At 61.5% G+C, this 55,782-nt stretch carries 55 protein-coding genes and 1 pseudogene (1 of these 56 only partly in view); 19 read left to right on the top strand and 37 right to left on the bottom strand.

Annotated features, from left to right (window positions below):
- On the top strand, positions 1-1,099 hold the 3' portion of the coding sequence (gene dddP, locus AC2FM5_RS06525) for a dimethylsulfonioproprionate lyase DddP (RefSeq protein WP_496734553.1). Its footprint begins 245 nt before the window's first position; 1,099 of the gene's 1,344 nt are visible here — the last part of the coding sequence; the start codon falls outside the window, past its left edge; its stop codon occupies positions 1,097-1,099.
- A gap of 3 nt (positions 1,100-1,102) precedes the next feature.
- Here dddP and AC2FM5_RS06520 read toward each other — a convergent pair whose 3' ends face one another.
- Positions 1,103-1,297, bottom strand: coding sequence for a hypothetical protein (locus tag AC2FM5_RS06520; RefSeq protein ID WP_170449565.1), 195 nt, complete (start codon positions 1,295-1,297; stop codon positions 1,103-1,105).
- Between the two features lie 237 nt (positions 1,298-1,534).
- On the opposite strand from AC2FM5_RS06520, the gene AC2FM5_RS06515 reads away from it, so the two are divergent.
- Entirely contained in the window at positions 1,535-2,773 is a 1,239-nt protein-coding gene (locus AC2FM5_RS06515; RefSeq protein ID WP_496734551.1) for a bifunctional alpha/beta hydrolase/OsmC family protein, read from the top strand.
- A gap of 22 nt (positions 2,774-2,795) precedes the next feature.
- Here the strand turns inward: AC2FM5_RS06515 and AC2FM5_RS06510 are convergent, their stop codons facing one another.
- The 3 genes from AC2FM5_RS06510 to AC2FM5_RS06500 form a co-directional block, all read right to left on the bottom strand.
- Positions 2,796-3,155, bottom strand: a complete 360-nt coding sequence (locus AC2FM5_RS06510; RefSeq protein WP_496734549.1) for a hypothetical protein — start codon at positions 3,153-3,155, stop codon at positions 2,796-2,798.
- 10 nt (positions 3,156-3,165) lie between these two features.
- On the bottom strand, positions 3,166-3,720 hold the full coding sequence (locus tag AC2FM5_RS06505) for a hypothetical protein (RefSeq protein WP_496734547.1): 555 nt from the start codon (positions 3,718-3,720) through the stop codon (positions 3,166-3,168).
- Positions 3,721-3,832: 112 nt separating this feature from the next.
- Positions 3,833-4,165 carry a hypothetical protein gene (locus AC2FM5_RS06500; protein ID WP_170358721.1) on the bottom strand — a complete coding sequence of 111 codons (333 nt, stop codon included), beginning with the start codon at positions 4,163-4,165 and terminating at the stop codon, positions 3,833-3,835.
- Positions 4,166-4,252: 87 nt separating this feature from the next.
- On the opposite strand from AC2FM5_RS06500, the gene purB reads away from it, so the two are divergent.
- The 5 genes from purB to AC2FM5_RS06475 all read left to right on the top strand — a co-directional run bounded on the left by purB (position 4,253) and on the right by AC2FM5_RS06475 (position 8,687).
- Entirely contained in the window at positions 4,253-5,557 is a 1,305-nt protein-coding gene (gene purB / locus AC2FM5_RS06495; protein WP_496734544.1) for an adenylosuccinate lyase, read from the top strand.
- A 127-nt stretch (positions 5,558-5,684) separates the two neighbouring features.
- Entirely contained in the window at positions 5,685-5,837 is a 153-nt protein-coding gene (locus AC2FM5_RS06490) for an adenylosuccinate lyase (RefSeq protein ID WP_141138470.1), read from the top strand.
- A gap of 101 nt (positions 5,838-5,938) precedes the next feature.
- Complete coding sequence (locus tag AC2FM5_RS06485) at positions 5,939-6,478, top strand: tetratricopeptide repeat protein (protein ID WP_480635575.1); 540 nt, start codon at positions 5,939-5,941, stop codon at positions 6,476-6,478.
- Positions 6,479-6,544: 66 nt separating this feature from the next.
- Complete coding sequence (locus tag AC2FM5_RS06480; protein ID WP_496734541.1) at positions 6,545-7,645, top strand: flagellar motor switch protein FliG; 1,101 nt, start codon at positions 6,545-6,547, stop codon at positions 7,643-7,645.
- Between the two features lie 118 nt (positions 7,646-7,763).
- Complete coding sequence (locus AC2FM5_RS06475) at positions 7,764-8,687, top strand: lysophospholipid acyltransferase family protein (protein ID WP_170338026.1); 924 nt, start codon at positions 7,764-7,766, stop codon at positions 8,685-8,687.
- An 8-nt stretch (positions 8,688-8,695) separates the two neighbouring features.
- Here the strand turns inward: AC2FM5_RS06475 and AC2FM5_RS06470 are convergent, their stop codons facing one another.
- Positions 8,696-9,397 carry a DUF1223 domain-containing protein gene (locus AC2FM5_RS06470; RefSeq protein WP_496734539.1) on the bottom strand — a complete coding sequence of 234 codons (702 nt, stop codon included), beginning with the start codon at positions 9,395-9,397 and terminating at the stop codon, positions 8,696-8,698.
- 226 nt (positions 9,398-9,623) lie between these two features.
- On the opposite strand from AC2FM5_RS06470, the gene acnA reads away from it, so the two are divergent.
- Both acnA and AC2FM5_RS06460 read left to right on the top strand, forming a co-directional pair.
- Positions 9,624-12,314 (top strand): aconitate hydratase AcnA, encoded by a 2,691-nt coding sequence (gene acnA / locus AC2FM5_RS06465; RefSeq protein ID WP_496734537.1) that lies wholly within the window; start codon positions 9,624-9,626, stop codon positions 12,312-12,314.
- 109 nt (positions 12,315-12,423) lie between these two features.
- Positions 12,424-13,125: an SDR family NAD(P)-dependent oxidoreductase gene (locus AC2FM5_RS06460; RefSeq protein ID WP_170458683.1), complete on the top strand. Its 702-nt coding sequence runs from the start codon at positions 12,424-12,426 to the stop codon at positions 13,123-13,125.
- 8 nt (positions 13,126-13,133) lie between these two features.
- On the opposite strand, the gene AC2FM5_RS06455 is transcribed toward AC2FM5_RS06460, so the two are convergent.
- The 10 genes from AC2FM5_RS06455 to yajC form a co-directional block, all read right to left on the bottom strand.
- A complete protein-coding gene (locus AC2FM5_RS06455; RefSeq protein WP_496734534.1) occupies positions 13,134-13,673 on the bottom strand; it encodes a DsbE family thiol:disulfide interchange protein in 540 nt (179 codons plus the stop codon).
- On the bottom strand, positions 13,666-13,824 hold the full coding sequence (gene ccmD, locus AC2FM5_RS06450) for a heme exporter protein CcmD (protein ID WP_005982370.1): 159 nt from the start codon (positions 13,822-13,824) through the stop codon (positions 13,666-13,668). The genes AC2FM5_RS06455 and ccmD overlap by 8 nt, the downstream gene beginning before the upstream one ends.
- Entirely contained in the window at positions 13,821-14,594 is a 774-nt protein-coding gene (locus tag AC2FM5_RS06445) for a heme ABC transporter permease (RefSeq protein WP_170372304.1), read from the bottom strand. The genes ccmD and AC2FM5_RS06445 overlap by 4 nt, the downstream gene beginning before the upstream one ends.
- Positions 14,595-14,653: 59 nt before the next feature.
- Positions 14,654-15,310, bottom strand: a complete 657-nt coding sequence (ccmB, locus tag AC2FM5_RS06440; protein ID WP_496734532.1) for a heme exporter protein CcmB — start codon at positions 15,308-15,310, stop codon at positions 14,654-14,656.
- A complete protein-coding gene (gene ccmA, locus AC2FM5_RS06435; protein WP_170358704.1) occupies positions 15,307-15,921 on the bottom strand; it encodes a heme ABC exporter ATP-binding protein CcmA in 615 nt (204 codons plus the stop codon). The genes ccmB and ccmA overlap by 4 nt, the downstream gene beginning before the upstream one ends.
- Before the next feature lie 94 nt (positions 15,922-16,015).
- Complete coding sequence (locus AC2FM5_RS06430) at positions 16,016-16,369, bottom strand: Mth938-like domain-containing protein (protein WP_170338015.1); 354 nt, start codon at positions 16,367-16,369, stop codon at positions 16,016-16,018.
- Positions 16,370-16,377: 8 nt separating this feature from the next.
- Positions 16,378-17,124, bottom strand: coding sequence for a TSUP family transporter (locus AC2FM5_RS06425; protein WP_496734529.1), 747 nt, complete (start codon positions 17,122-17,124; stop codon positions 16,378-16,380).
- The gene (gene secF, locus AC2FM5_RS06420; protein WP_170358702.1) at positions 17,117-18,085 is read right to left on the bottom strand and encodes a protein translocase subunit SecF; all 969 of its coding nucleotides are present in this window, start codon (positions 18,083-18,085) and stop codon (positions 17,117-17,119) included. Before secF ends, AC2FM5_RS06425 begins: the two co-directional genes overlap by 8 nt.
- Before the next feature lies 1 nt (position 18,086).
- Positions 18,087-19,748, bottom strand: a complete 1,662-nt coding sequence (gene secD, locus AC2FM5_RS06415; protein ID WP_170438856.1) for a protein translocase subunit SecD — start codon at positions 19,746-19,748, stop codon at positions 18,087-18,089.
- Positions 19,749-19,781: 33 nt separating this feature from the next.
- Positions 19,782-20,069 (bottom strand): preprotein translocase subunit YajC, encoded by a 288-nt coding sequence (yajC, locus tag AC2FM5_RS06410; RefSeq protein ID WP_093962445.1) that lies wholly within the window; start codon positions 20,067-20,069, stop codon positions 19,782-19,784.
- Positions 20,070-20,272: 203 nt separating this feature from the next.
- Between yajC and AC2FM5_RS06405 the strand changes: the two genes are divergently transcribed.
- Both AC2FM5_RS06405 and serS read left to right on the top strand, forming a co-directional pair.
- Positions 20,273-21,934 carry a mechanosensitive ion channel family protein gene (locus tag AC2FM5_RS06405; protein ID WP_496734526.1) on the top strand — a complete coding sequence of 554 codons (1,662 nt, stop codon included), beginning with the start codon at positions 20,273-20,275 and terminating at the stop codon, positions 21,932-21,934.
- A gap of 85 nt (positions 21,935-22,019) precedes the next feature.
- The gene (gene serS / locus AC2FM5_RS06400) at positions 22,020-23,312 is read left to right on the top strand and encodes a serine--tRNA ligase (protein WP_170358697.1); all 1,293 of its coding nucleotides are present in this window, start codon (positions 22,020-22,022) and stop codon (positions 23,310-23,312) included.
- Positions 23,313-23,369: 57 nt separating this feature from the next.
- On the opposite strand, the gene AC2FM5_RS06395 is transcribed toward serS, so the two are convergent.
- From AC2FM5_RS06395 to AC2FM5_RS06375, 5 genes are all read right to left on the bottom strand, one after another.
- Entirely contained in the window at positions 23,370-23,900 is a 531-nt protein-coding gene (locus AC2FM5_RS06395; protein ID WP_496734524.1) for a helix-hairpin-helix domain-containing protein, read from the bottom strand.
- A 90-nt stretch (positions 23,901-23,990) separates the two neighbouring features.
- The gene (locus AC2FM5_RS06390; protein WP_170358693.1) at positions 23,991-24,977 is read right to left on the bottom strand and encodes a fatty acid desaturase; all 987 of its coding nucleotides are present in this window, start codon (positions 24,975-24,977) and stop codon (positions 23,991-23,993) included.
- 163 nt (positions 24,978-25,140) lie between these two features.
- Positions 25,141-26,595, bottom strand: a complete 1,455-nt coding sequence (gene der, locus AC2FM5_RS06385) for a ribosome biogenesis GTPase Der (protein ID WP_170338000.1) — start codon at positions 26,593-26,595, stop codon at positions 25,141-25,143.
- A gap of 48 nt (positions 26,596-26,643) precedes the next feature.
- A complete protein-coding gene (locus AC2FM5_RS06380) occupies positions 26,644-27,966 on the bottom strand; it encodes a PQQ-like beta-propeller repeat protein (RefSeq protein WP_170358689.1) in 1,323 nt (440 codons plus the stop codon).
- Between the two features lie 46 nt (positions 27,967-28,012).
- Positions 28,013-28,684: a hypothetical protein gene (locus AC2FM5_RS06375; protein ID WP_496734521.1), complete on the bottom strand. Its 672-nt coding sequence runs from the start codon at positions 28,682-28,684 to the stop codon at positions 28,013-28,015.
- Positions 28,685-28,910: 226 nt separating this feature from the next.
- On the opposite strand from AC2FM5_RS06375, the gene AC2FM5_RS06370 reads away from it, so the two are divergent.
- Together AC2FM5_RS06370 and AC2FM5_RS06365 are read left to right on the top strand one after the other, a co-directional pair.
- A complete protein-coding gene (locus tag AC2FM5_RS06370; RefSeq protein ID WP_480726107.1) occupies positions 28,911-30,137 on the top strand; it encodes an efflux RND transporter periplasmic adaptor subunit in 1,227 nt (408 codons plus the stop codon).
- Positions 30,134-33,910 carry an efflux RND transporter permease subunit gene (locus AC2FM5_RS06365; RefSeq protein ID WP_496734518.1) on the top strand — a complete coding sequence of 1,259 codons (3,777 nt, stop codon included), beginning with the start codon at positions 30,134-30,136 and terminating at the stop codon, positions 33,908-33,910. The genes AC2FM5_RS06370 and AC2FM5_RS06365 overlap by 4 nt, the downstream gene beginning before the upstream one ends.
- Before the next feature lie 60 nt (positions 33,911-33,970).
- Here AC2FM5_RS06365 and AC2FM5_RS06360 read toward each other — a convergent pair whose 3' ends face one another.
- Positions 33,971-35,761: an ABCB family ABC transporter ATP-binding protein/permease gene (locus AC2FM5_RS06360; protein ID WP_496734516.1), complete on the bottom strand. Its 1,791-nt coding sequence runs from the start codon at positions 35,759-35,761 to the stop codon at positions 33,971-33,973.
- 91 nt (positions 35,762-35,852) lie between these two features.
- Positions 35,853-37,268 (bottom strand): LysM peptidoglycan-binding domain-containing protein, encoded by a 1,416-nt coding sequence (locus AC2FM5_RS06355; RefSeq protein ID WP_170443137.1) that lies wholly within the window; start codon positions 37,266-37,268, stop codon positions 35,853-35,855.
- Positions 37,269-37,394: 126 nt separating this feature from the next.
- Between AC2FM5_RS06355 and AC2FM5_RS06350 the strand changes: the two genes are divergently transcribed.
- On the top strand, positions 37,395-37,946 hold the full coding sequence (locus AC2FM5_RS06350; RefSeq protein WP_170338492.1) for an LOG family protein: 552 nt from the start codon (positions 37,395-37,397) through the stop codon (positions 37,944-37,946).
- 48 nt (positions 37,947-37,994) lie between these two features.
- Here the strand turns inward: AC2FM5_RS06350 and AC2FM5_RS06345 are convergent, their stop codons facing one another.
- From AC2FM5_RS06345 to AC2FM5_RS06335, 3 genes are all read right to left on the bottom strand, one after another.
- On the bottom strand, positions 37,995-38,456 hold the full coding sequence (locus tag AC2FM5_RS06345; RefSeq protein ID WP_170338489.1) for a host attachment family protein: 462 nt from the start codon (positions 38,454-38,456) through the stop codon (positions 37,995-37,997).
- Positions 38,457-38,672: 216 nt separating this feature from the next.
- On the bottom strand, positions 38,673-39,554 hold the full coding sequence (locus tag AC2FM5_RS06340) for a metallophosphoesterase (RefSeq protein WP_496734513.1): 882 nt from the start codon (positions 39,552-39,554) through the stop codon (positions 38,673-38,675).
- A 3-nt stretch (positions 39,555-39,557) separates the two neighbouring features.
- Positions 39,558-40,157, bottom strand: coding sequence for a superoxide dismutase (locus AC2FM5_RS06335; RefSeq protein ID WP_093962459.1), 600 nt, complete (start codon positions 40,155-40,157; stop codon positions 39,558-39,560).
- A gap of 97 nt (positions 40,158-40,254) precedes the next feature.
- Here AC2FM5_RS06335 and AC2FM5_RS06330 point away from each other — a divergent pair, with 97 nt between their 5' ends.
- Positions 40,255-41,016 (top strand): FkbM family methyltransferase, encoded by a 762-nt coding sequence (locus tag AC2FM5_RS06330; RefSeq protein ID WP_496734511.1) that lies wholly within the window; start codon positions 40,255-40,257, stop codon positions 41,014-41,016.
- Between the two features lie 532 nt (positions 41,017-41,548).
- Here AC2FM5_RS06330 and AC2FM5_RS06325 read toward each other — a convergent pair.
- From AC2FM5_RS06325 to AC2FM5_RS06315, 3 genes are all read right to left on the bottom strand, one after another.
- Positions 41,549-42,115 carry a sarcosine oxidase subunit gamma gene (locus tag AC2FM5_RS06325; protein ID WP_170458653.1) on the bottom strand — a complete coding sequence of 189 codons (567 nt, stop codon included), beginning with the start codon at positions 42,113-42,115 and terminating at the stop codon, positions 41,549-41,551.
- Positions 42,108-45,122 (bottom strand): sarcosine oxidase subunit alpha family protein, encoded by a 3,015-nt coding sequence (locus AC2FM5_RS06320; RefSeq protein ID WP_496734509.1) that lies wholly within the window; start codon positions 45,120-45,122, stop codon positions 42,108-42,110. The genes AC2FM5_RS06325 and AC2FM5_RS06320 overlap by 8 nt, the downstream gene beginning before the upstream one ends.
- A gap of 67 nt (positions 45,123-45,189) precedes the next feature.
- Entirely contained in the window at positions 45,190-45,519 is a 330-nt protein-coding gene (locus tag AC2FM5_RS06315; protein ID WP_170418161.1) for a sarcosine oxidase subunit delta, read from the bottom strand.
- Between the two features lie 50 nt (positions 45,520-45,569).
- On the opposite strand from AC2FM5_RS06315, the gene AC2FM5_RS06310 reads away from it, so the two are divergent.
- Complete coding sequence (locus AC2FM5_RS06310) at positions 45,570-45,731, top strand: hypothetical protein (protein ID WP_170358663.1); 162 nt, start codon at positions 45,570-45,572, stop codon at positions 45,729-45,731.
- 2 nt (positions 45,732-45,733) lie between these two features.
- On the opposite strand, the gene AC2FM5_RS06305 is transcribed toward AC2FM5_RS06310, so the two are convergent.
- Positions 45,734-46,978 (bottom strand): sarcosine oxidase subunit beta family protein, encoded by a 1,245-nt coding sequence (locus AC2FM5_RS06305; protein WP_093962465.1) that lies wholly within the window; start codon positions 46,976-46,978, stop codon positions 45,734-45,736.
- 175 nt (positions 46,979-47,153) lie between these two features.
- On the opposite strand from AC2FM5_RS06305, the gene ccmI reads away from it, so the two are divergent.
- The 3 genes from ccmI to AC2FM5_RS06290 are packed head-to-tail and all read left to right on the top strand — an operon-like array spanning position 47,154 to position 49,096.
- Entirely contained in the window at positions 47,154-48,383 is a 1,230-nt protein-coding gene (ccmI, locus tag AC2FM5_RS06300; protein ID WP_170358661.1) for a c-type cytochrome biogenesis protein CcmI, read from the top strand.
- On the top strand, positions 48,380-48,844 hold the full coding sequence (gene ruvX / locus AC2FM5_RS06295) for a Holliday junction resolvase RuvX (protein WP_093962467.1): 465 nt from the start codon (positions 48,380-48,382) through the stop codon (positions 48,842-48,844). Before ccmI ends, ruvX begins: the two co-directional genes overlap by 4 nt.
- Positions 48,845-48,862: 18 nt before the next feature.
- Positions 48,863-49,096 carry a DUF1289 domain-containing protein gene (locus AC2FM5_RS06290; RefSeq protein ID WP_496734506.1) on the top strand — a complete coding sequence of 78 codons (234 nt, stop codon included), beginning with the start codon at positions 48,863-48,865 and terminating at the stop codon, positions 49,094-49,096.
- A 3-nt stretch (positions 49,097-49,099) separates the two neighbouring features.
- Here AC2FM5_RS06290 and AC2FM5_RS06285 read toward each other — a convergent pair whose 3' ends face one another.
- The 8 genes and pseudogenes from AC2FM5_RS06285 to AC2FM5_RS06250 all read right to left on the bottom strand — a co-directional run.
- Entirely contained in the window at positions 49,100-49,318 is a 219-nt protein-coding gene (locus AC2FM5_RS06285) for a hypothetical protein (RefSeq protein ID WP_170455767.1), read from the bottom strand.
- Between the two features lie 352 nt (positions 49,319-49,670).
- On the bottom strand, positions 49,671-50,399 hold the full coding sequence (locus AC2FM5_RS06280; RefSeq protein WP_496734504.1) for a SpoIIAA family protein: 729 nt from the start codon (positions 50,397-50,399) through the stop codon (positions 49,671-49,673).
- Positions 50,400-50,432: 33 nt separating this feature from the next.
- Complete coding sequence (locus AC2FM5_RS06275; RefSeq protein WP_367648530.1) at positions 50,433-51,152, bottom strand: hypothetical protein; 720 nt, start codon at positions 51,150-51,152, stop codon at positions 50,433-50,435.
- A gap of 59 nt (positions 51,153-51,211) precedes the next feature.
- The gene (locus tag AC2FM5_RS06270) at positions 51,212-52,036 is read right to left on the bottom strand and encodes a sulfite exporter TauE/SafE family protein (RefSeq protein WP_170337959.1); all 825 of its coding nucleotides are present in this window, start codon (positions 52,034-52,036) and stop codon (positions 51,212-51,214) included.
- Positions 52,037-52,069: 33 nt separating this feature from the next.
- Positions 52,070-53,107: a tRNA dihydrouridine(20/20a) synthase DusA gene (gene dusA, locus AC2FM5_RS06265; RefSeq protein WP_496734501.1), complete on the bottom strand. Its 1,038-nt coding sequence runs from the start codon at positions 53,105-53,107 to the stop codon at positions 52,070-52,072.
- Positions 53,108-53,215: 108 nt separating this feature from the next.
- Positions 53,216-54,259: an ACR3 family arsenite efflux transporter gene (gene arsB, locus AC2FM5_RS06260; protein ID WP_496734499.1), complete on the bottom strand. Its 1,044-nt coding sequence runs from the start codon at positions 54,257-54,259 to the stop codon at positions 53,216-53,218.
- On the bottom strand, positions 54,256-55,533 hold the full coding sequence (gene arsJ / locus AC2FM5_RS06255) for an organoarsenical effux MFS transporter ArsJ (protein ID WP_496734497.1): 1,278 nt from the start codon (positions 55,531-55,533) through the stop codon (positions 54,256-54,258). Before arsJ ends, arsB begins: the two co-directional genes overlap by 4 nt.
- Positions 55,530-55,782: pseudogene (locus tag AC2FM5_RS06250) on the bottom strand (ArsJ-associated glyceraldehyde-3-phosphate dehydrogenase); the annotation flags it as partial. The gene arsJ and the pseudogene AC2FM5_RS06250, both read right to left, overlap by 4 nt.

Genomic DNA, 55,782 nt, shown 5'->3' with positions numbered 1-55,782 from the left:
CATCCGCTATGCGACCGACAGCACCAACATGCAGCTGTGGAACACACACAACCCGTTCCGGGCGGTGCTGTTGTGCGCCGATGGCTACATGGTGATCTGGGACTACAAGAACTCGCCCTTTTTGTCGAAATTCAACCCGCTGGTGCGGGAACAGCGCTCGGGCGCGGACTTGTTCTATTTCGACAGGGGCGACAAGGTGGACGTACAGGCGGACGTGTTCGCCAACGAGGTGCGCATACTGATGCAAGACCACGCCCCCGGCCACACTCGGCTGGCGGTGGACAAGATTATGCTGCACGGCCTCCGCGCGCTCGAGGCACAGGGCTTCGAGATCATGGAGGGCGAGGAAGTCACCGAAAAGACCCGCGCCATCAAGGGCCTTGACGAGATCCTTGCCATGCGTTGCGCCAGCCACGCCTGCGAAACCGCCGTGGCCGAGATGGAGAAGTTCGCCCGCGCCCATGTGGGCGACGGCAAGACCTCCGAAGATGACATCTGGGCCGTTCTGCACGCCGAAAACATCAAGCGCGGCGGCGAGTGGATCGAAACGCGCCTGCTGGCCTCGGGGCCGCGCACCAACCCGTGGTTTCAGGAATGCGGGCCGCGGATCACTCAGAAGAATGAAATCATCGCCTTTGATACCGATCTGATCGGCAGCTACGGCATTTGCGTCGACATCTCGCGCACTTGGTGGATCGGGGATGAAAAACCCCGGCCCGACATGGTCTATGCCATGCAGCATGCGCATGAGCACATCATGACCAACATGGACATGCTGAAGCCCGGCGTGATGATCCCCGAGTTGACCGCCAACTGCCACAGGCTGGACGACAAGTTCCAGGCGCAGAAATACGGCTGCCTGATGCATGGCGTGGGCCTGTGCGACGAGTGGCCTTTGGTGGCCTATCCCGACAAGGCGGTGCCCGGCGCCTATGACTATCCGCTGGAACCCGGCATGGTGCTGTGCGTCGAGGCAGCCGTGGGCGAAGTCGGCGGCGATTTCTCGATCAAGCTCGAGGATCAGGTGCTGATCACCGAGGATGGATACGAAAACCTGACCACCTACCCGTTCGATGCCGCTCTTATGGGGCTCGACTAGGTCTCAATCCCTCCAGTGAGAGCGACGTACATTTCCGTGCCAGTCCTCAAGCACCGGCTCTGCCGATGCGCCCGGCGAAAACGTGTCTTGGGGCCAGTGCAGTCCGGCGGCAAATCCGATGGCCGTGGCCAGAAAGACGGCAACCGCCGTACCGACCTGTGCAACTTCGAAATGCGCCACGTTTGTCGAATGTGTCATCTCCGCGCTCCTTGATCTTTTGGTTTCGGTTAGGCCGAACATGGGAGCTTCTGACTCATTATTAAAACCAATTGTTGTTCGCCTAGACTTCACAAATTGTGATCAACGCGCTGACAAAGGGCGCCTCACGATCACCGCCTGCGCCCTCACCTTCCCGTGACGGTCCTGTCACAAGGGTTGAGACTGCACTGCCTTATTCACAGTATTGCGCTTAGCATCACAGCCTGAGGACCCTACATGCCCACAGAACGCGTCACATTTTCCGGTCACGATGGTGGCAAGCTGGCTGCTCGGCTGGATCTCCCCGATGGGCCGGTGCTGGCAACTGCGTTGTTTGCGCATTGCTTTACCTGCTCCAAGGACATTCCCGCGGCCCGGCGCATCAGCGCGCGGCTTGCAGCGATGGGATTTGCCGTTCTGCGGTTCGACTTCACCGGGCTGGGCCATTCCGAAGGCGAGTTCGCCAACACGACGTTCACTTCGAACGTTGAGGATCTGATCGCCGCTGCGCAGTTTCTTGCGGGTCGGAACATGGCGCCTGACCTGCTTGTCGGGCATTCTTTGGGCGGGGCCGCGGTCTTGCGGGCGCGGGCCGGTATACCCTCGGTCAAGGCGGTGGTCACGATCGGCGCCCCGGCCGATCCCGGCCATGTGGCTCATCACTTTGAAGACGCGCGGGGCCAGATCGAACAGGATGGCAGCGCCGAAGTTCTGCTGGGTGGGCGCCCCATCCGCATCGGCCGAGAGTTTGTGCGCGACATCTCTGAATCCGAACTGACGCCCTCGATTGCTGAGTTGAAGGCCGCGCTGCTGATCCTGCATGCGCCGCGCGACGAAACAGTCAGCATCGACAATGCCAGCACGATCTTTCTGGCCGCCAAGCACCCAAAAAGCTTTGTTACGCTGGACGATGGAGACCACCTGATCACCCGTCCGAAGGATGCAGAATACGCCGCCGACGTCATCGCGGCCTGGGTATCGCGCTATGTCCCGCTATCGCCGCCCGCCCCGCCGCCGGGCGCGCCCGAAGGCGTGGTGCGCGTGACCGAAGTGGACCCGGGTGGTTTTTTTCAGGACATTCAATCAGGTCCAAGCCATCATGCCGTGGCGGATGAGCCGGCCTCTTACGGCGGGACTGATCGCGGCATGTCGCCTTATGGCTTTGTTTCTGCCGGGCTTGGGGCGTGCACTTCGATGACCATCCGAATGTATGCGCGACGCAAGCAATGGCCCCTGACCGGGATCAGCGTGGATGTCTGTCACAACAAGGTGCACGCGCAGGACGCGGGGTTGGCGGGGGATGGAAAGGTCGACCAGTTCCGCCGCAAGATCCGACTGGACGGACCGCTGGACAATGACCAGCGGACCAAGCTTCTTGAGATTGCCGACAAATGCCCGGTGCACCGCACGCTTGAAAATTCGGCGCATATCACCACCGAACTGCTGCCGCCGGAACCTGTTGCGGCTCCGGCGTGAACCGATATCCGGTCCGGATGGCCTATCGCCGTGGCGCAGGCCTGTGGATCGGGGGCCGTGCCGCTGGTGGGCGGGCCACGGGCGGTCTAGGACGCGCCGGCGGCTTGGCGATCGGAGGTTTGGGCCGCGCAGGCGGTTTCGCAATTGGCGGCTTGGGTTTGGGCGGCGGTTTTCCACCCGGCGGTTTACCCGGCGGCGGTGGGCGGTCCACGTCAATGTCGACATTCACGTTGCGGTAATAGTCGTTCCACAGCATCGAGTCATAGAACGGGTCATATCCGTATCCTACACCGACCGTGACGCCTTCACAGCCCGAGAGGGTGAATCCCCCGGCCCCAAGCCCCAGAACGATGACGGATCGCTTCAAAAAGGTTTCTGCCATTTTCACGCCCTCACTGCACTGACCGGAATGACGCGAAGATGGCATTCAGATCCTCGACATAGCCAGGATCTGCACCGTCGCGCAGGATGGTCACCACAACCGCAACACGGTTGCGCGGCAGGTCGATCACCGTCGCGGTGAAGTTGATCCCGCGCCCGTCACGGGTGCCGGTGCCGCGAATGACCCGGGTCGGCAAACCGCCGATGCGCATGTTCGCATCACTTGTCACCTCTGGGTTTTTCACCAGAAACTTGTCGACATCCTGCAAGTAACGGACCCCGTCCTCGATGCTGGCAACGCCGAACGGCGAAACGAACCCGATCCAGACCGAGTCATCTGTGACCGGGCGCGCAGCCATCACCCGGCTTACGGACCGGGTATCGCCCAGTTGTGTATCCTCAAGATCGCGTGGGCCGCCCGTGCGCAGCATCCAGAAATCCGGGACATCGAACTGAAACAGCGCACGCCCCCCTTCGGTGTAGGTGACCGGCGTATCGCTCAGCCCCGCACCCGTCATGCCGACCCAAAAAGCCGCGCCGATGGCAAAAAGGTTTTTCTTAAACAAGCTGATATCTCTATTTGTTAGTGTCATCGTCCTGAGGATGAGCGATGCAACCCGCGCTTGTCCAGTTTTTAAAGAGTTTTGCTCAGGGGGCCCGCCCGACCTGCGTTGCCGCCTAGTCTGCATATACGCCGACTGTCGCATCGCCGGCCTCTCCCACAAATCGGATCCGCGTACCGTCCGACTGAACATCGTAACAGGCCCAAAAGTCAGACGGTGGCCAGATCGAACAGTATCTGTCATCCCGCACCGCCCAGCGCCCCGAGCTGGGTCGACCCGAGAAATACTGCGTGGCCATAGACGGCTCGAAGACCTGTGTGGCTCCGTTGTCATAAGCCAGCGTCCGGCCCGACAGGGCGTCGAGAATCTGCGCGCCCGTCAGCGGTCGGAACGTGTCGGCCGCCAGAATTCCGGGCCAAACCAACAAAATCAGGGCAAACCGTCTCATCCCGCGTCTCCTGCCTTGTCCCAACGGTCCGGCGAGTCTATCACCCGCGCCAACACCCATTGCCAACCGAAAAAGGTGCCGCCGCCCATGATTCCCCGCTATTCCCGCCCCGAAATGGTTGCCGTCTGGTCGCCCGAGACCAAGTTCCGCATCTGGTACGAGATCGAGGCCCATGCCTGCGACGCGATGGCCGATCTGGGCGTCATCCCGCGCGAAAACGCCGAGGCCGTCTGGAAAGCCAAGGACGTGGAATTCGACGTGGCCCGCATCGACGAGATCGAGGCCGTGACCAAGCATGACGTCATCGCCTTTCTGACCCATCTGGCCGAGCATGTCGGCAGCGATGAGGCCCGCTTTGTCCACCAGGGCATGACCAGCTCGGACGTGCTGGATACCTGCTTCAACGTGCAACTGACCCGCGCCGCCGACATCCTGATCGCCGATCTCGAAGGCCTGCTGACCGCGCTCAAGCGCCGCGCTTACGAGCACAAGGACACTGTCCGCATCGGCCGCAGTCACGGCATTCATGCCGAACCCACCACCATGGGCCTGACCTTCGCGCGCTTCTACGCCGAGATGGACCGCAACCTGTCGCGGATGCGCGACGCCCGCGCCGAGATCGCCACCGGCGCCATCAGCGGCGCGGTCGGCACCTTCGCCAATATCGACCCGCGCGTCGAAGAGCATGTCTGCGAAAAACTGGGCCTTGTGCCCGAGCCGATCAGCACGCAGGTCATCCCGCGCGATCGCCACGCGGCCTTCTTTGCCACGCTGGGCGTGATCGCCAGCAGCATCGAGAACATCGCCATCGAAATCCGCCACATGCAGCGCACCGAGGTTCTGGAGGCCGAGGAGTTCTTCTCGAAAGGCCAGAAGGGCTCGTCGGCGATGCCGCACAAACGCAACCCGGTGCTGACCGAGAACCTGACCGGCCTGGCCCGGTTGGTGCGCATGACCGTGATCCCGGCGATGGAGAACGTGGCCCTATGGCACGAGCGCGACATCAGCCACAGCTCGGTCGAGCGCAACATCGGCCCCGACGCCACCGTGACCCTGGATTTCGCCCTGTCGCGCCTGACCGGGGTGATCGACAAGCTGGTGGTCTATCCGGACAACATGCTGGCCAACATGAACAAGTTCCGCGGTCTGGTCATGAGCCAGCGCGTGCTGCTGGCCCTGACTCAGGCCGGCGTCAGCCGCGAGGACGCCTATCGCCTGGTGCAGCGCAACGCGATGAAGGTCTGGGAAGAAGGCAAGGACTTCAAAACCGAACTGCTGGCCGACCCGGAAGTGACCGCAGCGCTGAGCAAGGAAGAGATCGAAGAAAAATTCGACCTTGGTTATCACACCAAACATGTCGACACGATCTTCGAGCGGGTGTTCGGCGAGTAACCCTCGACGCAGGAACGGCTTTTGCCGGGGCCCGGGTCGCGCTGCGCGATCCGGGCCCCTGTCTTTTGCGGAAACGTCCAAAATCGGCTATGCTGAATGGGCAATTTCCGTTCAAGGAGAGCCCATCATGATCCGCACGACACTCTGCGCACTGGCCCTTGCCCTGTCCGCCTCGTCCGCATTCGCCTGCCAAGGCCACAGCAAGCAATCGCAATCCTGTGCGCCCGGTACGACTTGGGATTCGGCCTCGGAAAGCTGCGTGAAAAACGCCAGCAGCTGAATTCTTGTCCTACTTGTGAATAAAAGCGAGCCATTGGCTGTTAGCTTTTTTGAAGAACGCACTATGCTTCTTGCGAGCAGCCCCTGGAACGGAGTAGGACAATGCGCCTTTTGATGGCCACGGCACTAGCCCTTCAGACATTTGCCTTTGCCCCCGCGGTCAGTGCCGCCGGCGGTGACAGCAGCCCCCCAAAACCGACGAACACCACCAAGAAATGCCTGTTCGGCCGCGTCTATGACGAAGCAGCCGGCCGTTGCGTCAAGCCGAACAAGACCAATTTCAGCGAAGAGCAATTGTATCTGGCCGCACGCGAGCTTGCTTATGACGGCCAGTTCGAAAATGCGCAGAACGTGTTGCGGGTCATGGATCAAGACGATGATCGCGTTTTGACGTATTGGGGTTTCACCTACCGCAAAATGGGCGAAGCCGAGCTGGCCGAAACCTATTACCAACGCGCAATCGAAACCAATCCTGACAACATTCTGGCCCGCAGCTACATGGGTCAGGGATATGTCACCGAAGGGAAAACCGAACTGGCCATCGCGCAATGGCGCGAGATCAAGGCACGCGGAGGAGAAGGCACCTGGGCCGAAGCGTCTCTGCGCGAGGCGATCCGCACGGGGCTGACTTACAGCTACTAGGTTCAGTCTTTCTTTACTCGACTCTCGCTAATCTGCCTGCGGAACAAAAATTGACACCGCAGGCAGATGCAAGATTCACATGCTTTGGTACAGACCGCACCGGGTAATTCTGCTCCGGCCGAGAAACAGACGGATGACGCCCCTCGCGTCGTACCTCGCCAACTCACGCCCGGCCAGAAGGCCGCCACCATCGTACGCCTGCTGTTGAACGAGGGGGCCGATCTTCCGTTGGAGGAGTTGCCCGACGAACTGCAGGAACGGCTGACCCTCCAACTGGGCCGGATGGGGCTGGTAGACCGCGTGACCCTCGCTGCGGTCGCGCAAGAATTCGCAGATGCGCTGGACAGCGTCGGACTTGCCTTTCCGCACGGCTTGGCCGGGGCGCTGGACGCGGTAAATGGCAAGATTGCCCCGGCGACCGCCGCCCGGCTGCGCAAGGTCGCGGGTGTGCGCCAGGTCGGCGATCCATGGCTGCGCCTGCGTGACACCCCTGCCGAAGACCTTGCGCGTATGGCTCAGGCCGAAAGCATCGAAGTTGCGGCCGTCATGCTATCCAAGCTCGAAACGGCGAAGGCAGCACAGTTGTTGGCGCAATTGCCCGGGCCGGTGGCCAGACGGATTACCTATGCCGTTTCAAAAACCGCCAACGTGACGCCCGAGGCGGTGGAGCGGATCGGCTGGTCCCTGGCCGCGCAACTCGATCAACGCCCAGTTCCGGCCTTCACCGATTCACCCGACACGCGCGTCGGGGCGATCTTGAACCAATCCCCCCCATCCACGCGTGACGGACTGCTGGACGCGCTCGATGAGGAGGATACTGAGTTCGCCAGCGCTGTTCGAAAGTCCATCTTCACCTTTGCGCACATCGCCACGCGTATAGCTGCACGGGATGTGCCTGCCATCCTGCGCGAAGTCGATCAGCCGGTTTTGATAACTGCTCTGGCTGGCGCAAGAACCGAAGATGACAAGGCCTCGGTCGACCATCTGCTGTCCAACATATCCGCACGGATGGCCGACAACCTGCGCGAGGAAATTGCTGAACGCGGCAAGGTCAAGCAGGCCGAAGCAGAGGAGGCCATGACCCAGATTGTCGGTGCGATCCGCACACTCGTGGACGCAGGCACAATCACCTTGGTCGAAGCGGACGCCGATGGCAACGAGGACTAAGGGCTGCCCGCCGCTGGCTCGGATGCCGTAGAACCAGGGCTCGGGACAATGCTTGTGGTTGTTGCGCGCCGGCTGTATGTCTGAATCCGCAATTCACAACACCCGGTGAGATCCCCCGATGCCCGTCGAAAAGTCGGAACTGAGCCGCTTTGAGCTTGGTCAATACTATGTCGCCAACCTGTTCCTGAAAGGCATGATCGGCGCAATGCGCCTTTTGCCCTATGAACGGCGCATTGCGACGATGGGGGCGATCGTGCGCGGGTTGGCCCCGGCAGTTGGGTTCACCAAACGTGTGCGAAGCAACCTGAAACTGACCTGCCCTGACCTGCCTGAAGCCGAAGTCAAACGCATTTGCCGTGCGGTGCCCGACAACGCAGGCCGCGCGATCATGGAACACTTCTCGCCCGAGGATTTCACTGAACGGCAGAAGAACGCAAAAGTATCAGGTTCAGGAATCGCCGCATTTGAACAAGCGGTGGCCGAAGGTCGGCCGGTGATGATGATCACCGCACATTTCGGCCACTACCTTGCTGCGCGGATCGCTTTGCAGGCGCGCAGCGGCAAGCCGATTGGCTGCCTGTACCGCCGCATGGCCAATCCGTATTTCAACGAGATGTATGTCGACGCCTTCCACAAAACCGGCGAGCCGATGTTCGAACAAGGTCGGCGCGGCATGGTGGAAATGGTTCGGTCCCTGAAAAAGGGCGGCATCATCGCCATCGTATCGGACCTGCACGCCCATGGCGGTGAAGAATTGACGTTTTTTGGCAAACCCGCAGTCACGTCGGTTTTGAACGCGGAATTGGCGATGAAATACGATGCCGTTCTCATTCCTTGTTACGCGGTGCGCCAAGCCAACGGTATCGATTTCGAGATCGTTTTGCATGATCCGGTGCCGCATACGGACCCCAAGACCATGACCCAATTCATCAACGATGACCTCGAAGGCATGGTGCGGAAACACATGGGCCAATGGTTCTGGATTCACCGACGGTGGAAAGCCTGGAATGGGCTGGGTGTGCAGCCTCAGGACATGCCCTGAGCCGCCCTCTACTTCACCCTTGTTGAGGCGATGATCGGGCCACTGCCGGTGCCCTGAATCAGAACCACCGCGGGCAGGTCCGAAGACAGTTCGATCTGAAAATCCTGTTCAGCCGACCCGTTCCATCGGCCCGCTTCGTGCCATTCCTCAACGACATTCGCGTAGACCAGATCGTGTCCGGCCAGCTCGCCCCGTCGAATCGACGCGTGGCGCAAGGGCGTGTATTGCACGACCACGACGTCATAGTTTTTCGCGTCGACGAGGTCGACCGGGGCAACGCGGACCGTAACCGTGTCCCCGGACCTTTGCGCCGAAACCGACGCGGTGGGCGCAGCGGTCAAATGCGCGTCGATCAAACGGTTCAAGTCACGGGATTTGGCGCCAACGACATCCTGCTGTCCGTTGATCACCATCTGAGGGGTATAGATCATCGAACGGCCGCCGCGCCGCGCATACGCTCGTTGACGGTCCGTATGCGCCGGATCGGCATACTCGTCCTTCCAACCGATGTAGTCCCAATAGTCCACGTGCAGCGCCAAGCCGATCACGTCATCGCGCTTGGCGAGATCGTGCATGATCGCATCTGCCGGTGGGCAGGACGAACACCCCTGCGAGGTAAACAATTCGACCACCACCGGGCTGTCCGCCCAGGCTGAAGACGCCGACAGGAATACGGACGCAAGAACTGTGGTCAGGGCTGATCTTTTCATTTCACTCTCGGTTTGCGGGGCCTGCAAGCACCGGTGTACTCCGCCACCGGATCAAGCGCCAATCAAGGTTTCTTGAGACAGGTTTCGGCGGCAATCCGCAAAAATGTGTGCAATGGTATACAAAAATTGCCGCACCCGCCCTGTTGGACCTTGAACCGCAGGCCTTGGTGATGCAGATACCGCTCAGCGAATCCCAATTCCACGTCATTTGAGAGGGAGGCCACAGATGCCCATCAAAGTCGGACAGGATACCGCCAAGACACGCCGCAGCCTGAGCGTGAATGGCAAGTCCATCTCGTATTACTCGATCCCCGCCGCGCAAGAGGCCGGCCTGGGCGATTTCTCCAAGCTTCCCGCCGCGCTGAAAGTGGTGCTGGAAAACATGCTGCGGTTCGAGGACGGCGGTTTCTCGGTCTCGGTCGATGACATCAAGGCCTTTGCCGAATGGGGCGCCAACAACGGGAAGAACCCGCGCGAGATCGCTTACCGCCCTGCCCGCGTGCTGATGCAGGACTTCACCGGCGTTCCGGCCGTTGTCGACCTGGCCGCGATGCGCGACGGCATCAAGGCGCTGGGGGGCGATCCGCAGAAGATCAACCCGCTGAACCCCGTAGACCTGGTCATCGACCACTCGGTCATGATCGACGAATTCGGCAACCCGCGCGCGTTCCAGATGAACGTGGACCGCGAATATGAACGCAACATGGAGCGCTACCAGTTCCTGAAATGGGGCCAGAGCGCGTTCAACAACTTCCGCGTGGTACCGCCGGGCACCGGCATCTGCCACCAGGTGAACCTGGAATACCTGGCCCAGACCGTCTGGACCGACACCGACCAGAACGGCGAAGAAGTCGCCTACCCCGATACACTGGTCGGCACCGACAGCCACACCACCATGGTCAACGGCATGGCCGTTCTGGGCTGGGGCGTCGGCGGGATCGAGGCCGAGGCCGCGATGCTGGGTCAGCCGATCTCGATGCTGATCCCCGAAGTGATCGGGTTCGAACTGACCGGCGAGATGGTCGAAGGCACCACCGGCACCGACCTGGTTCTGAAGGTCGTCGAGATGCTGCGCGCTAAGGGCGTGGTGGGCAAGTTCGTCGAATTCTACGGCGAAGGCTTGGACCGCCTGCCGCTGGCCGACCGCGCAACCATCGCCAACATGGCGCCGGAATACGGCGCGACCTGCGGCTTCTTCCCGATCGACAACGAAACCCTGCGCTACCTGCGCAACACCGGCCGTGACGAGGACCGCATCGCGCTGGTCGAAGCCTATGCCAAGGAAAACGGGTTCTGGCGTGGGGCGGACTATGCTCCGGTCTACACCGACACGCTGTCCCTGGACATGAGCACGATCGTTCCCGCGATCTCGGGCCCCAAGCGTCCGCAGGATTATGTGCCGCTGACCAACGCCAAGGCCGCTTTCCGCCAGGAGATGAAAAACACTTTCAAGCGCCCGATGGGCAAGGAAGTGCCGGCCAAAGGCGAAGACTACACCATGGAATCGGGCAAGGTCGTGATCGCTTCGATTACGTCGTGCACCAACACCTCGAACCCCTATGTGATGATCGGTGCGGGCCTTGTCGCACGCAAGGCTGCGGCTTTGGGCCTGAACCGCAAACCGTGGGTCAAAACCTCGCTGGCGCCGGGATCGCAGGTCGTATCCGCATATCTTGAGGCCGCTGGCCTGCAGGAAGATCTGGACAAGGTCGGCTTCAACCTCGTTGGTTACGGCTGCACCACCTGCATCGGCAACTCGGGCCCGATCCAGAAAGAGATCTCGGAAGCCATCGCCGAGGGCGACCTGGTGGCGACCTCGGTCCTGTCGGGCAACCGCAACTTCGAAGGCCGGATCTCGCCGGACGTGCGCGCCAACTACCTGGCTTCGCCGCCGCTGGTGGTGGTCTATGCGCTGGCCGGTACGCTGGACATCGACCTGACCTCGGAACCGATCGGTCAGGACAAGGACGGCAACGACGTCTACATGAAAGACATCTGGCCGACCCAGAAAGAGATCGCCGAACTGGTCGAGGCAACCGTAACCCGCGAGGCATTCCAGTCGAAATATGCTGATGTCTTCAAAGGCGACGAGAAATGGCAATCGGTCGAAACCACCGATGCCGAGACCTATGACTGGCCGCCGACGTCGACCTACATCCAGAACCCGCCCTACTTCCAGGGTATGGGAGCACAGCCGGGCACCATCTCGAACATCGAAGGCGCCAAGGTTCTGGCCATTCTGGGTGACATGGTCACCACCGACCACATCTCGCCGGCTGGTTCGTTTGCAACCACCAGCCCCGCGGGCAAATACCTGCTGGAGCGCCAGGTGCAACCACGCGAGTTCAACTCGTACGGATCGCGCCGCGGCAACCACGAGGTCATGATGCGCGGCACCTTCGCCAACATCCGCATCAAGAACGAGATGCTGGACGGTGTCGAGGGTGGTTACACCAAAGGCCCCGATGGGCAGCAGACCTCGATCTATGACGCATCGATGGCCTATCAGGCAGAAGGCACTCCGCTGGTCGTGATCGGCGGCGAGCAGTATGGCGCCGGTTCCTCGCGGGACTGGGCGGCCAAGGGCACCGCGCTGCTGGGTGTCAAGGCCGTGATCGCAGAAAGCTTCGAGCGTATCCACCGCTCGAACCTGGTGGGCATGGGCGTCATCCCGTTCGAGTTCACCGCCGGCGACAACCGCAAGACGCTGGGCTTGAAAGGCGACGAGACCTTCTCGATCCACGGTCTGGACACGATCCAGCCGCTGCAAGAGGTGCCCTGCACCATCACCTATGCGGACGGAACCGAGAAGACCGTCACGCTCAAGTGCCGCATCGATACCGCGCCCGAGATCGAATACATCGAAAACGGCGGCGTGCTGCACTATGTGCTGCGGAACCTGGCCAAGGCCAGCTAAGCCGGCACAAAGCCAAGAACGCAAGGGCGCCCCGAACGGGCGCCCTTTTTCGTTTCAGGTCTGCCACTATCGCGTTGTGTTCCGTGCAGATAAGCGGTCTGTTGAGGGCATGGAAAAAGTTGCCTTGATAACTGGTGGTGCTCGCGGAATCGGCCGGGCCATCGCGGTTGATCTGGCCGTGGATCATCGCGTCGCCCTGGCGTGGCACAAGACCGAACCGCAGCCCTTGCCCGATGACCGACCGGCCCTGACCCTGCACAGTGATCTCACGCAAGAAGGTCAGCCCGAAGACGTGGTGCGCCGCGTCATCGACAGGTTCGGCCGGCTGGATGTGATCATCAACAATGCCGGGTTGGTTCAGGCCACGCCGAAGGACAGCTTCAGCCGAAAGGACCACACGGCCATTCTTGAGCTCAACCTGCTGGTTCCGGCCGCGCTGCTGGCTGCCGCGTTGCCTCACCTGCAGCGGGGAGCGTCGATCGTCAGTATCTCATCAGTCAACGCCGAACTTCCCCCGCGCGATGCCGCGACCTATGGGGCCAGCAAGGCCGCGTTGAACCTGTGGACCCGCGCTATGGCGAAAGAATTGGGTCCGGACGGCATTCGCGTCAACGCGGTGGCACCCGGCGCGATCAACATCCCCGAAGCCCCAAGGCCCGACGATCTGACCGACCTGTTCGTTCAGAACACAGCGCTGGGGCGTGTTGGGATACCAGAGGACATAGCGCGCGCAGTTCGCTTTCTAGCATCCGAAGACGCGTCCTTCATCACCGGAGAGGTGCTGACCGTCTCTGGCGGGTATCGCCTTTAACCCCGGCGTTACTGCGCGGCGGCTTTTTCCAATGCGGGTCGGATAGTGCTCTTGATCACGCGCTGGGTGATCGGGCCGGCAAACCGCAGGATGATCGTGCCGTCACCGTCGATCACGTAGGTCTCGGGCACGCCGTAGACGCCCCAGTCCAACCCCATGCGGCCATTTTCATCGCGCCCGATGGCGGCATAAGGATCACCCAGTTCGCTCAGGAAAGCGTCGGCGTTGGCCAGTTTGTCTTTGTAGTTGATGCCGTAGACCGGAATATCTTCCTGCGCTAGCTTCTCGAGGTTCGGATGCTCGGCGCGGCAGGGAGCACACCAGCTGGCCCAATAGTTCACCAGCTTGACCTGGCCGTCGCGCAGGGTTGCATCGTCGAACCCCTGTTTCCCCGGAAACTCGGCCAGAACAACGGGCGGCGCTGGCTGGCCTTCGCGGGCCGAGGGCAGCGCGTTGGGATCTTCGCGGAACATGCCAATGGCCGCCAGCACTGCAAAGGCTCCGAAAATCAGTGGTGGAGCAATCATCAACGGCGAGATCTTAGCCATTGCGCGACATCCTCTGTTCGATCTTTTCCATCTCGGCCCGGACCTTGCGACCACGCAGGATGCTGAAAACCACCAGTGCCACCAGCAAAACGATTGAGGCCGCGTAGGAAGACAGAACCGTTTCCGCGTATTTTCCCAGATCAGGCATCATCCGTTTACCCTTTCCCGTGCCAGCAGCGCCTTGATGCGCCGCGCGCGGATTTCGGTGCCGGTCCGGTACAGGACCAGCGCGATGAACAGCAGCACGAATCCGATGATGCAGGTCAGGAGCGGGTAGAAAAACACGTTGCTGACCTTCTCGGTGGTGTCCGTGCCGGTGATCGCCCCTGCGCGCATCACCGATGCGCCCTGATGCAGACCCTGGTTCCAGAAATTCACCGCATAGCGGCTGAGGATTGCAAAGACCGACCCCACGATGCACAGGACCGAGGTCAAGTCCGCCGCCGTGTCGGGGTCTTCGATCGCCTCCCAGAGGGCGATGTAGCCCAGATAGAACAGGAACAGGATCAGGAACGAGGTCAGGCGCGGATCCCAGGCCCACCAGGTGCCCCACATGGGCTGCCCCCAGATGGCGCCGGTGGCCAGCGCGATCAGGGTCATCACGATGCCGATCGGCGCTGCGGCGCGTGCGGCAAGGGCGCTGACATGGTGGCGGCGCACCAGCCAGACCAGCGAGGTGATCAGCATCATCAGCCAGCAATTGATGGCCATCAGCGCCGATGGCACGTGTAGATAGATGATCTTGACGGTCGACCCCTGCTTGTAGTCATCCGGCGTGAAGAAGAACCCCCACACCAGCCCGACGACCAGAAACAGGGCCGAGCTGATCCAGAAGAACGGCAGGACCCGCTCGCTGGTGGCGAGGAACTTGCGCGGGTTGGCGTATTCCCACAGGGCGTTGGCTTTGGCTGCTATCGACATGGGCTCTATCTAGTCCGAGTCGGGGGCGTTCTCAATTGACATTGGTCAACGTGCCCCAATCATCTGAGGTTGATGCGCAGCACCGCCGCGCTGGCAAAAGGCAGAAGGGCGACCGTGGCGGCGGTGATCCCGGCCAGCATCAGCAGCGGGGTCTGGACCTCCATCGCGGTGGCACCACGGCGCGCGACCTCGGCCCCGAAGATCAGCGTTGGTACGTATAGCGGCAGCACCAGCAGCGACAGCAGCAGGCCGCCGCGCTTGAGCCCCACGGTCAGGGCTGCGCCGAAAGTGCCGATCACGCTGAGCGCGGGCGTGCCGATCAGCAGCGAGACGACCAGCCAGCCAAAACCGGGGCCGGGCAGGTTCAGCAGCACACCCAGCACCGGCGCGGCCAGCACCAGCGGCAGGCCGGTGGTGATCCAATGCGCCAGCGCCTTGATCGTGACCACCGATTCTAGCGGCAGCGGCGCGGTGGCCAGCAGATCGAGCGACCCATCCTCCCAATCCAGTGCCAGCAGGCGATCCAGCGACAGCAGGCAGGCCAGCAATGCGCCCAGCCACAGCACCCCCGGCGCGATGGTCGCCAACAGCGAGGATTGCGGACCCACCGAAAACGGCACCAGAACGGTGACGATCAGGAAGAAGGCCAGCCCGAGGCCGAACCCTCCGCCCGCGCGGAAGGACAGTTTCAGGTCACGCAACAGCAGGGCGATCACAGGAAGCCTCCGTCGAAGTCATCCAGCGCCTTGGGGCGCGCCTTGTTGGGGCCGACATCCAGGACCTCACCATCGAGACCCAGGTCGATATGGGTGGCAATCAGGGCCGAGCCGCCCTGCCCCAGATGCGCCCGCACTGCATCGGCGAACATTGCCACGGCGGTCTTGTCCAGTGACACGGTGGGTTCGTCCAGCATCCAGATCGGTCGGCCGGTCACCAGCATTCGGGCCAGACCCAGGCGGCGTTTCTGGCCGGCCGACAGGTTGCCTGCGTGACGATCGGCCAGTTCGTTCAGGGCGAAGGCCTCCAGCGCCGGCTGTATGTCACGCGTGCCAAAGACCGAGGCCCAAAAGGTCAGGTTCTCGGTCACGGTCAGGGTGGGTTTCAGCCCGTCGGAATGGGCGGCATAGGCGATCCGGTCTTCGGCCCCCTCGATCCGGCCCGAGAGCGGCGGTTGCAGACCGGCCAGCGTGCGCAGAAGGGTGGTCTTGCCGATCCCGTTCGGGCCGCGCAGGATCAGCGCCTTGCCCGGGGGCAGCGCGAAACTGAGGCCTTCGAGCACGGGCACACCCCCTCGGGCGATGGCAAGGTCGGTCACGGTCAGTGTCATGAGACCCGCTTATCCGATTGGTTGCGGGGGAAAAAGGACGGATTTGCCGCAGGGCCTTTTGGCGGGGTGGGATGTGAGGGGCCAGATGAAGCGGTCAGACCGGCAACAGGGCCAGAGCGATACGGCGCCCCTCGGACAAAAGCACGTTGTAGGTGCGGCAGGCGGCGGGCGAGTTCATGATCTCGACCCCGATGCCGGCCTCTTCGAGGGTCGACCGCAAATCAGATGGTATGTGAGAAAGATCAGCGCCGGTGCCGATGAACAGAACGTCAACCTGATTGGCCAGCCCTAGAAGGCTCTCGCTGTCCGCAAAACCGCCCCAAGGTCCGGTCCCTCCGGGGCCTGTCAGAACACTGCCTTCGTGAACCTCGCCGCCTATCCGAAAAAATCCCGGCCCATAGCCATCAATCGGAACTGCGTTGGTATATGTGATCTCGTTCAGACGCATGTGATCTTCTATCCCCAAAGCGGCAAGCCCGACAAGGCCGCAGCAGCGATGACTGCATACGCGATCACGCGGTAGACCTGTTCCCTGGCAGGCTGAAACATCCAGCCGCCCAGCCAATTTCCTGCCAGATTCGGAACGGCAAGCGCCAGCCCTAGCCCAACCGTGGACCAGGCCAATTGCCCGAACGCAGCGAGATATCCGAAGATCAGAAAATCAAAGGCCAGAAGGAACAGCAGGATGGTGGCCCGAACAACTGCCACAGGCAACGGGCGAGACATGTAGAACAGGATTACCGCCGGACCCGGAATGCCTGCAACGCCCCCCAAAAAGCCGGCCGCAGCGCCGATGGCAGTTACCATGTTGCGCCGGACTGCGCCGTTGTACCGCAGCCCCGAAACCAGCACGACCAGCATGAACAGGGTCACGAGGCTGACGGCGTAGCGAAAAACCTCAGGCTGGACTCGGGTCAATATCGACAGTCCGACCGGCAGCAAAAGTGCACACCCGACGACAAGTCGCACGAGATCGCGTTTGTCGACATCAACCCAGGCGCGGCGCAGATTGGGAAGTGGCCCGAAGACATCCATGCAGGTCAACGCGATCAAAGCCCCGAACGGACCAAGATAAGGCGTCGACAGCGGCAGAAAGATCAGCGCGGTGCCGAACCCGGAAAACCCTCGAACGATTCCACCCGCGAGGGCTGCAAAAATGATGACAGCCAATCCCGTTGGGGATTGGCCGAACACATCAGGCATCAATATTGGCAAACTGGTTGCCGGCCGTGTTCGATGGCTTGGACCAATCGCGTTTGACCCCCAGCCACAGCAGGATGGTCGAGGCCACGAAAACCGACGAATAGGTCCCTACGATCACGCCCCAGATCATCGCGAAGACGAACCCGCGGATCACGTCACCGCCGAGCACATACAGCGAGACAAGCGCCAGCAACGTGGTGACCGAGGTCATGACGGTTCGGCTGAGCGTTTCATTGATCGAGAGGTTCAGCACCTCTTTCAGGTCCTTCTTCTTGTATTTACGCAGGTTCTCACGCACCCGGTCGAATACGACCACGGTATCGTTCAGCGAGTAACCGACGATTGTCAGAAGCGCGGCGATAATCGCGAGGTCGAAGCGGATCTGCAGCTCGGAAAAAATACCGATCGTCAGCAACACGTCATGCACCAGCGCGGCGACCGCCCCCAACGCGAACTGCCATTCGAACCGCAGCCAGATGTAGACCAGCACCGCTCCGATCGCCAGAACCACAGCAATCACGGCTGTTTGGATCAGCTCGCCCGATACTTTCGGGCCCACGGATTCCACCGAAACGAACTGGATATCTGGGATTACAGCCTGCAAGGCGCCTTCGACTGCCGCGATGGTTTCGGCCGTGACAGATTCGGCACCGTCCTGCGCTTGAATGCGGATCATTGCCACGTTCTCATCAGGCCCGAATGTCGGGTCGAAGATTTCGGTGATGGTGACATCCCCGAGGCCCAGCGGCGCAATGGCGTCGCGGTAAACACCGACATCCAATTCCTGCGTGCTCTGGGTCCGGATCGTGGTACCGCCCCGGAAGTCGATCCCGAAGTTCAAACCTTGGAGCATGAACGAAGCGAATGCGATGACCATCATCAGGCCCGAAATGCCCAGCCAGACCTTCCAGCGGCTGAAGAAATCGAACGAGGTGTTTTCGGGTACAAGTTTCAGTCTCATGTCAAACCTCGATCGTTTTCGGGCGGCGCCGTTCGAACCACATGATGATCATCAGTCGCGTCACGAAGATCGCGGTGAAGACCGACGTCAAAATGCCCAGGCCAAGCGTGATGGCAAAGCCGCGAACCGGGCCACTGCCGATGGCGAACAGGATAACGGCGGTGATGAAAGTCGTGATGTTGGCATCCAGAATGGCCGACAGGGCCTTTTCATAGCCCAGGTCGATTGCCCGAGCAGGACCTTTGGCCGATTTCAGCTCTTCTCGAATACGTTCGAAGATCAGCACATTGGCATCCACCGCCATACCGACCGTCAACACGATCCCGGCAATGCCCGGCAACGTCAGTGTCGCGCCAATCAGTGACAACAGCCCAAAGATCAGCCCGACGTTAATCAGCAAAGCGATGTTGGCGAAGATGCCGAAAAGACCATAGCTGAGCGCCATGAAGATCAAGACCGCTGCAAAAGCGACTGTGGTGGCGACCTTACCCGCGTCGATGCTGTCCTGGCCCAGTTCGGGGCCGATCGTACGTTCTTCGAGGAACTCAAGTCCCGCCGGCAGCGCGCCTGCACGCAGCAGAACAGCAAGGTTCGTGCTTTCTTCGACGGTGAAGTTGCCGGTGATGATGCCGGAACCGCCGGGGATATGGCTTTGGATCACCGGAGCCGAGATCACCTCGTCATCCAGCACGATCGCAAACGGAGCACCGATATTGTCACGGGTGTAATCGCCGAATTTGCGGGCGCCGGATGTGTTGAACCGGAAGCTGACCGCCGGGCGTCCGTTCTGATCGAATGAAGGCTGTGCGTCGACCAATTCCTCGCCCGTCACGACGGGTGCGGATTCGATGGTGTAGTACACGCCGTTTTCGTCGATCGACGGCACGACCTCTTCACCGACGCCGGGCACGACGTCCGGATCGGTGCCGCGGGCCACGACCGGATTGAAGGTCAGTTGTGCCGTGGTACCGATGATGTCCTTCAACTCGCTGGCACTGCCGATCCCGGGCACCTGAATCAGGATCCTGTCGGTGCCCTGACGCTGGATGGTCGGCTCACGAGTGCCAACCTCGTCGATCCGGCGGCGCACGATTTCCAGAGCCTGACGCACCGTTCGATCATCCGAGGAAAGTTTCTCCGCCTCGGACAGTTTTACGATCAGGGTGTCGCCGTCGGCGCTGACTTCGATGTCCGTGGCACCGACGCCGGTCAGCGTCTGCACCTGACGGGCCAGCCCGCGCACCGCTTCCAGAGCGCTTGGCATCCCGTCCGGCTGGCTGATGCGAACGCGAATCTCGTCCGGGGCCGAGGGTTGACGGCGGATGGTTCCGACCGTCGCCCGTTCGTCCCGCAGGGCATCACGAACTTCTGGCCACATGGCCTCCATCCGGGTCTCGTAGACATCGCCAACCTGAACTTCGGCCAACAGATGCGCCCCACCGCGAAGATCAAGCCCCAGGTTGACCAATGACGACGGCAGCCAATCGGGCCATTGCCCCGCTTGCGCCTGCATCTCGGGCGTGTCGATGCCCAGTTCGATGGCGGCCTTGGCGTCGTTCGATTGTTCGACCCGCGTGTAAAACGCGTTCGGCAGGGCCATCAGCAGGCCAACCACGCAGACCAGCCAGATCAGGACCCGTTTCCAGGTATCAATTTGCAGCATTACCCTGCCTTTTCAGGAAGTTGCGACGCGAAATTACTTCGCCGGTTCGGTCTTGTTCAGCACCTGAGCGATGGTCGACTTGACCACACGAACCCGGACGCCGTCCGCGATCTCGACCTCGATCTCGTTTTCGCCTTCCTTGACCTTCGACACTTTGCCGATGAGGCCACCCTGAGTGACGACCTGATCGCCGCGGCGCACTGCTTCGACCATGGCCTGATGTTCCTTCATCTTCTTCTGCTGCGGACGGATCAGCAGGAAGTACATGATCGCGAAGATCAGGATGAGCGGGAGAAACTGGGCGATTGCGCCACCTTCCATGGGACATTCCTTTTTTCTTGAGGTCGCGGAGTGAGCACCGCGAATTTGCCGGGAAACTATGCCTTGAAATCAACCTTTGCAAGCGATGGCCGACTTGGCATGCCGTGCAACAGTGTCACGATCCCCGAAGATGATGAATTACACCGCAGATATCCACTAGGATGGTGCGGGGCTTTGGGTATAGTCAAAGTCAGGGAGGACCCATGCGGAGTTTCGTCAAGACCCCATTTCCATTGGGTGTTTTGCTGTCCATGCTGTTTGCGGCTTGGGCCTTTTCGGTGCCTGTCATGGCGCAGGATGCCCCGCAGGACGGACCCGAAGCCGACAGCGCCGCCGCCGAGACCTTCATGGCTCCGGTCATCGTTGACGGCGACACCTTGTTCCACATTCGAGGCTCCAGCGCCCTGCCCGCGCCGGAAAGGGCCGAGAACATTCAGGACGCGATCATCAAGGTCGCCGAATCCTCTGATGCCACGGATGTCGACATCACCTACCAGGACACCGAGATAGGCACCCGCATTCTGGCGGACGGGCAGATGGTCACCATCGTTACCGAGGCCGATGCCGAGCTGGAGCAGATGGAACTGAGCGTCCTGACGGTCTTGCATGGCGACGCCATCCGTGACGCGATCATGGCTTACCGGGCAAACCGCACGGACGAGGCACGTGTGTCCGGTGCGATCGAAGCGGCGGCGTGGACGTTGGGGTTCATCGTCTTCGTCCTGGTGATCCTGTGGCTGCACAGGCGCATTCGGCGACGCACGCTGATCTTTGTCCGGCGATACCTTAGGGACGTGGAGGAAGCCACCGCGAAAAGTGTACAGGCCGAGGCGATTGCCGCACTGATCCGATACGGACTGAACTTTGGCCTGCTGATCATCTTCTTTCTGGGTTTCTATTACTATCTGTCGTTCGTCCTGCTGGCATTTGCCGAGTCGCGGTACTTTGCGCAGCTGCTACTGACCTACCTGACCGAACCGGTTCTGCTGATCTTCCGGGGTATCCTCAGCTACATCCCGAACATGATCATGCTGGCATTGATCGCCTGGGTGACGATGTACATCATCAAAGGCATGCGGGTGTTCTTCGACGCGGTCGAGGCCGGCACTTTCGACATGGGCGATTTCGAGAAACACTGGGTCAATCCCACGTTCAATATCGCGCGTGTCGTGGTGATCCTGATCGCCCTTGTCTTTGCGGTTCCCTACATTCCGGGCTCGGATTCGGCGGCCTTTCAGGGTCTGACCATCCTGGTTGGCGCAATGCTCTCTCTTGGCGCGAACTCGGTTGTCAGCAACATGCTGGCTGGACTGTTCGTAATCTATCGCCGGTCGACCTCGATCGGTGACCGCATCCAAATCGGTGAACACATCGGTGATGTGGTGCAGATCAAACTTATGGAAACCCACCTGAAGTCCATCAAGAACGAGCTGATCTCGATCCCCAACGCCCAATTGATGAACTCGGACGTGGTCAATTTTTCCAAGCAGACCGACGGCAAGGGACTGCTTTTGCACACGACCGTTGGGATCGGCTATGAAGAGCCCCCCGAAAAGGTCGAGGCCATGCTGATCGAGGCAGCCCGTCGCACCGATGGGCTTCGCGCCCGCCCCGAGCCCTTTGTCCTGTGGACCGCGCTGGCCGATTACGCGATCAATTACCAGATCAACGCCTACACGACCCGTGGCAACTCGATCCCGCGGATCAAGTCCGACCTGCACCGCAACATCGTTGAAGTGTTCAACGAGAACGGTGTTCAGATCATGACGCCGTCCTACGTTGCCGACCCTCCCGAGCCGAAGATCCCGACCCATCCATGGGACGGTCGACTGGCACATGACACGGTTGAAGACACGGACAACTAGGCCGTTTTTCCAACCCGGTGCTACACCCTGCCCGTCAGATGGTGCATAAGCGGCCCTAGTGATTCATTTGCCAAGGATCTGACCTATGCACGACATCCGCGCAATTCGCGAAAACCCAGCAGCTTTCGACGCCGCGCTCGCGCGCCGGGGGGAAGCTCCGGTATCGTCAGACCTGCTGCGCCTGGATGAAAGCCGCCGGGCAAAGATCCTGGCAGCCGAAACGGCCCAGGCCGAACAGAACAAGGCCAGCAAGGAAGTCGGCGCAGCCAAGGCGCGCGGCGACGAAGCCGAGTTCGAGCGTCTTCGGGCACTTGTGGCCGAGAAAAAGGCCGAAATCGCCCGTATGCAGACCGAGGCCAAGGATATCGACGCCCTTCTGACTGACCAGTTGGTTCGCATCCCGAACCTGCCGGCCGAGGACGTACCCGACGGCAAAGACGAGAATGACAATGTCGAAGTTAAACGCTGGGGCACGCCGCGGGACTATGACTTTGAACCGAAAGAACACTTCGAGATCGCCTCGGTTCAGAACGGCATGGATTTCGAAACCGCGGCCAAACTGGCAGGATCTCGTTTCGTGCTGCTGTCGGGCGGTGTGGCGCGCATTCACCGGGCGCTCGCGCAGTTCATGCTGGATACGCATACCAACGAGAACGGTCTGACCGAAGTGAACGGCCCGGTTCTGGTGCTCTCCGAGATGATGCAGGGCACCGGCCAGCTGCCGAAGTTCGGCGAAGACAGCTACCAAACCCGCGAGGGGTGGTGGCTGATCCCGACCTCCGAGGTGTCGCTGACCAACATCGTCAACAATTGCGTCATCGAGGAAAGCTATCTGCCGCGCCGCTACACGGCACATTCGCTGTGCTTCCGCTCCGAGGCGGGCTCGGCCGGCAAGGACACGCGCGGCATGCTGCGCCAGCACCAGTTCGAAAAGGTCGAAATGGTTTCGGTCACGCATCCCGACAAATCGGACGACGAACAGCAGCGCATGCTGCGCTGTGCCGAAGGCATCCTGGAAAAGCTGGGCATTCCTTATCGTACCGTCGTCTTGTGCACCGGCGACATGGGGTTTGGCGCGCGCCGGACCTTCGACATCGAGGCCTGGCTGCCCGGCCAGAACACCTATCGCGAGATCAGCTCGGTTTCGACCTGCGGAGATTTCCAGGCCCGTCGCATGAATGCGCGCTTCCGGCCTGAAGGTGGGGGCAAACCTGAATTCGTGCACACGCTGAACGGATCGGGCCTGGCTGTGGGTCGCTGTTTGATTGCGGTTCTGGAAAACGGCCAGAACGCCGATGGCACCGTGACCTTGCCCGAGGTTCTTTCGCCGTATCTTGGCGGCAAGCTGACCCTGCAGGCTGACGGCACGCTGGCGTAACCTTTGGCGGTCACCCCAGCCGCGACCGCATTGCTTCAGATCAAGGCAAGGAAGTGACTAATTCTTTGCCTTTTTCTTGGCCTTCTTGTCCTTTTTGTCTTTCTTGGACTTACCGTCGGCCTTCTCTTTTGCCTTCTTGGACTTCTTGTCTTTTTTCGACTTGGCCTTGGATTTTATCTTTTCCTTCGCCTTCGAGATCGCCGCTTCCATCTCTTTCTTTTTCTTTGCTGCCTTTTCGGCCTTGGCTTTGGCCTTGGCCTTCTTCCGGGCCTTGGCCTCTGCTTCGGCTTTCTCGGCTGCCACCTTGGCCTCTGCGTCGGCCTTGCGCGCAGCAGCTGAGGTCCGAGATTGCGCCGTCTGGCGCGTTGGGGCCTTCGGTGGTCGGGTCTTAGCCACGGGTGCAGCGCCGGAGGTGGCCTGTTTGGCGGCGGCGATCAATCCGGGCGCCCGGCGCGCTCCGATACCGGGAACGGCGACCAGCACAGCCGGCTTGGCCCTAGCCAGGTCCTCGGCCGTCTTGAAGCCATTGTCGTTGAGAGCGCGGCCAAGTGCTTCTCCGATGCCGCGAATCTTGGTCACCGCTGTCATTCCAAAACTCCTAAACGATCCAACTTAAAAACTACGTCCGGTAGGCGGCAAGACAAGGCCTCGGTCTGCACAACCTTTGGAGAACCGCCTTTAACTGCCCCGTGCCAGCTCACCGGTTTCACCCTGTCGCGGAAAGGGAACCAGCCGCTTGGCATCTTCATCCCACAGCTTCAGGTTCAGCGCGGCCACCGCCTCGGGAAATTTGATCCGGCGGGGTGTGTATTCGGGTGGCAAGTTGTAGTGACAGGCGCGCAGCCGGTAGGACGGAATGCGCGCATTGAAATGGTGGATGTCATGCAGCGTGATGCAGGCGACCGCATTGTCGAACCACCATCCGAAATCCAGCGCTGACGAACCCTGAAGCGCCGCCAGTTGCGGGTCCAGATCCGGGCGGCGATCCCAGTAGGTGTCCTCGAAGTTGTGCTGAAGATACACCAGAAACACACCCAGCATTCCGCCGAGAAACGAAAAGGCCAGCCAGACGAGTATGCCTGTCATGCCAGCAATCCAATACAACAAACCTAGGAAAACCACGATGGACAGGTTGTGCAGCACGACCCCGCGGACACCGAACCGCACCGTGTTTTTGGGCCAGCGATAGCGGATGAAATACGTGAACAGGGCCCCGACCGGCACCAAGATGAAGGGATTGCGGTAAAGCCTGTAGAACAGACGGGTTTTCCAATCCGCTTCATTCCATTCCCGCAAGGTCATCGTGTTGATTTCACCGGTCTCCCGATGTTCGAGATTGCCGATGCCTGCGTGATGCAGATTGTGGTTCTGTTTCATCACTTCGAACGGAGCGAAGGTGAACGGCGACAGCACGTGGCCAGCCCATTCATTCTGCCGTCGGGTTTCGAACAGCGAATGATGACCGCAATCATGCTGAAGAACATAGAGACGCACTGCCGAAAAGGCGAACACGATCCCGGCCGGGATCATGATGAACCACTGATCCACATAGACGATCGCCAGCGTCAGCGATGCGAAATACACCACGAACGTCCCGAAATAGCTGAGCGCGGCCAGCCGGTTGTCCTGCACCGCGTACTGTCTCGTATATTCTCTCAGGTCCATCCAGCCCGCTCCCCACGATGGTCCGGTTCAATAGTCCTTGCGAAATTTTGCACGTCACAGGCACGCGCAAACCGCGCGCGAAATGAATGCACGCATGCGAATGCTAGCGCGATGCTTGGGGGCTGTCACGCCCCAAGCCCGAAAATGCTGAAAATTGGCGCAGTTACGCCTTGCCCTTGAGATGTTTGGCCAGCGCACCCGCATTTTTCTTGCGGCGCCCCTTGTAGGGGTTCTTGTCCCCCTGGCCGCGCAGCGTCAGCCGGATCGGGGTTCCGGGCATGTCGAAATCCTCGCGCAGACCGTTGACCAGATACCGCGAGTAGCTTTCCGGCATCTTGTCCGGGTGCGAGCACATGACGACAAAACCCGGCGGGCGCGTCTTTGCCTGAGTCATATAGCGCAGCTTGATCCTGCGCCCCTGGGGGGCTGGCGGTGGGTGCTGCTCCAACATGGCGGTCAGCCAGCGGTTCAAGGCCGCGGTGGGAACCCGACGGTTCCACACATCGTGGGCGCGCAGGATCGCATCACGCAGCCGCTCCAACCCCCTGCCCGTCTTGGCCGACACGGTCACAAGAGGCGCGCCGCGCAGTTGGGGAAGCAGGCGTTCGAACGAGGTTTTGAGCTCGCGCAACTTCTCCTGCTTGTTATCCTCGACATCCCACTTGTTCACCGCGATCACCACGGCACGTCCTTCACGCTCGGCCAGATCGGCAATGCGCAGGTCCTGCTGCTCGAACGGGATCGCCGCATCCAGCAGGACAACCACGACTTCGGCGAACTTGACGGCGCGCAGGCCGTCCGACACCGAGAGTTTCTCGAGCTTTTCCTGTACCTTGGCCTTTTTGCGCATACCGGCGGTGTCAAAGATGCGCATGGGGGTGCCACCCCAGTCCAACTTCAGACTGATGGCGTCACGGGTAATGCCGGCCTCGGGACCGGTCAGAAGACGATCTTCACCCAGGATCTTGTTGATCAGCGTGGACTTGCCCGCATTCGGACGCCCGACAACGGCCACCTGCAGCGGCTTGTCCGGCGTAATTGCAGGGGCTTCGCCTTCGGTTTCCCCATCCTCGTCCAGATCGATATCCGTTTGCGGAACGTCCTCTGGCTGCTTTTCTTCCATGGCGTCAGCCAAAGGCATCAACGCCGCATAAAGGTCAGTCATGCCTTCGCCATGCTCGCCCGAAAGGCGGATCGGCTCGCCCAGACCCAGGTTGTACGCCTCGAGCACACCGGCATCCGCCGCCGCCCCCTCGGCCTTGTTGGCCGCCAGGATCACATGCTTGGACCGCTTGCGAAGAATCTCGGCAAACATCTCGTCGGTCGGGGTCAGGCCCACACGGGCGTCGATCATGAACAGGCAGACATCGGCCATGTCCACGGCACGCTCGGTCAGGCGCCGCATCCGGCCCTGCAGGCTGTCGTCGGTGGCATCCTCCAGCCCGGCCGTGTCGATCACGGTAAAGCGCAAGTCACCCAGCCGCCCTTCGCCCTCACGCAGATCGCGGGTAACGCCGGGCTGGTCGTCCACCAGCGCAAGGCGCTTGCCCACAAGGCGATTGAACAGGGTGGATTTGCCCACATTGGGGCGCCCCACGATGGCGAGGGTCAAAGACATGATACTCAACTTTCAAGACTCAGACGCGTCCTTTAACGCATCTCGTCGTCAACGGAAAGCGTGCAGTTGCCCTTTGGTCGAAACCACGTAGAGGGTCTGGTTCGCAACCACCGGTGCCGTTGTCGCCCCACCCGGAACCTCGACCTGATGCACCAGCGTGCCGTCGACAGGGTTGTAGAACCGCAGATAACCGTCGTTCGAGCCGATGACGATGCGTCCACCCGCCATGATGGGGCCGTAATGCGCAAAGATCGGTCCGCGACGGTTGGGCTTGTCCTTGACGAAGCCCGGCAGGTCGATGGCCCAGACCACAGACCCGTCTGATACGTCCAACCGCACCAACTGGCTGCGGTCGCTGATCAGGAATACGCTGTTGCCGACCGGCCAGACGGTATCGACCGCGCCTTCGAAAGCGGTCCAGATCCGTTCGCCCGAGCTGGCGTCGAAGGCGACCGTGCGTCCTGAGTGGTTGCCGATGTAGATCGAATTTCCGGATACGATCGGGCCGCCCGTCACATCCACGATCTGCGCTGCGGCCCGCCCCCTGCGGCCGCCGGCGACCGACGCGTTCCAGCGACGGATACCGCCTTTGCGGAAAGCGGCCGCCACATCACCGGACCCAAACGCAAAGACTGCAAACTCGTTCGCCAATACCGGCGCCGGAGCTCCCAGGACATTGCCGACGCTGGGCGTGCCCTCGATCTGCCAGGCAATGCGCCCGTCCTTTGCATCAACCGCCCAGCCAGTCTGATCCCCCGCCACAAGGTAAAGCAGGCCGCCAGATACCAGCGGCGCTCCGCTACCGGTCGCGTTCAGTTTCTTTTGCCAGCGAATACCGCCGGTGCGCGCATCCAGAGCGGTCAGACGGCCGAAACCGGACGAAACGTACAACGTGTTGTCTGCATAGGCGATGCCGCCCCCGGTTGCCTGCTCTTCGCCATCCGTGGCCGGGACCAGGTTTGTGCTCCAGACCAGTTGCCCCTGAGGAGAAACCGCGGAAACGGTTGCCGCCGCGTCCAAGGTGTAGATTAGGCCACCTGCGACAACCGGATCAGCAGTGATCCTTTGTTTGCGCCCGTCGCCGGCCCCGATCGAGGTTGACCAGATGCGCTGCGGCGCGGGGCTGAGCGCCGCGTTGGTGGTACGGAAAGCCGCGGTTCCCGGGCTCTGCGACCATTCGGCATTGCGCTTTGCGGCCGGCAGGCTGATCGGTTTGGCACCGGTTGTCTGAACGGTTTCCAGATCCTGGGCCGGGCGGATGTCTTCACGCTCGCCCGGCAGGATCACTTCGGGTTCCTCGCAGGCGCTCAGCGCCGTCAGCGCCAGGGCTGCGACCGGCAAACCAAATCGGGAAAATAATCTTTTTTCCATGAAACTCCGAACTCGCCTGTCTTGGTTCACTGAAATGGGCCGCGTATCAACCCTGCTGTGCGGTGATCGGTTCGGGCGTTCCGCCCAGCGCGACGATCAATTGGGTTGCACGCTGCTGGATGTCGGCACTGACCTCTGCATCCTGACGGATGGCCTGCAGACGTTCCAGCGCGGCCTGAGTGTCACCATCGGTGAGGTCGATCAGGGCCAGTTGCTCCTCTGCCAACAGACGCAGCGGCGCGCCCGGAGCGGCCAGCGACTCGAACTGTTGCCGGAGCTCGGCGGCGGGCATGGTTTCGGACTGCAACAACAGGGCCTTGAATGCAGCGATCGAGCGGTAGATTTCCGGCAGATCACCCTGAACAGCAATCGCGTTCAGCTGTTCAACGGCCTGTTCGGCCGATCCCGACTCGGACAATGCGCCCGAGAGGAGAAAGCCCAAAACAGCCTGCTCGCCGGCCGAATTGGCCGTGACCTGCGCCAACGCACCGGCACGTGCGGAAGCGTCGTTCAGCTGCATCGCGGCCAGAATATCGTCGCCCAGCTTCTGCGCCTGACTGGCGTCGCGCGCCTTGCGATATTCATTGAAAGCCGCACCGCCCACGATCAGAACAACGGCCAGAACACCGACCCAGCCCCATCGACGCAGCTGCAGGTAAAGCCGGTCGCGGCGCACCTCCTCGGTGACCTCATCAATGAAACTGTCGACGTCGCTCATTCCTGCCCCCGGGCGTTGCATTCAGCTTTCTGGCGCCATGTCATACCCCGGCGCCATCAGCAAGCCAAGTACCCGAAATGCACAATTGCTCAGCGTCAGGGCGCTCTTGCGAAAAAAATCAAACCAAACTATTCAGTTCAGTATGGACTTCGCGCACGCACGCCCCCATGTCATTGCGTGCCCACCGGCATTTGTGCGGACATAATATTTTAAGGAGAATGACGGCATGCGATTGATATCCCTCGTCAACGCCGCATTGGTTATCGTTGCATTGTATTTCGTGGTTTTCGAGCGCGATGCCCTGTTTGCATTTGCCGGTCGCGAAGATGCTGCGAGCCAGTCTGACGCTGGCGCTGAGGCAAACGACGCCTCGGCCGTGCAGGCCGTTGGGGTTGTTGCGTTGCGCTCCACTGCGCGCGAAATCGACAGCGCCGTTTTGCTGCGCGGTGAAACCAAAGCAATCCGTCAGGTCGAAGTTTTGGCGGAAACCACGTCAACCGTCATTTCGGAACCCAAGCGTAAGGGCACCTTCGTCGAGGCCGGCGATCTGCTGTGCGAATTGGATCCCGGCTCACGCCCGGCACAGCTGGCCCAAGCCAAAGCCGCCAAGCTGGAGGCGGAAAGCCGTGTGCCCGAAGCCGAAGCACGGCTGGAGGAAGCGCATGCGCGCGTTGCCGAGGCCGAAATAAACCTGATTGCAGCCCGCAAACTGTCGGAAACTGGCTTCGGCTCCGAAACCCGGCGGATCGCGGCCGAGGCCGAGATGAGTACCGCAAAGGCCGGTATCAAGGCGGCCGAGGCCGAGTTGAAGGCTACGGAGGCGGGCATCGAGGCTGCGGAAGCGGCGGTTTCGGCTGCCGAACTGGAATTGGATCGCATCACCATCGAGGCCCCGTTTCAGGGCCTTCTGGAAAGCGATGCCGCCGAATTGGGCAGTCTGATGCAGCCCGGATCGTTGTGCGCGACCGTGATCCAGCTTGATCCGATCAAGCTGGTCGGCTTTGTTCCCGAAACCGAAGTGAACCGTGTCACCGTCGGCGCTCCGGCGCAGGCACAACTGGTGACCGGATTGCAGGTCGAGGGCCGTGTGACCTTCCTCAGCCGTTCGGCGGACGAAACCACACGCACGTTCGAGGTGGAAGTCACCGTCCCGAACCCCGAGCTTCTGATCCGGGACGGGCAGACCGCAAGCATCCGCATCGCGGCCGAAGGCGCCAAGGCTCACCTGCTGCCGCAATCGGCGTTGACGCTGAACAACGAAGGCCAGCTAGGCGTTCGGACGGTCGGAGCCGGTAATATCGTCGATTTCGTACCCATCCGACTGTTGCGCGATACGGCCGACGGTGTTTGGGTCGGCGGTCTTGCGGAAACCGTAGACATCATCGTGGTCGGACAAGAGTTCGTGACTGCGGGTGTGGTCGTAGCGCCCACCTATAAGGACGTTTCCCAATGACGGGCATAGTCAGCTGGGCCGCCGACAGGGCCCGAATGGTTCTGGCATTCATTGCCATCTCGCTGATCATCGGCGGGTTTGCCTATGTCAGCCTGCCCAAAGAAGGCGAGCCGGACATCGAGATTCCGGCCCTGTTCGTGTCGGTTCAGTTTCCGGGCATTTCGGCCGAAGACAGTGAAAACCTGCTGATCAAGCCGATGGAAACCGAGCTTGCGGATCTGGACGGCCTGAAAGAGATGACCGCCACCGCCGCCGAGGGCTATGCGGGTATCGCGCTTGAGTTCGACTTTGGCTGGGACAAGACAGCCATTACCGCTGACGTGCGCGACGCGATGAACAGTGCACAGGCCGACTTTCCCGAAGGCGCCGAGCAATACACGCTGACCGAGATCAACTTCTCGGAATTCCCGATCGTCATCGTGAACCTGTCGGGTGCCGTGCCCGAACGCACGATGGCGCGGGTCGCCAAGGACCTCCAGGATGAGCTAGGGGCGCTGGATTCGGTCCTTGAGGCCGGGATCGCCGGCAATCGCGATGAAATGCTGGAAGTGGTCATCGATCCGCTGCGGCTTGAGGCGTACAACGTCACCGCGGCCGAACTGATCAGCGTCGTTCAGAACAACAACCAGCTGATCGCCGCTGGTGAGGTCGAGACCGAACAGGGTGCGTTTTCGGTCAAGATTCCTTCGTCCTTCAAGACCGCACAGGATGTCTACGGACTGCCGATCAAGGTCAACGGCGACCGGGTCGTGACTTTGGGCGAACTGGCCGAGATCAACTACACCTTCGAAGACCGCGAAGGGACCGCCCGCTTCAACGGCGAACCGACCGTGGCGCTGCAGGTCGTCAAACGCAAGGGTTTCAACCTGATCGACACCGTGGCCCAGGTGAAAGAGACTGTCGCCAAGGCCGAGACCAAGTGGCCGGCCGAGCTGCAGGCTGCCGTGAATGTCGGCACGTCGAATGACCAGAGCCGCATCGTCGGCTCGATGGTCAGCCAGCTGGAAGGTTCGGTCCTGACAGCCATCGCGCTTGTGATGATCGTGGTACTGGCTTCGCTGGGTACCCGTGCGGCACTGCTGGTGGGCTTCGCGATTCCGACCTCGTTCCTGTTGTGTTTCGCGTTTCTGGCCATCATGGGGGTCAGCATCTCGAACATCGTCATGTTCGGCCTGATCCTGGCCGTGGGGATGCTGGTCGATGGCGCCATCGTGGTCGTGGAGTATGCCGACAAACGCATCAAGGAAGGCGTCGGCCCGATGCACGCCTATGTCGAGGCAGCCCAGCGGATGTTCTGGCCCATCGTCTCGTCAACCGCTACGACGCTGTGCGCCTTTCTGCCCATGCTGTTCTGGCCGGGCATTCCGGGTGAATTCATGGGGATGCTGCCGGTCACGCTGATCTTCGTTCTGTCGGCCTCGCTGATCGTGGCGCTGATCTACCTGCCGGTGATGGGCGGTGTCTCGGGCCGGTTGAGCCGCGTGTTCGACCGCAGCTCGGATTGGTTGCGCGCGCGGACGCCGTGGTGGGTGCGTGCCGTCTTGGTTCCGCCGTCGGTCTACATGATCTTCCTGGGCGCAATGCAGCTGCTGAACCCCACGTATCTACTGCCGGAAGGCGCAGGCGGTGGGTTCTTGCTGGGCGCGGTTCTGTTCCTGTTCGGCGCCTTCGCCGGATCGGTCACGCTGAGCGCAGCCCGGATCGAGCGCAAGCCGGACGAACGTGTCCACACGGCCAAGGAACATACGCCCTTCGGTTATGTCATCAAGTTCTTGGTCGGCAATCCGATCATGCCGATCGTCTCGATCGTGGCAGTAGGCTTTGCGGTGATGACGGTGATGACCATGTACGGTCAGAACAACCGCGGTGTTGAATTCTTCGTCGAAAGCGAGCCGGAACAGGCCACCGCCTATGTCCGCGCACGGGGCAACCTGTCGCTGGCCGAAAAGGACGCGCTGGTTTTCGAGGCCGAACAGGTGATCAGCCAGCATCCGGCAGTGATCAACGTGTTCTCGTTCGCCGGTGAAGGCGGCCTGAACCAGAACAACGGTGGGGCGCAGGCTCCGGCGGACACGGTGGGCCGCGTGCAGTTCGAGATCATCCCGTGGGAGGATCGCCCGAACGTGTCAGAACCTGTCGCAGGCGGATTGTTCGACAAGCACACCGTCGCGCCCGAGTATGACGGCGATTTCGTGATCGAGCAGTTGAACGCCGAGCTTGCCAAGCTGCCGGGTTTCGTTGTCGAGATCCTGCCGCTGGAACAAGGTCCGGCCTCGGCTAAGCCCGTGCACCTGCGGATCAAGGGCGACAACTGGGATGACCTGACCCGCGCCACACTGACCGCGCGCGAGGTGTTTGAAAACACCCCGGGCCTGATCAAGATCGAGGACACCCTGCCCTTGCCCGGTATCGACTGGCAGATCGACGTCGACGTGGCCAAGGCAGGACGGTTCGGGGCCGACGTGGCAACCGTGGGCGCGATGGTGCAGTTGGTGACCCGTGGCATCCTGCTGGGCGAAATGCGCCCCGAAAGCGTGGATGAAGAGATCGAGATCCGCGTCCGCCTGCCCGATCAGGATCGGGTCCTGTCCACGTTGGATACGCTCAAGGTGCGTACTCCGGACGGGCTGGTGCCCTTGTCGAACTTCATCACCCGCAAACCGGTGGCAAAGCTGGCCGAAATCAACCGCGTGGATCAAGAGCGCTATTACGACGTCAAGGCCGACGTGGAGTCCGGTCTGAGCAAAGTGGTGATCGACACCCCGGATGGAGAACAGCGGCTGGCCGTGGTGCGCGAAGTGACCGAAGGCTCGGAACCCGAAGGTGCGACGATCAACGGTGCCGATGGTACGGCCTATACTCTGGTTCAGTTGACCGGTGCGGACAGCTTGCAGGAGGTGCAGGCCGCTATTGATGACGGCGACGCCCGCCTGACGCTGATCAACCCGAACGAGCGGATCGCGGTACTGACCGAGTGGCTGGACACTCAGCCCTTTGCCAACACGATCACCTGGGAATGGACCGGAGACCAGGAAGACCAAGCCGAGAGCCAGGCCTTCCTCTCCAGCGCCTTTCTGGCCGCGCTGGGTCTGATGTTCGTGATCCTGTTGGCGCAGTTCAACTCGTTCTACAACTCGGTGCTGGTGCTGCTGGCGGTGGTTCTGTCCACCACCGGGGTGCTGATCGGGATGATGGTGATGCAACAGCCCTTCTCGATCATCATGACCGGCACCGGCATCGTGGCGCTGGCGGGGATCGTGGTGAACAACAACATCGTTCTGATCGACACCTATCAGGAATACAGCCGCTACATGCCCCGGATCGACGCCATCGTGCGCACGGCCGAGGCGCGGATCCGTCCGGTTCTGCTGACCACCCTGACCACGATGGCCGGCCTGACACCGATGATGTTCGGCCTGTCGCTGGACTTCATCAATGGCGGCTATTCCATCGACAGCCCCACCGCTCTGTGGTGGAAGCAGCTGGCGACGGCAGTGGTGTTTGGCCTGGGGATCGCCACGGTTCTGACGCTGATCGTGACGCCCTCGTTCCTGGCGTTGCGGGTGTGGGTGACCACCTATGCCATATGGCTGGGCAAACTGTTGGCCCGCGTGACCGCCGGCCGTTCCAGCCAGATCGCGCAGGATATGGCGATCGGAGACTCGGCCCGCCGGATGCAGGCGACGGAAATCGTCTGGACCGAGGATGAGGCTGCAGATGCCGAGGAAAGCCCGGGCGACACACCGGGGCATCCGCTCAAAGCGGCGGAGTAACAAAAAAAACGGGCCGGTACAGCCGGCCCGTTTTCGTTTGAGACCTTAGCCGCAGAGGTTTCAGGCCGCCTGCGTATCCGACTGCTGGCGGTTCCACAGCTGGGCATAGCGCCCTTCACGGCGCAGCAACTCGTCGTGGGTGCCTTGCTCGATGATTTCGCCCTTTTCCAGAACGACGATCTGGTCGGCCTCGGCAATCGTGCTCAGGCGGTGGGCGATGGTGATCACCGTACGCCCCTCGCCTGCGCGGGCCAGGGCATCCTTGATGTCCTGCTCGGTGTCGGTATCCAGCGCGCTCGTGGCCTCGTCCAACAGCAGGATCGGCGGGTTCTTCAACAGCGTCCGCGCAATGCCCACGCGCTGCTTCTCGCCGCCAGACAGCTTCAGGCCACGCTCACCCACCTTGGTCTCGTACCCCTCGGGCAGAGAGGTGATGAAGTCGTGGATCTGAGCGGCCCTTGCGGCGGCTTCGATCTCGGACTGCGAGGCCCCCTCGCGGCCATAGGCGATGTTGTACCGGATAGTGTCGTTGAACAGCACTGTATCCTGCGGCACCACGCCGATGGCGGCGTGCAGGCTTTCCTGCGTCACGTCGCGCACATCCTGCCCGTCGATCCGCAACGCGCCCTGGGTCACGTCGTAGAACCGGAACAGCAACCGACCGATGGTGGATTTGCCCGAGCCGGTCGCGCCCACGATGGCCACGGTCTGCCCCCCCGGCACCACCAGAGAGACGCCGCGCAGGATCTCGCGGTCCGGGTCATAGCCGAAATGCACATCGTCCAGTTCGACCCGGCCTTCGGTAATCTGCAGCGGTTTGGCGTCTGGCTTGTCCACTACCTCGGCCGGCTGCTCCAGCAGCTGGAACATCTGGCCCATATCAACCAAGGCCTGCCGGATCTCGCGATAGACGGTGCCCAGAAAGTTCAACGGCACGGTGATCTGGATCATGTAGGCGTTGACCATCACGAAATCGCCTACCGTCAACTGCCCGTTCTGAACGCCGATCGCGGCCAGAACCATCACTCCGATCAGGCCACAAGTGATCAGGAAGGACTGACCAAAATTCAGGAAGGCCAGCGAGTATGCCGTTTTCAACGCGGCCTGCGCATAGGCCTTCATCGACACGTCATATCGTTCAGCTTCGCGCTGTTCGGCGTTGAAATACTTGACGGTTTCGAAATTCAGCAGGCTGTCGATGGCGCGCTGGTTGGCCTCGGTATCCTGGTCATTCATCTCGCGCCGCAGCTTCACGCGCCATTCGGTGACCGTGAAGGTGAACCAGATGTACAGCGCGATGGTGACGGCCACCACGACCAGGTACCAGACGTCGAACAGCCACATCAGAACCACCGCCACCAGCAGCAGTTCAAGGATCAGAGGGCCGATCGAAAACAGGAGAAAGCGCAGCAGGAACTCCACGCCCTTGACCCCGCGCTCGATGATCCGGCTGAGGCCGCCTGTCCGGCGGGTCACATGATAGCGCATCGAGAGCTGGTGGATGTGCTGGAAGGTTTCCAGCGCCAGCGCCCGCAGCGCGCGTTGCCCCACCGGCGCGAACAGCGCATCGCGCAACTGCTGGAACCCCACCGTCATCATCCGCGCCACGCCATAGGCCACGGTCAGCCCTACGGCGCCCAGCGCCAAAGGCGGCACGCCCTCGCCCGCCAACGCGTCAACCGCGCCTTTGTACAGGATCGGCGTATAGACCGCGATCAACTTCGCAAGAACCAGCATGGCCATCGCGAAGACCACCCGCCGTTTGACCCACGGCTCATCTTCGGGCCACAGGTACGGAGCCACTTTTCGGATGGTCAGCCAACCCGACTTGCGTTCGTCCATCTGTGGCATGTCTGCGGAATGCATAGGCGCAAGTCTTCTCATGTCTGACCCGGAAAGCTTCGAGGCCGGGCGAAAACCCGGCCCCGCAAGACCTAAGCCTTTATTCCGGGATGGTGAAGACCTGGCCCGGATAAATCAGGTCGGGGTCGCGGATCAGGTCGCGGTTCGCATCGAACAGGCGGACATACAGAACACCGTCGCCAAAACGCTCTCGCGAGATCGCCCACAGGGTATCGCCCTTTTGCACGGTAACGGACCGGATCGGCGTGCTCTGGTCGGCGCCCGGCACCGCATCCTGCGCCTCGGCCGCCTGCAGAACTTCAACCGGCTCGCGCTTGAACGGCGTTTCCAGACGGCTCAGCACCGTTCCGTCCGTGTCGACTTCGTCAACGCGCAGCGTATAGACACCGGGATCGACTTCTTGGATTTCCCCGCGCCAATCACCGTCCTGCCCTGGCGTGATATCGGCCACCAGCTTGTTGTTCAGATAGAGCCGAACCGCAGCACCCTCGGACACACGGCCGGACAATTGGACATCGCCAGCGTCGGAATAGCCGATCGTATCAAGCGCAACCTGCTCGGGCGACGCGTCTTCGGACGACGGCGACTGGACAAGCTCAACCCCTTCCTCACCGGACCGCAAAACGGCCACCTGCTGGCTTTCGCTGGATTGAGTCTCGGTCGTGGCCTCGGGTGAGGTTGCTTCTTCGTCCTGCGCCCCGGAAACGGTCTCGTCCGCTTGCGCGACCTCGGTGTCCTCTGCGACTGCGGCCGCAGACGGCTGTTCCGCCGTTTCGTCCTGCGCTTCGGTGTCCGTGCTGGCGACTTGCTCGTCCTTAGCGGGTGGCGCAGGCGGCTTGGGCAACGCGGCAATCAGATAGTCATCCGATTGCGCAGACCGGGTACCGTCACCGGCTTCAAGAACCAGACCTCGCGCGGCCTCGCTGAAGGGGATGGTGACGAACTCGGCGAACTGGCCGCTGCCATCGACCGTGAAGCTGTGGATCGGCTCGCCATCCAGCAGGATACGAATTTGACTGCCCGGGTCGCCTTTGCCGGACAGCAGCGCATTGCCGTCAGGCTCCACGAATATCTGGTCGAGCGTCGGAGCAGTTGCGGCCGCGTTAGCCTCGGGTGTGGGAGCAGCCTCTGCCGGCTGTTCTTCAACCGTCGCGTCCTGCGCAGTCTGCTCGTCGGTCGCAGTTTTCTCTTCGGCTTCCGGCGCGGTTGCTTCTTCGGTCTCGGTCGAGGTCTGAACCTCGTCCGCGTTGTCAGGTTCCGCAACGACCTGCGAGTCCTCTGCATCCGGGCTTGGTGCCGGTGCAGCGGCTGGCTCAGTCGTCTCTTCGCTGGCGCTTTCGGCGACGGCCTCTTCCGTAGTGGACTGTTCAGACTGCGGCGCAGGACCGAAGACACCCGAAAGATACAAGCCCCCGGCGCCAATCACAGCCAAGATACCCGCAAGGATACCCCAGACGAATGCACCCGACCTACCGCTTCCCGATTTGGCGTCCATGTTTTTTCCTTCACTCCGCAGCGCAAATGCCTTGACTCAAAAGCTTTCCGCCGAACGGTTGAGCCAATTTACCAATCCCGCTATCACGGGTCAAAACCTCTGACACAACCCCGGAGTCGCTGTTTGATGTCCCAGAAATCGATCTGTGTGTATTGCGGGTCACGCAATGGCGCGAATTCGGCCTACACAAAGGCCGCAGGCACCTTTGGACGGCTGCTGGCCGCCGAAGGCTGGCGGCTGGTCTACGGTGCGGGTGACGTGGGCCTGATGGGCGAAGTCGCCCGGGCCACGCAAGCGGCCGGAGGCGAAACCTTCGGCGTGATACCGGTTCATCTGCTCCGGCGGGAAGTGGGAAAAACAGATCTGACGCGTTTCGTGGTCACCGAAACGATGCACGAGCGCAAGAAAGTCATGATCATGAATGCGGATGCCGTGGTCGTGCTGCCCGGCGGACCCGGGTCGTTGGACGAGTTGTTCGAGGCACTGACCTGGCGCCAGTTGGGCCTACATGACAAACCCATTCTGGTGATGAATGTGGACGGATACTGGGACGCGCTTCACACGCTTTTGGATCAGGTGATCGACGCAGGTTTTGCGGATGCCTCCTTGGCCCGTTTCATTACCTGGGTCGACGACGCCGAGTCCGCGATGGACGAATTGCGCAAGTTATTGAAATAATAGGCGTCACGGGCGGCTTCCCCGCCCGTGAGTCCCGAACTAGCTAGATCAGGCGGTCGAGGTGCGCAGTTGGCGTTGCAGCACCTTTTCGACCTTGTGCAGTGGATGATTGGTCAGGGTCTTGTCGACTTCGGCTACGACTTTGGCCAGAACTTCGCTGTGAAGGCGCCGGCGCAGCAGGCCCAGGACCTGTGGGCTGGCAACCAGAACAAGCCGCTTGTACGCGCCCTTCAGCCCTTTTTTGTTGAGCAGGTTGGCCACATCCTGGACGAACAGGGATTTGGCGTGAGTGCGCCAGGTGTCTTCTTCCACCGCAGATTTCTGGTTCGGCCCGGTATCATTTCGCCGTCCCGCCCGATCCGAGGGCTTGCTCCGCGCGGCGAGATGATCATGTTCCTCAACCGATACGACCACCAGATTGGGGTTCTCGGCATCCGTCACGTTTTCAGTGAACAGTGCTTTTTCCCCGTCGGCGATGATGACCCAAGTACCCTGTGCAAGTGCGACCATTGCGATCTCCCGTTGTGGTTTTCGTGGCCGTCCCCCGCCCGAACAAGAACAGCCAACATCTTGCACCCACGGCACAATCCGGCAGCTATTCCCTCATTGTTTTGGTTTTGGCGGTTCTCTCCTCCCGCATCTATCAGCTAATCACTCTTTGGCGTCTTGCAACGGCGCATGCGCGCAAAAGTTGACGTATCGGCAAGTTTCCACCCGAAGCGCAGATCAGGCCGAAATTTCGACAAGCGTAATCTCGGGTGTAACACCAAACCGGACCGGAAGGATCGAGCACCCAATGCCGCCGGAAACTACCAGATCCTTTCCACCTTCGCGCACCGGGCCGTAGGCATAGCGATTGCCAAACAGCGAGGGCACCACGGGCGACCACCCAAACAGTCTGATTTGCCCACCATGCGTGTGACCGGACAGTGTCAAGGCAACGCGATCTGGCACTTGGGGAAATATGTCCGGTTCATGCGCCATCAGGATGACGGGCGCGTCATCGGTAATCTGCCGCAACGTGCCGGACAGATCGTCCAGGCCGCGGTATCGCCCATTGCCCTCCACGATCGCCAGTTGGTCTTCGAGGCCTGCCAGCCAGATTCCCGGACCATCCAGTTTCTGCGCAGAATTGGACAGGACCGGGATGCCACTCGCGGCCAATGCATCGGCATATAAGTTGGGCCCACCGCCCCGGCGTTGCGCGGCCGTATCATCCCACCAGTCATGGTTTCCCAGAACCGCGAAAACCCCGTGGCGCGCGGTCAGCTCGGCAAGAACCGCGGTGATGTCCGCCATCGCGACAGGTTTCGAAACCATCCTGTGGCTGGCGGTGAAATCCCCCAGCAGCAAGACCAGATCGGCATCCAGCGCATTTGTGCGCCTTATGACCTGCTTGATACGCTTCAGGGTAACGAATGGCTCGCCGGCATGTAGGTCGGCGATGACCGCGATCCGCAGCGGAGGTGCCGTCCAGTCCGCGCGCTTTAGCTTCCATTTGCGAACCCGCAGCCGCATAGCCGGTTCGATAAAGAACCCGTACAGCGAAACAACAAGGCCTGCCAGCGTCACCGCCAGCAGGCCCTTGATAAACCCTCGTCGGGTCAAGAGTTACATCCGCGATGCAACGTTTTCCCAGTTCACCAGGTTGTCGAGGAAGTTCGACAGGTAGGCCGGGCGCTTGTTGCGGAAGTCGATGTAGTAGGAGTGCTCCCACACGTCGCAACCCAGAAGCGCCGTCTGGCCGAAGCACAGCGGGTTCACGCCGTTTTCGGTTTTGGTAACCGCCAGCGAACCGTCGGCATTCTTGACCAGCCACGCCCAGCCCGAACCGAACTGACCGGCACCGGCCGCGCTGAACTGCGATTTGAATTCCTCGACCGAACCGAAGCTTTCAACCAACGCCTTTTCCAGCTCGCCCGGCATCTTGGACTCGCCCGGCCCCATCATTTCCCAAAACTGGTTGTGGTTCCAAAGCTGGCTGATGTTGTTGAAGATCCCGTTCTGTGCGACGGCCGACTTGTCATAAGTGCCGACGATGATCTCTTCCAGCGACTTGCCGTCCCACTCGGTCCCGGCGATCAGCTTGTTGCCGTTGTCGACATAGGCCTTGTGGTGCAGATCATGGTGATATTCCAGCGTTTCCGCCGACATGCCCTTGGCTGCCAGCGCGTCATGTGCATAAGGAAGATCAGGAAGTTCAAAAGCCATCTCGGCCCCCTGTAAATTTGTGTTGCGTTCCCAAGGTTAAATGCTTTGGCAACCGCCGCAGGTCAAGGCCCGAGCGCAGAAAACCCGGAGGTCCGCGATGCTGACGCAGGCGCGCAAGATGTTCTACCGTGCTCGCGGTCATTATGCAGGCAACCTGAATGGCGAGATGTTCCGGCTGGACCCCTACCATTCGAAATTCTGGCGCAAGGCCTCGGCCGGCAACTGGGAGCCCGAAACCTTCGCCGTGCTCGACCGCCATCTTTCGCCAGACCGCGACTATCTGGACATCGGCGCATGGATCGGGCCGACGGTTCTGTATGGCGCGCGCAAGGCCCGGCATGTCTGGTGTTTCGAACCCGACCCGACCGCCTATCGCCACCTGGCCTGGAACCTCGATCTGAACGACATCCGCAACGTCTCGGCCTTTGGCGTGGCTTTGTCCGACCGGTTCGGCGTGGCCCGCATGGCTTCGGTCAGGGGCGAGCGCGGCGACTCGACCAGTTCGCTGCTGCATGACGGCGCGCATGGAACCGATGCCCTGACCATCGCGTGGCGCCAGTTCGCTACAGCGACTGACCTGACAGGCATTTCGCTGGTCAAGATGGATATCGAAGGGGCGGAGTTTGCGGTTCTGCCGACGCTCGCCGACTGGCTACGGGAGCAGAAGCCAGCCCTGTATCTGTCGCTGCACGCGCCCCTACTGGACGAAAGCAACCGCGCCGAACGGGTCGAAGCCCTGCTTGCGACCCTGTCCTTCTACCCGAACATGCGCGATGAGGCGGGGCAGCCAATCTCGGCCAAAGACCTGCTGAGCCCGAGCGCCTTGGCCCAATTCCGAAGCGTTTTGTTCACTGGATAGAGTGCAGATACGAAAGCTCTACCTAAACGAGAGTTTGCTCTTGCGCTTTCAGTGAACCCCTGTTCATTTTCCTGCGTTAACCGTTGAAAAAACAGGAAAATTGACTTGAAACTCATCCTATTTCTTGCTGCCGCAGTTCTTGCCCAAACCGCCGCTGCAGAATCAATCTGCTTATCATTGCAAGATGACCAAACAAGACGCCCATGGCTGGATTTCACCCGAGTATGGATTTCAGATTGACCTCTCTACTGCATCGGCAATGGCCGCCAGTTCACATCAGGATTGAGTCAAAGCAAAATTCAAGGACCGCGGCGCCAACCGGTATCGTATCGTCTGGAACCTCGATCGAAAAATGGTCGCAAGTGGCAATGCCCGTGTACGATATCAGGCGAACCTGAACACAAGCGAAAATACGGTTGCCGTTCGCATGGCGTTCGTGCGGGGGAATTTTGCGAACAAACCCTACGGAGTCGGGACCTGTTCCAAGGTAAAGTAACGAAAGCCCCGGCAGAACCGGGGCTTTCCTTTTATGTCAGTAATACCCAACCTCGCTGCCGGGCTGCGTCGCAACCTTCAGCAGCTTGAACACGTAATCCGCAACTGATCGGAAGCACACCACGCGAAAGGTTTCCTCGTCGTCCATCCAGAACGCCCCCGCAACCTGCGCCAGGCGCGTGCGCCGGATCCGACCGGGCTGGAAGACATCGGACGAGAAATCGACGGGCGCAACCTTGCCCAGCACCTCACGCGCGGTCGATCCCGAGACCCGGAACACCGCCCGCGCGTCCGAGACGTTGACCGCCAGCGCGTGAACGCCGCTCAGCGCGCCCTGCATGGCGGCCAGTTTGGCCTCGACCTCGGCGTAAGGAACCAGCACCAGCAGCTCGTCCGGCGACATCCAGCAGACGCCGGTCTCGCCATCGACGAAAGCCTCGCGCTGGCCGGGCATCTTCTGGCCGGTGGCGTCCTTGACCGCCTTGATCACCAGCTTGTCGGACAGATCGCCGCGCAGGGTGATCATCCCCTGCAGGCCGCATTCCTCGATCCGGGCGATGCCGTCAAAGCTTGCGTGGTTCAGTGCGCTGATGGGTTCAGACATTCTGCTTCTCCCCGTCCTTGTCGTAGAACACCGGGTCCACGATCTTAGCCTTGTAGATTTTGTCGTCGGTGCCCGGGAATTCGATCACCTCTCCCATGCGGTTCGGCCCGTTCTTGACCAGCCCCATGGCGATGCCCCGGCCCAAATTGGCTGAGTAATAGGTCGAGGTCACACGCCCGATCACGTTGCGCTGACCGTTGGCGTTCACGCCCTCGCCCACCGCGTAGGCACCGTCGGGCAGAACCGATCCATCCACAGTCTCCAGACCCACCAGTTTCCAGCGGTCCGGGTCGGTCATGTGAGAGCGTTCCTGCGCGCGTTTGCCCAGGAAATCCTCTTTCTTCTTCGAGATCGCCCAGTGCAGCCCCAGATCCTGCGGGATCACGGTGCCGTCGGTCTCGTCGCCGATCATGATGAAGCCCTTCTCGGCCCGCAGAATGTGCAGACATTCCGTGCCATAAGGCATCACGCCGAACTCTTTCCCGGCCTCCATCAGGGCATCCCAGAAGGCCTGCCCCTGGCTGGCGGGAACCGCGATTTCATAGGACAGCTCGCCCGAGAACGAGATGCGGTAGGCCCGGCAGTCGAAGCCGCCGATCTGGCCGTCGCGCCATTCCATGAAGGGCAGCGCCTCGCGGCTGACATCCATGCCGCCCAGCTTCTCCAGCACCTTGCGGGCGTTGGGGCCCACCACGGCCACCTGGGCGTATTGCTCGGTCACGTTGGCGACATAGACCTTCCAGTCCCACCACTCGGTCTGCAGCCATTCCTCCATATGGGCATGGATGCGCTCGGCGCCGCCGGTGGTGGTGTGGCACAGCCAGGTGTCCTCGTCGATCCGGGCCACCACGCCGTCGTCGATCAGGAAGCCGTTTTCCGAGCACATCAGGCCATAGCGGCATTTGCCGACCTTCAGCGTGGACATCATGTTGGTGTACATCATGTCCAGAAACTTGCCCGCGTCCGGGCCCTTGACGATCAGCTTGCCCAGGGTCGAGGCATCCAGCAGCCCGAGGTTTTCACGGGTGTTCTTGACCTCGCGGTTCACCGCGTCATGCACGGTTTCCCCGGCTCGGACATAGGCGTAAGGGCGGCGCCAGTGGCCCACCGGCTCCCAATCGGCACCATTCCGGTCATGCCAGTCATGCATCGGCGTGCGGCGGATCGGCTGGAACACCTCGCCGCGCGCCTCGCCCGCGATGGCGCCCATCGAGATGGGCGTGTAGGGCGGGCGGAAAGTGGTGGTGCCGACCTTGGGAATCTCCGACTCCAGCGCATCAGCAAGGATCGCCAGGCCGTTGATATTGCTCAGCTTACCCTGATCAGTCGCCATGCCCAGCGTGGTATAACGCTTGGTGTGCTCGACGCTTTCATAGCCTTCGCGCGCGGCCAGTTGCACATCCGAGACCTTCACGTCGTTCTGGAAGTCCAGCCACGACTTCATGCGCAGCTGCACCTCGGCCTTGGCGGGCATCAGCCAAACGGCCTGCATGGGCGCTTCGGTCTCGGCCTCGCCCTGCGGTGCCTTGGTGTTCTTCGGCTTGAAGCCGGCTGCCTTGGCCGCGGCCTTGCCCGCGGCGTGGGCATCGGCCAGCACCTCGCCCAGCGCCAGCGGCCCGCTTGCCGAGCCTGCGGCCACAACAAAGCCTGCGCCATCCGCGCCCAGCGGCGGACGGTCGGGGTCGGGGCGGAAATGGGCGTTGGCTTCGTCCCAGATCAGCTTGCCACCGCAATGGGACCACATGTGCACCACCGGAGACCAGCCGCCCGACATGGCGACCGCATCACATTCGACCTCTTCCCGAGCGCCGCCGATGCCTTCCTGGTTGCAGATCGCGACCTTCTTGACCCGCTTGCCGCCCTTGACCTTGGCGATGGCCTTGCCGGGATCGACCCGGATACCGAGGCTGCGCGCCTCGTCCGCCAGCGGCCCGGCCGAGGGACGGGCATCGACGACGCGCAACACATCCACGCCAGCCTGTTTCAGGATGATCGCGGTGCGGTAGGCGTCGTCATTGTTGGTGGCGACGATCACGCGCTCGCCCGGGGTCACGCCCCAGTTGACCACATAGTCGCGCATGGCCGAGGCCAACATCACCCCCGGCACGTCATTGCCGGCAAAGGACAGCGGGCGCTCGATCGCACCGGTCGCCGTAACGACCTGTTTGGCGCGTATGCGCCAAAGGCGGTGGCGCGGGCCCTGGGTGCCCGGTTTGTGGTCGTTCAGACGCTCGTATCCCAGCACGTAACCGTGATCATAGACCCCAGCCCCCATGCAGCGCGACCGCATGGTGACGTTGCCCATTGTTTCGAGTTCGGAAACCAATTGTTCCACGAACTTATCCACAGGCTCGTCGTTGACGGTGCCGCCGTCGACAGGCGCGCGCCCCCCCCAATAGGCGGTCTGCTCGATCAGCATGACCTTGGCGCCCGATTGCGCGGCGGCTTTGGCCGCCTGCAGGCCCGCAACACCGCCGCCGATCACCAATACGTCGGTGAAGGCATAGAAGTGTTCATAGGTATCCGCGTCGCGGCTGTCCTTATCGGGCGCCTTGCCCAGACCGGCGGACTGGCGGATGAACGGCTCGTACACATGTTTCCAGAACGGCTTGGGGTGGATGAACGTCTTGTAGTAGAACCCCGCCGGCAGGAACCGCGCCAGAGCCGTGTTCACCGCGCCGATGTCATATTCCAGGCTGGGCCAGTGGTTCTGCGAGATCGCGGTCAGGCCGTTGAACAGCTCGGTCGTAGTGGCGCGCTGGTTCGGCTCGAACCGGTTGCCCTGCCCCAAACCGACCAGCGCGTTGGGCTCCTCGGCGCCGCTGGCCACGACGCCGCGCGGACGGTGGTATTTGAATGACCGGCCGACCATCATCTGATCGTTGGCCAGCAGGGCCGAGGCCAGCGTGTCGCCCTGATAGCCTTGCATCGCGGTACCGTTGAATGAAAACGTGACCGGTTTCGATCTGTCGATCAGGCGACCTTGATTTGCGAGACGGGTGCTCATGTTGCGGACCTTTCGCAGGTGGAGGCACCAAGACCTCCGGCGGATGTGTTCTTGAAAAGACGAAGCATCAGGAGAACTCTCTCCACGTCCAACCCGGCCGTTTGGCCGAAATCGCATCGCGGATCTCCTGCGGCGGCTCGGTGACCTGGGCCGAATAGGTGCCGAACACCTCGAGCGTCGCCGTGCAGCGCGCGGCATGGAACCACTTGCCACAGCCGTTGCTGTGGCGCCAGCGTTCAAAATGCACGCCCTTGGGGTTTTCGCGCATGAACAGATAGTCATGGAAATCGTCGTCCGACGCCCCGGGACCGAAGCGTTTCAGATGCGCTTCGCCACCGGCGGTCAGTTCGGTCTCTTCGGCGTCGACGCCGCAATAGGGGCACTTCAGGATCAGCATGTGGCTACTCCTTGCTTGAATTCTTTCGACCACACGCCCAAGTCGAGGGTATGGATATTTTGACCATAATTCTGACCGTTGCCGGCACGCTTGCCGTCTTTGGGCTGATCGCGTTTTTCATTTTCCGGTCTGAGGAAAAGAAGGCCATCAAGCCAAAATCTGACAGCCCGAAGAGTTCTGAAACCATTCACGGAGCACATTGGGGCGACTGACATCAGTGCGCGACCCCGGCGGCGACGCTTTCGTCGATGAAGCGGCCCTCTTTGAACCGGTCCAGCGAGAACGCCTCGGTCAGCGGGGAATGCCCGGTGGCCATCAGCTGCGCCATGCCCCAGCCCGAGCCCGGGATGGCCTTGAACCCGCCGGTGCCCCAACCGCAATTGATGAAACAGCCGCCCAGCGGCGTCTTGGACAGGATGGGCGAGCGGTCGCCGGTCATGTCCACGATGCCACCCCACTGGCGCAGCATCTTGAGGCGCGAGATCATCGGGAAGGTCTCGACCAGAGCGCGGACGGTTTCCTCGATATGGTGGAAGCTGCCGCGCTGGGTGTAGTTGTTGAACCCGTCGGTGCCACCCCCGATCACCATCTCGCCCTTGTCGGATTGCGACATGTAGCCGTGTACGGTGTTGGCCATCACCACCACGTCCATGCAGGGCTTGATCGGCTCGGACACCAGCGCCTGCAGGGCCAGTGCCTCGACCGGCAGGCGGAAGCCCGCCATCTCGGCCAGTTGGCCCGAATGGCCCGCGACCACGATGCCCAGCTTGTCACATTCGATGGCGCCCTTGGTCGTCTCGACCCCTGTGACGCGACCGTTTTCAGACCGGACGCCCGTAACCTCACACTGCTGGATGATGTCCATACCCATATTCGAACAGGCACGCGCATAACCCCAGGCCACCGCATCGTGGCGTGCGGTACCTCCGCGCTCTTGCCACAGCGCGCCAAGGACCGGATAGCGCGGGCCGTCGATGTTGATGATCGGGACCAGCTGCTTTACGCGCTCGGGCTCGATCCATTCGGTCTTGACCCCCTGCAGGGCGTTGGCATGCGCCGTACGCTGATAGCCGCGCACCTCGTGCTGGGTTTGCGCCAGCATCATCACGCCGCGCGGGCTGAACATCACGTTGTAGTTCAGATCCTGGCTCAGATCCTCGTACAAGCTGCGCGATTTTTCGTAGATCGCCGCCGACGGGTCCTGGAGATAGTTCGAGCGGATGATGGTCGTGTTCCGCCCGGTATTGCCGCCGCCCAGCCAGCCCTTTTCGATCACTGCGACGTTCTGGATACCGTAGTTCTTGCCCAGATAATACGCCGTCGCCAAACCGTGCCCGCCGGCACCGACGATGATCACGTCATACCGTTTCTTGGGTTCTGGCGAACGCCAGGCGCGCTCCCATCCGGTGTGATAGCGCAGCGCCTCTCGCGCTACGGCAAAGGCTGAATAGTGTTTCATGAGCGAATCCGTCCGGTTCGTGATTGGCCGAAGATATGCCGTGCGGCGACAGATTACCCCTGCCGTACAGCGCCGCAATATCGCACTATTGCGACATGTAGGCCATTCGCGGCCATTTGTCCCTTTTTTCCGGGCGCGCGCAGGTCTAAGTGAGGGCAACAATTCCGGAGAGATCATGACATTCTGGGTTCTGCTTCTGCTCTTTGCGCTGTCGATCACCGCATTCCTGGCCTTTGGCCTGACCCGAACCCGCCGGCGACAGGAACATCCGGCTGCCTACGATTTGCGGGTCTACAAGGAACAGCTGGCCAGCGTTGATCGCGATCTGGCCCGCGGAGTGATCGCCAAAGCCGACGCCGAGCGGGTTCGGACCGAGATTTCGCGCCGTATCCTGGCCGCCGACGCGCAAATCCGTACCGGTGACGCGACGACCGGGCCGTCGACCACTGTTCGGTTGGCCGCCATCGGGTTCGTTGCCCTGGTTCTGATCGGCGGAGCGTTTGCTTTGTACCGCCAACTGGGCGCTGCCGGATACCCTGATCAGCCGCTTTCAGCGCGCATGGAGATGGCCGCCGAACTGCGTGAGAACAGACCCGGCCAGGAAGAGGCCGAGCAGATGGCCCCGCCCGTCGAAGCGCCTCAGCTTGAAGACAGCTATGCCAACCTTCTGAACCAGCTGCGCACGACCGTGGCCGACCGACCGGACGATCTTCAGGGTCACATTCTATTGGCGCAGCACGAAACCAACGCGGGCAATTTTCAGGCCGGTTATGAAGCCCAGCGCCGTGCAATCGAGTTGATGGGGAATGAGGCCCCGGCGGACGCCTATTCTAACCTGGCAGAAATGCTGATCCTGGCGGCAGGGGGCTATGTCTCGCCCGAAGCCGAAGCGGCCTTGCGTCAGGCACTGGAACGCGACCCGCAATCGGGACCGGCGCGCTATTACTGGGGACAGATGCTGCTGCAGATCGGACGGCCGGACCAGGCTTATCGCGTCTGGATGGACACGCTGCGCACTTCGCCGCCGGGCGCGCCTTGGGCCAACGCCATTCGCGCCCAGATCGACGAACTTGCCTGGCGCGCCGGCGTGTTCAACGCGCCCGAAATCGCAGCTGCTCCGGCGGGTCCGGGCCCCAGCCAGTCGGATATGGAAGCAGCGGCGGAAATGACGCCCGAGGAGCGTCAAGAGATGATCCGCGGCATGGTTGACGGGTTGTCGGACCGGCTGGCGACCGAAGGTGGTTCTCCGCAGGAATGGGCTCGACTGATCTCGGCGCTTGGGGTGCTGGGAGAAACCGAGCAGGCCGCCGCGATCCGCGATGAAGCCGCGACCAAGTTTGCCGAAGACCCTGCCGCGCTTGAACTGATCAACTCGGCCGCGCAGCAGGCCGGCCTGTCGCAATGATCCAGGACGTGTTCGAGGATTTCGCAGCCGCACTGCCCCCGATGCAGGCGTTGATGGGACTGGATCTGGGCGAAAAGACGATCGGCGTGGCTGTTTCCGACCGCATGCGCGGTGTGGCCAGCCCACTTGAGACCGTGCGCCGCAAGAAATTCAAGCTGGACTCTGCCCGCCTTCTGGAAATCGCTGCCGACCGCGAGATCGGGGGGATCGTTCTAGGCCTGCCCATGAATATGGACGGATCCGAGGGTCCAAGGTGCCAATCAACCCGCGCGTTTGCCCGCAACCTGTCCCAACTGACCGACATCCCGATCGGGTTCTGGGACGAGCGTCTGAGCACAGTTGCGGCAGAAAAGGCACTTTTGGAGGCGGATACGACACGAAAACGTCGCGGACAGGTTATCGACCACGTCGCGGCGGGTTATATCCTGCAAGGAGCGCTGGACAGGCTGCGCTTTCTTTAACGAGCCCGGAGACCGGCGATGACGAACATGATTTGGAAAAGGAACGAGGTCGAAAGCCCCTGTGTCCAGATCTGCGTCGTGCATCCGACCGAGCGTATCTGCACCGGCTGCTTTCGCACCATCGACGAAATCACGCGCTGGTCGAAAATGGACAGCTCGGAACGCGCCGAAATCATGAATGACCTGCCTGCCCGCAAGCCTCGCTTGGCCAAGAGACGGGGTGGTCGCGCGGCCCGTCTGGACAAATCCTGACCTTCAAAGGGCTTTGTCGGTCTTCCGACCGTCTTCTTCATCTTTCGCAGTGTCTGCGCATGTCTTCACACCGGACCGTTGCCCGGCCTTCAATTCACTGCGGAACAAACGGGTGATTTCCGACTTGCTGGTCTGCGACCGCCGAAGACTGGATTCCTGAAAATCAACTTCGACAGCCGCGCTGGTCATGGATTTTCTTTTCAAAAACTTGATCAGCCGCATACGAGCCTTCCCGAATAAATCTGCGTCGCTGCGGGCCGGTCGAGAGCTCGGGAAAAGGGGGGTCGAGCCGTATGACTATGCGTGAGTGAGTGGCGGCCCGCAGCGACGATTTGCGCATACCGGAGTCAGGCTCTTGAGAAAGGGGGAAAACCTGCCGTCGCGCTTCAATTTTTTTACCAATTAGACAAATCAGCCGGAGAGACTCAACAGTTACAATGCCTTCGCGCCTCGCGGCTGGGCGAAAAGGACGTAACGTAACAAGTTGGACCGGCCCGCGACAGCGTCATGTGTCAATCCAGGATTTGCCCCCGGACGCGCAGCGCGGCCCAATCATTCGGGCCGCGCGCCATCGTCATCCGGCAGCCAGCCACGCCTTGGCGTTTTCAATCTCTTCTGACGGGAAAAACTGGGTACGTGTACCCAGAATGTGCCCCCCCACGCGCTGCGCGATGTTCTGCCATGCCTTGTCGCCGACGATGGCTGCCCGATCCAGCATTCCCACGTGACCGCGGGCCAGACGGAAATGCGCGGCCAGAGCGGTCAGCCCTTGCCAGCCATCGAATTCCCTCAGATCGATCAGCAACCGGAACGCATCCCTGTCACCCAGGATGGAATCCAAATCGGCTTCGGCCTTTTCGTATTCCTCGGGGTCCAGCTTACCCATCAGGCTGACCTGCACGCATGGCCCGCCTAAATCCACAATGTGGATCGCGCCCAGAGATTCTCGGATCCAGCGGCGCGCTTCTTCCAGCTCGGCCAGCTCGAATACCTGCACCGGACAGGGCATCAGCGGCGCAGCCAGGCGCACGCTGGTCTGGACCCATCCCTTGTCTGCGACGACCGCGGCGCGATCGAACCCGCGCCAATGGCTTAGGCCCAGCTTGGTATCTTCCCAAGCAGCGCCCAAATCGTAGCCTTTGAACTCGGGGCCGACGATAACCAGCAGGCGGACGGCGTCATGTTCCGCCAGCGCAGCCTCGATTGCGGGAACCAGAGTGTTTGTGTAATCGGCGCTTGTTACTTCGCCGGACAATTCGATTTCGATCAATGCACCGTCGGAATTCTTGTGGACCGTAATCATTTTAAGCCTCCAAAGCCAAAGAATGGCAGAAGGTTACGGGGATTCGATCCATTCGGCCACACCGCCCGGCAGCTCGGGCCGGAAATAGGCAATCATCCGTCCGTCCGGCCCCGCCGTTGCCCCCGCCCCCCAAGGCGCGACCCCATGCAGACAATGGCGATGCAACACGTAGGTTTCGCCGGGCGAAGCCGAAACTTCGATACGCGGGCAGGTTTCGAACACTTCGCGACGAGCGGCCTGATAGGCCTCGGTGATATCGGTCTGCGCCCACCGGGTGCGCGGAACACCGGCCAACGCAGCCTTGAAAGCCGCGCCCATGATCTTGTGGCTGCCATCCCAAACGACCAGAGGCGCGGCATCTGCGCTCGCCTGTGTCAGAGGAATACCCAGGACCCATGCGTGAGTTTCGTCGATCTTGCGCCGACGGTCCGGGCCGCCGGGTTTCAGACCATCCACATGCGCCGCGTCGCGCTTGGCCCGGTATCGGGCCGCCGCCTCGTTCTCGCCCCTGCGCGGGCGCGGATAGCCGGGATAGACGACCGAGACCTGCCCCTTGTGCAATTCGATCGATCCATAGTGTTCATCCAGAAACGCGACAGCCTGCCCGCTCAACGGGGCTGAGGCCCCGACACGCCCTGCCCCGTCATTGGGCAGAGCATCGACGCCGATGAACCAGGTGCCTTCGCAATCCAACCACTGCCGGTGGGCTGGGTCACTGGCGGCCTGCTGCGCCAGTGGTAGGGCGTGGGCCACCCAGTCTGCTATGGGCTGGTCGTAGGGGAATACTTCCCAACCCCGCGACCAGAAAGGCCTTACCACCCTACTGCCTTGCGCAGCATATTCAGGGCCACCAGCGTGAGGAACACGGCAAACACCCGTTTGAGCGGCTTGGGGTCCATCGCATGGGCCAGTTTCACCCCCCAGGGCGCGGTGATCATCGTCATCGCAACAACCACACCAAAGGCCACAAGATTGACGGCGCCGATTGTCAGCGGCGGACGGTGTTCAGCTGCGATCGGCAGAAACAGAAAGCCCAGTACCGAGGGTACGGCGATGATCACGCCAAAGCCCGCGGCGGTCGCAACGGCCCGATGGATCGGTGTGTTGTAGAGGCTCATCAGGGGCACCCCAAAGCTGCCGCCGCCAATTCCCATCAGCACCGACAGAAACCCGACCAACGGCGAAATCACCAACCGCTTCAGCCCGCCGGGCATGGCATCACCCAGTCGCCATTCGGACTTGCCAAGTCCCAGATAAGCGCCAATCACCATTCCAAGGATACCGAACAGCGCCTGCAACGCTTCCGTGCGCAGGGCCGAGGCGACCAGTACGCCAACAATCGCACCGACAGCGATACCCGGACCCCAACCGCGTAGAATATCCCAATCGACGGCGCCTTTCTTGTTGTGACTCAGCACCGAACGAACCGAAGTCACGATGATCGTGGCAAGCGACGTCGCAAGACACAGCTGCATCAGCTGCGGGCCACCATATCCCAGCGTTTGAAAAGCGTAGAAGAAGGCCGGCACCAGAACGATCCCGCCACCGACTCCCAAAAGGCCAGCCAAAACACCGGCCAGCGCGCCGATCACAAGCAAAAGGCCCAGCATCTGGGCCAGCAACATCGTATCGGGCATCCGTCCCCCTTGGTCCCCGGCCCGTGGGCCGTCTTAAATTACCTGCGCCGCCTCGGCATCCGGTGCCACGCGGGACAGCGCGTCCAGAACCACGTCAGGTCCGGCATGGTCTTTGACCGCGCCTTCGGACAAAGCGCGCCTCCAACCACGAGCACCCGGGCGTCCTGCGAACAATCCCAGCATATGTCGGGTGATCTGGTGCAACCGACCCCCGCCGGCAAGATGCCGATCGATATAGGGCAGCATTTTCATCACGACTTCAACCGGATCCGCCTTTTGCCCCGACCCGTAGATCAGCTGGTCGGCATCGGCCAGAATATCGGTTGGCTGATGATAAGCAGCCCGGCCGATCATCACTCCGTCCAGTCCGGCGTCCAGATGCACCTGGGCTTCGGCCAGTGTCGTGATGCCTCCGTTGATCGAGATGTGGAGATCCGGAAAACCGGCTTTCATCCGGTGAACCAGGTCGTAGTCCAGCGGCGGTATGTCCCTGTTTTCTTTGGGGCTAAGCCCCTGAAGCCACGCTTTGCGGGCGTGGATCGTCACGCGCTGACAGCCGGCGGCGCGAATCCGATCCAGAAAGTCAGGCAATACGTCCTCGGGGTTTTGGTCATCCACGCCGATCCGACACTTGACCGTGACATCGACGTCAACAGCATCCCGCATGGCGGCCACGCAATCGGCGACCCGACCCGCCTCTTTCATCAAGACGGCTCCAAACGTTCCTGATTGAACCCGATCCGACGGGCAGCCGCAGTTCAGGTTGATCTCGTTATACCCGGCCTCAGCCCCCAATGCGGCCGCCTGAGCCAGCTCCCGCGGGTCAGAACCACCCAATTGCAGAGCAACGGGATGTTCCTCGGGGCTATGGTCCAGAAGATGCAGCGCGCCACCCCGTACCAGAGCAGGGGCCGTCACCATTTCCGTGTACAAAAGCGTTTCAGCACTGAGCAAACGGTGCAGATACCGACAGTGCCGATCGGTCCAATCCATCATCGGCGCAACCGACAAGCGCGCAGCGCGAGTGGCTTCGCTGCGATCAGCAAGTGCCCGAGATTGAGACCCCGCCATCAGTGCACGTTCCTTCTTGTGGCCCAGACAAAAGTGCGGCGCCCGGCCAAGCCGGGTCCGCGCTAGGCGTCTACCACTGTTTGACGCCGGATTTCCACCGTCAGATTGCTAGGCCCGGACGTCCTTTGGAGATTGTTCCGAGCGCTCGGCAAAACTGCCGCGCGTCCGGTTGGCGAAAGCCACCAGCGACAGCATCACCGGCACCTCGACCAGAACACCCACCACCGTGGCCAGAGCCGCCCCCGAATTCAGGCCGAACAGGCTGATGGCGACGGCCACCGCCAGTTCAAAGAAGTTCGATGTGCCGATCAGTGCGCAGGGCGCCGCAATCCGGTGCGGCACGCGCAGGGCAAAAGCCGCCGCATAAGCCACCGCAAAGATCCCGTAGGACTGGATCAGGATCGGCACGGCGATCAGCGCTATAACCATCGGGCGGTCCAGGATCACCTGCCCCTGCAGGCCGAACAGGATGACGACGGTCGCGATCAGGCCAACAACGCCCCATGGTTTGATCCGGTCGCGGAACGCCTCGATCCGCTCGGCCGAGCCCAGCCGGTTGCGCGTCCAGACACCTGCCGCCAGGGGCAGCGCCACGAACAGGACAACCGACAGGACCAGCGTATGCCACGGAACCGAAATGTCGGTCACACCCAGCAGGAAGGCCACGATCGGAGCGAACGCAAAGACCATGACGATGTCATTCACCGACACCTGCAGCAGGGTATAGTTCTCGTCCCCCTTGGTCAGATGCGACCAGACGAACACCATTGCCGTGCAGGGCGCCGCACCCAGCAGGATCAGCCCCGCGATATATTGCTGGGCATCGGCGGGCGCGATCAGGTCGGCGAAGACGTATTCGAAGAACAGCACGCCCAGCGCCGCCATGGTGAAGGGCTTGATCAGCCAGTTGACCACCAGCGTGATCGCCAGCCCCTTGGGCTGTTTTACCACGTCGCGCAGGCTGCTTGGGTCCACCCCCACCATCATCGGATAGACCATGGCCCAGATCAGCACCGCCACCACCAGGTTGACATTGGCCACCTCGGCCGCCGCGATGGCCTGGACCAAACCCGGCGCGAATGAGCCGATGGCGATCCCGGCGGCCATTGCCAGCGCGATCCACAGGGACAGATACCGTTCAAATACGCTCATGCAGAGATCTCCGAAGTTGTGTGGGGCTGCAAGCGCCCCGCAGCCAAGGCGGAAAGCGCGACCATGGCGGCCGCCGTCCCGAGCATCAAGGGCAACCCGCCCCATTGATAGGTCAGGCCAGACAGCAGCGTACCCAACAGCCGCCCGCCCGCATTGGCCATGTAGTAGAAGCCCACATCCATCGTCACCCGCTCGGCCCGGGTGAAGGCCAGGATCAGATAGGAATGCAGCGAGGAATTCACCGCAAAGACCGCGCCAAAGGCCAGCAGGCCACCCACCAGCGTCAGCGTCAGCCACGGCGCGGGCCCAGAGGACATCAGCGCAGCCACCGTCAGGACAGCCGGCACGCAGGCCAGCCCCCAGGCCCAGCTGCGCGCCGCTGCGACCAGATCGGCCTCATCCCGCGCCCCTGCCCGCAGCAGACGCGGGGCGGCAGCCTGAACAATGCCGTACAGAATGATCCACAAGGCCATGAACCCGCCGATCAGAAAAAAGGCCGAGCGGTTGCCCGCTTCGCTGCCATCCGACAGCACGGCGTAGAAATAGATCGGGATGCCAACGACGAACCAGACGTCGCGCGCCCCGAACAGGAAGACCCGCGCGGCAGACAGCCAGTTCACATTGGCCGATTTCGAGAAGACCTCGGAAAACTTCGCGCCCTTGCGGCCTTTGGGCAGCCCCGGCGGCATCGCCAGCAGCACCGCCACCAGGATCAGGAACAAGACCCCCGCCATGCCCAGAACGGCACCCGTAAAGCCGAACCCGGCCAACAAGGCCGCCCCCAGCAGGAAGCCCAATCCCTTGACCGCGTTCTTCGACCCGGTCAGCACCGCGACCCAGCGGAACAGCCCGCCGCCCTCGGAGGGGGCCAACAGCTTGACCGCCGATTTCGACGACATCTTGGTCAGGTCCTTGGCCACGCCGCTGGCGCCCTGCACGACCATCACGAAGGCGACGGACACACCGATGGTCCAGCCCGGATCCAATTGCGCCAGCGCCAGCAATGCCAGCACCTGTATCGTCAGCCCCGCGTACAGGGTCGCGGTCAGACCGAACCGCGCGGCGATCCACCCGGCGGCCAGGTTGGTGGCCATCCCGGCGATCTCGTACAGCACGAACAGATAGGCCAGCTGAACCGGCGAAAAGCCCAGCGTGTGAAAATGCAGCAGCACCAGCATCCGCAGGGCGCCGTCGGTCAGCATGAAGGCCCAATAGGCTGCCGTGACGGCGATATAGGCCGACAGCCCGTCCGGACGTTGGGAAGCGCTGGTCAAAGCGATGCCCCGACCATCATCGCGACATCCACCAGACGGTGCGCATAGCCCATCTCGTTGTCGTACCAGGCATAGACCTTTACCTGCGTTCCGTTCACCACCATGGTCGACGGTGCATCCACGATGCTGGACCGGGTGTCATTGGTATAGTCGGTCGAAACCAGAGGACGCTCCTCATAGCCCAGAATGCCGACCAGAGGCCCTTCGGCCGCGGCCTTGAACAGGGCGTTCACTTCTTCGGCCGTGGTT

It is taken from the genome of Ruegeria sp. BHSA162 (assembly GCF_059613385.1).
The sequence above is the reverse complement of the archived record's forward strand: the minus strand, read 5'-3'. Positions and strand labels throughout refer to the sequence as shown.

What these genes read in the sequence shown, in the direction of transcription:
- AC2FM5_RS06520 (WP_170449565.1), bottom strand. Translation starts at nt 1,297, where the DNA reads ATGACACATTCGACAAACGTGGCGCATTTCGAAGTTGCACAGGTCGGT.
- AC2FM5_RS06515 (WP_496734551.1), top strand. Translation starts at nt 1,535, where the DNA reads ATGCCCACAGAACGCGTCACATTTTCCGGTCACGATGGTGGCAAGCTG.
- AC2FM5_RS06510 (WP_496734549.1), bottom strand. Translation starts at nt 3,155, where the DNA reads ATGGCAGAAACCTTTTTGAAGCGATCCGTCATCGTTCTGGGGCTTGGG.
- AC2FM5_RS06500 (WP_170358721.1), bottom strand. Translation starts at nt 4,165, where the DNA reads ATGAGACGGTTTGCCCTGATTTTGTTGGTTTGGCCCGGAATTCTGGCG.
- purB (WP_496734544.1), top strand. Translation starts at nt 4,253, where the DNA reads ATGATTCCCCGCTATTCCCGCCCCGAAATGGTTGCCGTCTGGTCGCCC.
- AC2FM5_RS06490 (WP_141138470.1), top strand. Translation starts at nt 5,685, where the DNA reads ATGATCCGCACGACACTCTGCGCACTGGCCCTTGCCCTGTCCGCCTCG.
- AC2FM5_RS06485 (WP_480635575.1), top strand. Translation starts at nt 5,939, where the DNA reads ATGCGCCTTTTGATGGCCACGGCACTAGCCCTTCAGACATTTGCCTTT.
- AC2FM5_RS06480 (WP_496734541.1), top strand. Translation starts at nt 6,545, where the DNA reads ATGCAAGATTCACATGCTTTGGTACAGACCGCACCGGGTAATTCTGCT.
- AC2FM5_RS06475 (WP_170338026.1), top strand. Translation starts at nt 7,764, where the DNA reads ATGCCCGTCGAAAAGTCGGAACTGAGCCGCTTTGAGCTTGGTCAATAC.
- AC2FM5_RS06470 (WP_496734539.1), bottom strand. Translation starts at nt 9,397, where the DNA reads ATGAAAAGATCAGCCCTGACCACAGTTCTTGCGTCCGTATTCCTGTCG.
- acnA (WP_496734537.1), top strand. Translation starts at nt 9,624, where the DNA reads ATGCCCATCAAAGTCGGACAGGATACCGCCAAGACACGCCGCAGCCTG.
- AC2FM5_RS06460 (WP_170458683.1), top strand. Translation starts at nt 12,424, where the DNA reads ATGGAAAAAGTTGCCTTGATAACTGGTGGTGCTCGCGGAATCGGCCGG.
- AC2FM5_RS06455 (WP_496734534.1), bottom strand. Translation starts at nt 13,673, where the DNA reads ATGGCTAAGATCTCGCCGTTGATGATTGCTCCACCACTGATTTTCGGA.
- ccmD (WP_005982370.1), bottom strand. Translation starts at nt 13,824, where the DNA reads ATGATGCCTGATCTGGGAAAATACGCGGAAACGGTTCTGTCTTCCTAC.
- AC2FM5_RS06445 (WP_170372304.1), bottom strand. Translation starts at nt 14,594, where the DNA reads ATGTCGATAGCAGCCAAAGCCAACGCCCTGTGGGAATACGCCAACCCG.
- ccmA (WP_170358704.1), bottom strand. Translation starts at nt 15,921, where the DNA reads ATGACACTGACCGTGACCGACCTTGCCATCGCCCGAGGGGGTGTGCCC.
- AC2FM5_RS06430 (WP_170338015.1), bottom strand. Translation starts at nt 16,369, where the DNA reads ATGCGTCTGAACGAGATCACATATACCAACGCAGTTCCGATTGATGGC.
- AC2FM5_RS06425 (WP_496734529.1), bottom strand. Translation starts at nt 17,124, where the DNA reads ATGCCTGATGTGTTCGGCCAATCCCCAACGGGATTGGCTGTCATCATT.
- secF (WP_170358702.1), bottom strand. Translation starts at nt 18,085, where the DNA reads ATGAGACTGAAACTTGTACCCGAAAACACCTCGTTCGATTTCTTCAGC.
- secD (WP_170438856.1), bottom strand. Translation starts at nt 19,748, where the DNA reads ATGCTGCAAATTGATACCTGGAAACGGGTCCTGATCTGGCTGGTCTGC.
- yajC (WP_093962445.1), bottom strand. Translation starts at nt 20,069, where the DNA reads ATGGAAGGTGGCGCAATCGCCCAGTTTCTCCCGCTCATCCTGATCTTC.
- AC2FM5_RS06405 (WP_496734526.1), top strand. Translation starts at nt 20,273, where the DNA reads ATGCGGAGTTTCGTCAAGACCCCATTTCCATTGGGTGTTTTGCTGTCC.
- serS (WP_170358697.1), top strand. Translation starts at nt 22,020, where the DNA reads ATGCACGACATCCGCGCAATTCGCGAAAACCCAGCAGCTTTCGACGCC.
- AC2FM5_RS06395 (WP_496734524.1), bottom strand. Translation starts at nt 23,900, where the DNA reads ATGACAGCGGTGACCAAGATTCGCGGCATCGGAGAAGCACTTGGCCGC.
- AC2FM5_RS06390 (WP_170358693.1), bottom strand. Translation starts at nt 24,977, where the DNA reads ATGGACCTGAGAGAATATACGAGACAGTACGCGGTGCAGGACAACCGG.
- der (WP_170338000.1), bottom strand. Translation starts at nt 26,595, where the DNA reads ATGTCTTTGACCCTCGCCATCGTGGGGCGCCCCAATGTGGGCAAATCC.
- AC2FM5_RS06380 (WP_170358689.1), bottom strand. Translation starts at nt 27,966, where the DNA reads ATGGAAAAAAGATTATTTTCCCGATTTGGTTTGCCGGTCGCAGCCCTG.
- AC2FM5_RS06375 (WP_496734521.1), bottom strand. Translation starts at nt 28,684, where the DNA reads ATGAGCGACGTCGACAGTTTCATTGATGAGGTCACCGAGGAGGTGCGC.
- AC2FM5_RS06370 (WP_480726107.1), top strand. Translation starts at nt 28,911, where the DNA reads ATGCGATTGATATCCCTCGTCAACGCCGCATTGGTTATCGTTGCATTG.
- AC2FM5_RS06365 (WP_496734518.1), top strand. Translation starts at nt 30,134, where the DNA reads ATGACGGGCATAGTCAGCTGGGCCGCCGACAGGGCCCGAATGGTTCTG.
- AC2FM5_RS06360 (WP_496734516.1), bottom strand. Translation starts at nt 35,761, where the DNA reads ATGCCACAGATGGACGAACGCAAGTCGGGTTGGCTGACCATCCGAAAA.
- AC2FM5_RS06355 (WP_170443137.1), bottom strand. Translation starts at nt 37,268, where the DNA reads ATGGACGCCAAATCGGGAAGCGGTAGGTCGGGTGCATTCGTCTGGGGT.
- AC2FM5_RS06350 (WP_170338492.1), top strand. Translation starts at nt 37,395, where the DNA reads ATGTCCCAGAAATCGATCTGTGTGTATTGCGGGTCACGCAATGGCGCG.
- AC2FM5_RS06345 (WP_170338489.1), bottom strand. Translation starts at nt 38,456, where the DNA reads ATGGTCGCACTTGCACAGGGTACTTGGGTCATCATCGCCGACGGGGAA.
- AC2FM5_RS06335 (WP_093962459.1), bottom strand. Translation starts at nt 40,157, where the DNA reads ATGGCTTTTGAACTTCCTGATCTTCCTTATGCACATGACGCGCTGGCA.
- AC2FM5_RS06330 (WP_496734511.1), top strand. Translation starts at nt 40,255, where the DNA reads ATGCTGACGCAGGCGCGCAAGATGTTCTACCGTGCTCGCGGTCATTAT.
- AC2FM5_RS06325 (WP_170458653.1), bottom strand. Translation starts at nt 42,115, where the DNA reads ATGTCTGAACCCATCAGCGCACTGAACCACGCAAGCTTTGACGGCATC.
- AC2FM5_RS06320 (WP_496734509.1), bottom strand. Translation starts at nt 45,122, where the DNA reads ATGAGCACCCGTCTCGCAAATCAAGGTCGCCTGATCGACAGATCGAAA.
- AC2FM5_RS06315 (WP_170418161.1), bottom strand. Translation starts at nt 45,519, where the DNA reads ATGCTGATCCTGAAGTGCCCCTATTGCGGCGTCGACGCCGAAGAGACC.
- AC2FM5_RS06310 (WP_170358663.1), top strand. Translation starts at nt 45,570, where the DNA reads ATGGATATTTTGACCATAATTCTGACCGTTGCCGGCACGCTTGCCGTC.
- AC2FM5_RS06305 (WP_093962465.1), bottom strand. Translation starts at nt 46,978, where the DNA reads ATGAAACACTATTCAGCCTTTGCCGTAGCGCGAGAGGCGCTGCGCTAT.
- ccmI (WP_170358661.1), top strand. Translation starts at nt 47,154, where the DNA reads ATGACATTCTGGGTTCTGCTTCTGCTCTTTGCGCTGTCGATCACCGCA.
- ruvX (WP_093962467.1), top strand. Translation starts at nt 48,380, where the DNA reads ATGATCCAGGACGTGTTCGAGGATTTCGCAGCCGCACTGCCCCCGATG.
- AC2FM5_RS06290 (WP_496734506.1), top strand. Translation starts at nt 48,863, where the DNA reads ATGACGAACATGATTTGGAAAAGGAACGAGGTCGAAAGCCCCTGTGTC.
- AC2FM5_RS06285 (WP_170455767.1), bottom strand. Translation starts at nt 49,318, where the DNA reads ATGCGGCTGATCAAGTTTTTGAAAAGAAAATCCATGACCAGCGCGGCT.
- AC2FM5_RS06280 (WP_496734504.1), bottom strand. Translation starts at nt 50,399, where the DNA reads ATGATTACGGTCCACAAGAATTCCGACGGTGCATTGATCGAAATCGAA.
- AC2FM5_RS06270 (WP_170337959.1), bottom strand. Translation starts at nt 52,036, where the DNA reads ATGCCCGATACGATGTTGCTGGCCCAGATGCTGGGCCTTTTGCTTGTG.
- dusA (WP_496734501.1), bottom strand. Translation starts at nt 53,107, where the DNA reads ATGGCGGGGTCTCAATCTCGGGCACTTGCTGATCGCAGCGAAGCCACT.
- arsB (WP_496734499.1), bottom strand. Translation starts at nt 54,259, where the DNA reads ATGAGCGTATTTGAACGGTATCTGTCCCTGTGGATCGCGCTGGCAATG.